The following is a 57671-nucleotide window of genomic DNA, read 5'->3' on the forward strand; positions in this document are numbered from 1 at the left end:
CTATTCCGTATCCTCAAGCGCCAAGGACTCGATATCGAATCGAGCCAGATCGAGCAAGCAGACGAGCTCTTGAAACTGGCAGCTATCGCCACATTGGTAGCAGCAAAAACGCTGCAACTGGTGAACGCGCGCGACGGCAACACGAGTCAATCTGCAAGCGACGCCTTCGACGAAGACGAGATTACAGTCCTAGGGAGATTGCAAGGAAAGCTCGAAGGGCGGACTGAAAGAATGAAGAATCCTTACGTTGCCCGCAGCTTGGCTTGGGCAACGTGGATCATTGCCCGTCTCGGAGGTTGGACGGGCTACGCGAAAGAGGCCAGGGCAGGCCCCATCACGATGCGGCATGGACTTGAACGCTTCGGCAGCATGATGCAAGGCTGGAAGCTTGCACAGATGTGGGCTTAGCCTAGCGCGCAGGCGGGAACTGTGCCACTGGCACAGTTCCCCCTAAGTTATGAGCGCTACGTTAGCGCACGCAAAATTAGGTTCCCGCCTGCGCGGGAACGACGGTCTTGGGGCTGACGAGGCAATCTGGCGCCGGAATACAGCAAGCGGTAAAAGCCTACCGCTGCGTAAACGAAAACTTCACCGGAATCGCCGGACTGCTCTTGATGCTGGCCGCATCGAGCTTGCCCAGGCTACTCAGCCACGGTCCCGCATAGCGGATCTCGTAGCTGTGCTGCCCCGGCTTGAAAGCATAGGCTTCGGTGATGTCGATCGTGTTCAGGTGCGTGGTCTGCGGCTTGACCTCGAGGTAGTCGGCCGGGCCCGGCGCGGCGCGCTTGACCATGCGGCCGGTGTAGGCCACTTCTTCCCCGGGCATGCGCAGGTTGAAGCGCGGGGCGGAGAGGTCGTCGCCCAGGGCGATCTCGCGCGGGATCCATACCGACTGGTCGCCGCGGTTCTCGATCAGCACCCGCACCTTGACCGACTTGGCGCCGGTCTCGACTTCGAGCCGGTGATGCACGTTCACCTTGGCCTCCACGGCCTTGACCGCGCCGGCCAGGCCGCCCAGGGCCAGCAACGTCGCCAGCACAGCTGCCGGCATGCTTCGTTTGACATGCATCTTGTCTCCTTCCGGACGGGGTCACTTGACAACACGCCGCCGCGAACGCGGCGATCGCCTCTCGATTATGACACGACTCGTCGTTACAGTTCAGGGAAGTATGTTACCGCCTGTTTCAGGCAGGGCCGCCAGGATGGTCACCGCCACCCGCCGGTTGCGGGTCTGCCCGACGACGTCGGTATTCGGCGCCACCGGCCGCGTGTCGGCAAAGCCGATCGCCGACAGGCGCGCGGGCGGCAGGCCGTTGTCGATGAAAAGCCGCACCACGCTCGATGCGCGCGCGGTCGACAGTTCCCAGTTCGACGGATACACCGGGCTGGCGATCGGCACGTCGTCGGTGTGGCCCTCGACCTCGATGCGGTGGGTATCGTCCTTCAAGAGGCCCGCCACGGCGCCCAGCACTTCACGCGCTTCCGGATCGAGCAAGGCCTGGCCCTGCTCGAACAGCACGCTGGCATTGATCTCGACGCTGATGCCGCGCGCATTCTGCGTTACCCGCACCTGGCCCGATTTCACCAGCGGCAGCAGGGTCGCCGACAGCTCGCGCGCCATCACGCCCATGCGCTCCTGCTCGCGGCGCGCGGCCTCGTTGCGCTTGCGGTTGATGATGTGCGACAGCGGCAGCACCGGCTCGACGTTGGTATTGACCTGGGTCGACGCGCCGCGTCCGCCAAAGGCGTCGCCCAGGGCGTCCGACAGCACCTGGTACTTGCCCTCGTTGACGATGGAGATAGCGTACATCACCACGAAGAAGGCGAACAGCAAGGTGATCAGGTCGGCGTAGGAGATCAGCCAGCGCTCGTGGTGTTCCTGCGGGACGTCGTCGTCGTAGCGCTTGCGGGCCATGGTCGGACTCGCGCTCAGTGCCGGGCCAGCAGGCTGGCGACGCGCTCGTCGACCACGCGGCCATGGTCGCCGCTAGCGAGATCCGCGAAGACTTCGGCCAGGATCTCGTACTGCGAGACCCGGTCGTTGACGATGGCCTTGAGCTTGTTGCCGACCGGGTAGAAGAACAGGTTGGCCAGGCCGACGCCGTACACGGTCGAGACGAAGGCGACCGCAATGCCGGAGCCCAGGCGCGACGGGTCGGACAGGTTTTCCATCACGTGGATCAGGCCCAGCACGGCGCCCAGGATGCCGATCGTCGGCGCATAGCCGGCCGCCGATTCCCAGATGCGCGCCGCCTGCCGCTGGGCGAATTCATAGCCGTTGATCTCGTGTTCGAGCAGGCTGCGCAGCTTGTCGGGCGCGATGCCGTCCACCACCAGCCGCAGGCCCTTGGCCACGAACGGATCGGCCTTGGCCATGTACTGCTCGAGCGACAGCAGGCCGTCGCGGCGCGCCGTCTGGCTCCACAGGGTGATGTCGCGCGACAGCTTCTGGCGCCCGTTCTTGGGCGGCATGAACACCCAGCGCAGCATGCCGATGCCACGCAGGAAGGTGCGCGTTTCGCTCTGCAGCAGCACGGCGCCGAAGGTGCCGACGACGACAATGGCGAAGGCGGCCGGCTGCATCAGCGATGCGAACCTGCCGCCGTCGAGCGTGTAGCCGAGGAAGATGCCGGCGATCGCCAGCACCAGGCCGATTACGCTGGCCCAGTCCATATATGCTCCCGCAAGGTGGTGCGCAGGCGCGCAACGGCCTGGGTGTGCAGCTGCGACACCCGCGATTCAGAAACGCCCATGACGGCGCCGATTTCCTTCAGGTTCAGCTCTTCTTCATAATACAAGCCCATCAACAGCTTTTCGCGCGGCGGCAGGTTGTCGATGGCCTCGATCACCGCGTGGCGGAAGTCGGTTTCCATCAGGCCGCGCAAGGGGTCGCTGTCGTCCACCGCGTAACGGTCGAGGAAGTTGCCGTCGCCGTCGTCGTCATGGAAATCTTCGTAATACAGCAGTTGGTGGCCGCCCGAGTCGGCCAGCATGTCCTGGTAATCCTCGAGTGAGAGCTTGAGCGACTTGGCCACCTCGGATTCGCTCGGCGGCCGGCCCAGGCGCTGCTGCAGCTCGTGCATCGCGCTCTCGACCTTGCGCATGTTCTGGCGCGTGCTGCGCGGCATCCAGTCGCTGCTGCGCAGCTCGTCGAGCATGGCGCCGCGGATGCGCAGCACCGCATAGGTCTCGAACTGCGCGCCGTGGTTGTCTTCGTAGCGGTTGATGGCATCCAGCAGGCCGATCATGCCGGCTTGCACCAGGTCATCCACTTCCACCGAAGGCGGCAGCTTGGCCTTCATGTGGTGGGCAAGGCGCTTTACCAACGGCATATGCTCCGTCAGCAAAGAATTCTTGTCCGCTTTCCCTTTGACCGTGTACATGCTGGTGTAAGTCTTCTCTCTGCTTGTGCTCTATTGCCGATATCGATTACGAACCAAAGTGGGCCGCGCTCCCCTGCTTGCCGAACTGCGGCATGGCGTGCAGCGCGAACTTGCCTGCCAGCTGGCGAAACGCCACCGACGCGCCGGCCAGCGGGAAGGCATCGACCACGGCCCGGCCCAGGCGCGCGGCCCGGTGCAAGTACTCGTCGGCCGGCACCGCGCCCATGAAACTGAGCTTGACGGCGAGGTAACGTGTTGCTGCTGCTGACATATTATCGTATACCACCTTGGCCTCAGCCTCTGTCGCACCGGTAACAAGGATTCCGAACGGGCGCCGGCCCAGTTGCTGCGACAGGCGCTTGACCAGCGAATAGGCATTCGTGATCGACGCCGCGCTGGTGGACACCTGCACCACGATCTCGGATTCAAGCATCGAGGCCACCGGGAAATCGCCGTCCGGGCCGAGTTCGGCGTCGACGATCACGATTCCCGTTTGCAGCGCCAGCACGTCGAAGGTATTGCCCAGGCGGCGCGCCTCGGCGGCCGTTGCGGGCGCGCCCATCGGCACCACCGAGAAGCCTTGCGGCGCCGGGCGGATCACCTGGTTCAATGCGCTTTCCTGGCGCGCCACCTGCAGCAGCGAGGCGCTGCGGTTCATGCCGAGCCGGCGCGCGACGCCGTAGTCCACTTCGCAGGCGTCGACGATCAGCACGTCGTTGCCGGCCTGGGCCAGCGAGGCGCCCAGGTTGACCAGCATGGCGCCCTTGTCGTCTTCAGGCGTGGCCGAGAGAAAGGTGACCACGCGCGGACGCGGGCCCTGCAGCATGCGACGCAGGCCTTCGGCCTGGTCGAAATCGAAACTAGCCAAGGTTCACCTCGCGTACGGCTGCGGATTGGCTGGCCTGGCCGGCGGCAGCCATCATCAGCGGCAGGTCGGCGTCTGCGGCCGCGTTGCCGCGGTTGCGGAAGGCGCGGTCGACCAGCATGGCGCGGTCGGCCACATGCAGGTCTTCCGGCACGCGCTGGCCGTTCGAGATGTAGTGCAGGTTCAGCTTCTGGCGGATCACGACGTCGAGCACGCCGCCGATCGATGCGGCCTCGTCCATCTTGGTCATGATGGCGCCGTGCAGGCCGCTGCCCTGATAGGCGCGCACCACTTCGTTCAGCGTTTCGTTGGTCGAGGTCGAGTTCAGGCACAGCAGACGCTTCACGTCGGCGCCCGAACCGGACAGCATGGCGACCTGCTCGGCCACCATGTGGTCGCGCTGCGACATGCCGATGGTGTCGATCAGCACGGTGTGCTTGTTGCGCAGTTCTTTCAGGGCGATGCGCAGGTCGGCTTCGTCCTTCACCGAGTGCACCATCACGCCCAGGATCTTGCCGTAGATGCGCAGTTGTTCGTGGCCGCCGATACGGTAAGCATCGGTGGTGATCAGGGCCAGCTTGTCCGGGCCGTGGCGCATCACGCAGCGCGCGGCCAGCTTGGCGGTGGTGGTGGTCTTGCCGACGCCGGTCGGGCCGACCAGGGCATAGACGCCGCCCTGCTCCAGCAGCGCGTCTTCGTTGCCGATGGTGGTCAGGTTACGAGTCAGCACGGACTTGACCCAGCGCATGGCTTCGGCGGCATCCTTGGTTGCCGGCATTTTTTCAATCAGGAAGCGTGCCAGGGTAGCCGAGAAACCGGCGGCCAGCATCTCGCGCAGCACGGTCGCCTTTTGCGGCTCGCGCTGGGCGGTGGCGTTCCACGACAGTTCGGCCAGCTGGGTTTCCATCAGGCCGCGCATGGCGCGGATCTCGCTCATCATGCCGTTCATCTCGGCGGCGGCCGATTCCTTGGCCTGGGCGATGGCGGCGCTCATCATCGAGGTCATGGCGCTCATGTCGATCGCCGGCTCCGCGCTTGGCGCGCGGCGCTCGGCGTAGGTCGGGGCTGGCTCGGCGTAGGCTGGCGCCATCGGCGCGGCCGGGGCGGCGTCCTGCAGGCGGCGCGACAGGAAGGCCGGGGCGGCGGCGGGTGCGGGCGCCAGGTCTTCCAGATGCTGCAGCTGCAGGTTGGGCTTCGGCTGGGCCATTTCCGAGTCAACGACCGGCGCGGACAGCGAGGCCACGTCATCGTTGTCCAGCGCGAGGATCTCGACCTGGCCGTCGACTGGACGGTTGGAGAGGATGACGGCATCCGGCCCCAGGGCTTCGCGCACCTTGCGCAATGCATCTCGGGAAGTTGCTGCCGTAAATTTCTTAACCTTCATCTGGTTCTCCGCGCTTCAATCTGGTTCTGCATGACGGGCACGATGCCTGTCGATAGGAAGCATTATTGACGATGCCCTCAGGAAACCATCAGGGGAAAAGGATGGGGAAAATGGTCTATTTCGACGGAATCAGTAAAACCGATACCTTTTGACGGAGTGACAAGCCGGTTTCTCGTCCAAAGTCATCTCATGGCTGGGCGATCTTTACTCGCGCGGGGAGGTCTAAACGGGAAGGCAAGCCACCTGTCGATGGCGCCGGGAGGACACCATGGTCAAATCGATTCGACTGTTGTATCGCAACGTCCAGGGCCGCGTGCGATGCAATTACAACTGGGACTGGCAAAAGATGTGCGAGCGCTCCGCCGTCATGGTCACCGCGGTCGAGTGGAGCGCCGGGGCGGGGTATCCGCAGGATTCCTCACCCGGCCGCCCCCACCTTGGCCCGGCGAATGTGTATGTGACCAATATCGGGCCGCACGATTCCGAGGGCGGGCCGGGCGGCGTCGAGTTCTATCTGCACGCCGACTCCGAAACGCCGCTCGATGTGCTGGTGACCATTACCGACCTTGGGCTGGTCGAGCGCACGGTCCTGGCCAAATAACGATCGGGCGCTTTCCGCAGAAGCGCCCGGGCGTTGCCTCCTGATGCTTACATCGGCACGCCGACCAGGCTGGTCACCCGAATCGTTTTGCTCTCTGGCACTTCTGCATGCGACAGCACTTTCAGCTGCGGCACGGCGCGGCGCAGGAAGCGCGACAGCAGCACGCGCAGCGGGGCCGGCACCAGCAGCACCGGCGTGTGGCCCATCTGCTCCTGCTGGTTGGCCGAGTTGGCCGCCTGCTGGGCGATGGTGTCGGCCAGGCCCGGCTCGATGCCGGTGCCGTCGCCGCCATTGCCCATGGCTTGCAGCAGCAGGCGCTCGAGGCGGTTGTCCAGGGTCATCACCGACAATTCGTTCTCGCCCGGGAACAGCTGCTGGACGATGGCGCGGCCCAGGGCCACACGCACCACGGCGGTCAGTTCCGACGGATCCTGCGTCATGTTCGCGTGTTCCGACAGTGCCTCGATGACCGAGCGCATGTCGCGGATGTGCACGCCTTCGACCAGCAGGTTCTGCAGCACTTTCTGCAGGACCGACAGCGAGACGACTTTCGGCACCAGGTCTTCGACCAGTTTCGGCGTTTCCTTGCCAAGGTGGTCCAGCAGCGCCTGCACTTCCATGCGGCCCAGCAGTTCCGAGGCGTGCATCGTGATCAGGTGGTTCAGGTGGGTCGCCACCACGGTGCCGGCGTCGACCACGGTGTAGCCCATGCTCTGCGCTTCGTCGCGCAGGCCGGCTTCGATCCAGGTGGCTGGCAGGCCAAAGGCCGGATCGGTGGTCACCAGGCCTGGCAAGGTACCGCTGGCCATGCCCGGGTTGATGGCCAGGAACTGGCCATTGATCGCTTCGCCGCTGCCCACTTCCACGCCCTTCAGGGTGATGCGGTAAGCCGATGGCTTGAGTTCCAGGTTGTCGCGGATGTGTACCGGCGGCGCCAGGAAGCCCACTTCTTGTGCGAACTTCTTGCGGATGCCCTTGATACGCTTGAGCAGCTCGCCGCCCTGGTTCTTGTCGACCAGCGGGATCAGGCGGTAGCCGACTTCCAGGCCCAGGGTGTCGACCGGCATGACGTCTTGCCAGGTCGCTTCTTCGCTCTCGGCCGGCGCGCGGCTTGCGGCGGTGGCGTCGGCGGCGGCCGCGGCTGCGGCTTCCTCCTGGGCCGGTGCGTTCTTGCGGCGCTTCGAGATCATGTAGCCGGTGCCGGCCAGCGCACCACCCAGCAGCAGGAAGATCAGGTTCGGCATGCCCGGGATCAGGCCCAGGCCACCGATGATGGCGGCGGTGATGTACATCGATTCAGGACGCGCCAGCAGCTGGTTGGTCAGCTGCGAGCTGACGTCTTCGTCGTTGGCGACACGCGACACGACCATACCGGCTGCGATCGAGATGATCAGCGAAGGAATCTGCGACACCAGGCCGTCACCGATGGCCAGCAGGGTGTAGATCTTGGTTGCTTCGCCCATGGCCAGGTCGTGCATCACCACGCCGACGATCAGGCCGCCGACAATGTTGATCACGGTAATCATGATACCGGCGACAGCGTCGCCTTTCACGTATTTCGAGGCGCCATCCATGGCGCCGTAGAATTCGGCTTCTTGCGAGACTTCCTGGCGGCGCTTGCGGGCTTCGGCTTCGCCGATCAGGCCGGCGTTCAGGTCGGCGTCGATCGCCATCTGTTTACCTGGCATCGCGTCCAGGGCGAAACGTGCGCCCACCTCGGCGATACGGCCCGCGCCCTTGGTCACGACCGAAAAGTTGATGATGGTGAGGATGATGAAGACGACGATACCGACGGTGTAGTTACCGCCGATCAGGAAGTGGCCGAAGGCCTCGACCACCTTGCCGGCCGCGGCGGAGCCGGTGTGGCCCTCGGTCAGGACAATACGGGTGGACGCCACGTTCAGCGCCAGGCGCAGCATGGTCGAGACCAGCAGGATGGCCGGGAAGGCCAGGAAGTCGAGCGGCTTGACCGTATACAGCGCGGTCAGCAGGATGATGATCGACAGCGCGATATTGAAGCTGAAGAACACGTCGAGCACGAATGCCGGCAACGGCAGGATCATCATTGCCAGCAGCATGATGATCAGGACCGGCGCTGCCGCCTTGCTGCCTTGTGCACCAAGGCCGCTCATCCAGGCTGGCAGTTTCATGCTGTTGGTCATTCAGTTCACTCCGTGATCAGTTCAATTCGGCCCCCCTGGCTTGGGCTGCGCTTGCTGCTGCGACGCCGGGTTCAGCGGGTCCATCTCGTCAGGCACTTTCAGCTTCGTCGGGCGATCCGGGTAATCCCCGTCACCCTTCTTGTAGGCGCGCAGCTGGTAGACATAGGCCAGCACTTCCGCCACCGCCGAGTACAGCTTTTCCGGGATCTCGTCGTCGATATCGGTATGCTTGTACAGGGCGCGGGCCAGGGCCGGGGCTTCCATCAGCGTGACCTTGTGTTCCTGGCCCAGCTCGCGGATCTTGGCGGCCACGTCGTCGATGCCCTTGGCCACGACCCGCGGCGCGCCTTTGCCATCCGTATACTTCAGCGCCACTGCATAGTGGGTCGGGTTAGTGACGATCACATCTGCAGTAGGTACATTTTGCATCATCCGGCCCCGGGCCATTTCGCGCTGCAACTGGCGAATCTTCCCCTTAATCTGAGGATTGCCGTCCGACTCCTTCGATTCCTGGATCATTTCCTGGCGCGTCATTTTCAGTTTGTCTTTCCAGTGCCATAACTGGTAAGGACCGTCGATCAGGGCGATGAAGCCCAGCGCGCCGACGATGAACAGGAAGGATTTGCCGATCATGGCGCCCACGTGGGCGCTGCTTTCGTTGAGGGGTTCGACCGCCAGGCCCAGCATCGCCTCCTTCTGGCCGCTGACGACGATATAGGCCACCACGCCAATGACGATGGTCTTGGCGACCGCCTTGAGCAGTTCGACCAGGGCGTTTTTCGAGAACATATTGCCAATACCCTTGATCGGGTTCAGCTTCCCGAAATTGGGCATGAAGGCTTTGGAAGAGAACAGCCAGCCGCCGATCAGCAGCGGCGAGACCAGGGCGATGACCATGATCGCGCCCGCGATCGGCAGGCAGGCCAGCAGCACGCCCACCAGGTCGCCCAGGATGCGCTCGATCAGGATGGCGGGATTGAAGACCTGCTCGCGGTCGAGCGACAGGCCGGACTTGAGCGCCAGGCTCAGTTTACCGACAAGCATGCCCCCGAAGGCCCACAGGCAAGCCCCGGCGGTCATCAGGACGGTAAAGGTGGCCAGCTCCCGCGATCTGGGAACGTCGCCGTCCTCGCGCGCCTTCTCGATCTTCCGGGGCGATGCGTCTTCTGTCTTCTCTGCGTCGCTATCTTCCGACATCCCTACTCCGCCAAAACTATGTCACATGCGCCTTTGTACCGCGCAAATGAAATTATCGCCGGAATTGTCGTGCGGCTAGAAAGAAAACAGGATGGGAAACCAGCCGCTGTTCGCGGCTGGTAGGCATTACATGCGACGGCGGACGAAGGCCGGAGCCGGCTGCTCGCGGCCGAGGTCGGACAGGGGCGCCGCCTGGTTGGCCGCGCTCGGCTTGGCGACGCGGGCCGCCACGATGACCGGAGAAATCACCGGCGCCGACATCGGGACGATCGGAGTGACGATCGGCTTGATCACCTTGACGGTAGCCGTGGTGGCCGGCGCCAGCGGGGCGGCGGCCATATGGGCCGGCAGGCGGCGACGGGCGCGCCAGGCGGCGACCACCAGGCCGTACACGGCCAGGTACAAGGCGAAACTGGCCACCACACCCTGCATCAGCACGTCGGGAGAGCCGGCATGGTTGACGGCCAGCGCGGCCGGCACCAGGGCGATGCTCCACGACACCGGCGACACGCAGGCATTGCGCAGCGGCGCCGGCAGCATGCGCAGGTAGCGCGCGGTGATTGCCGTCTTGACCAGGCTGTGCAGGTGCCAGCTGTCCGGATGGCCCGGATGGCGGCGGCACCACAGGCGGCGGCAGATGGTGAACAGGGTTTCGAACACCGGATAGGCGCAGGCCAGCAGCGGGGCCCAGGCCGAGACCGACGGATTGCGGTAGACCAGCATCACCGACAGCCAGGCCAGCAGGAAGCCGAGCAGGTAGGCGCCGCCGTCGCCGAGGAACAACTTGCCAAACGGGAAATTGACGACGAAGAAGCCGGCCGTCACCGCGCAGATCACGAAGCACAGCTGGGCCAGGTGGACGTCGCCGGCGCCCAGGGCGATCAGGCCCAGGGTGGCCAGGCCGATCACGACCGTGCCGCTGGCCAGTCCGTTGAAACCATCGATGATGTTGACCGCATTGGCCACGCCGCCCACCGCGAAGGCGGTAAACAGCACCGAGAACGGCAGCCAACCCAGCAGGCTGTCGAGCGGCGCCAGGCCGGTGTATTGCAGGGTGACGCCGGTCAGGAACCAGCAGACCGCACCGCTGGCCATGGTCGCCAGCAGGCGTGCACGCACCGACACGGTGCGGGTCAGGTCTTCGGCCAGGCCGAACACGAAGGCCGGCAAGGCGGCCACCAGCACCGGCAGCAGCAGTTCCTGCTGCGCCTGCGGGAGGACGCCCAGCGCCATCCACAGGCCGATCATGATGGCGGCGCCACCGATGCGCGGGGTCGGGGTGATATGGAATTTCTGCACACCGCGCGTCGCGTCAAGCGAATAGCGCCCATGCCAGCGTGTGGTGAACACGAGCAGGAGGGAGCAGATCAGCGATGTGAGAAAGCCGATTTCGAGGCCGGCCATGGGAAGGTTATTAATACTCATAGAACCACTTTGTTAACTCGTCAATTCTATCGCATTTCTCGTTGATCTTCCGGCAAACGTGCCTGGGCAAGGATTCTATCCCAATGTCACAAATGCTCTGTTCTGTAGTGCAAGCCATTGATTGTGCAAGAACAATTCGACGATTCTAGGTAGGTTGCGATCCGCCAATCAATCGCCCTGAAACTTCTCCTAATATTTCTCCACAAATTGTTACACTTTTCTCCAGTGATATTTGGATAGATTTATTTCTTGTTCACAAATAAGGTGAACCATGGCAAAACATAATCGCCAGCCGCATATCTTCATTTTCAGCATTGTGTTATGCCTGAGCGCGCTGTATCCGGGGACTGCCTGGCCGCAGGGCGCCCCCTCCCCCGAATTGCTGGAAGCCCGGGCCCGCCTGCTGGAAGCGGAAACCCGGCAGGCGCTGGCCGAGGCCGAGCGCGCCGAACTGCTGGCGCGCCTGCCGCCGGTCCAGGCCAAGGCCTTGAGCGGCAACGTCGAAGTGGGCAAGCTGAGCGCCGCCGGCCTGGCGCGCGCTTTCGACCTGGCGCTGGAACTCGCGCTTGAAGTCTGCGCCGGCCTGCCCCAGGACCGCCAGGTCACCTTGTACGACCCGGTTGTCAGCCAGGGCGTGGTGGCGGCGCGCACCGTCGATGGCGCCCTCGCACGCACCGCGCAGGAATTGGCCGAGCGCAATCTCGAGCTGCAACACTACATTAACGCGCAGACCCCGCAATCGGCTGACCGCCGCCCGGCAATACCGCTGATCTGGCTCACGACGCCCACGGTATTGCTGCGCGCCGGCGCCGACCTGGCCAGCCTGTTCAAGAGCGACGCGACGCTGGCCGGCAGCGCCTATGGCGACGGCGCGCGCGCCCTGTTCGCCAGTGCGCTGGCACGTTCCTGCCCCGCCCGCCTCGCCGGACTGAGCGGCGGCTATATGGGCGAACTCGACATCACGCGGCATGACCGCCTGCTCGACCAGGTCAGGCTGGTGGGCGCAGAACGGTCGGTGCTGGCCCAGCACGCGGCGCGGCTGGAGGTGCTGGCCGACGCCGCCAAGGGCGAGCTCAAGAAAGAGCTACAGGCCGTCGAGACCGCCGCCAGGGCCCAGCTGAAGGCGGTCGACGCCTTCACCGAGGGGCTGCGCGCGGGCGAGGCCAGCGACAAAAGCCCCCTGTTCACCGCCGCGCGCTACCTCGGCCAGGCCGAACGCAGCGCCGGCGCCCTCGTGCTGGACGTCGACCTGCGGCTGGAAGGCCTGACCCAGGTGCGCGGCACCCTGTTCGGCGGCGAACGCCTGTCCCTGTCCGGCGTGGCCTTCCTGTGGTACCGACTGCACGAGCCGGACGGCCGACTGCTGCGCGCCGACGCGCTGCGGCGGGTCAGCAGGCCAGTGGAGGTGCAGTTGCGTGGGGAGCGCGTTTCCGACGAATTCTGGAACTCGCAACGTTGAACAATAGTTACCCATAACCAACGTCGTCCCCGAGAAGGCGCACTAGCGTCCGGAATAATTTCGGGCGCTTGAAAGTGTCCGCTTCATAGGAGAAACCACGTCGTTCCCGCGCAGGCGGGAACCCAAGTGTGCACGGCCAGTGGCCTAAAATCGACCTCCGATGAACGTTCGGGTCACGCAAGAGCATGAACATGCTGTGATTTCACTTGGATCCCCGCCTCCGCGGGGATGACGATGCTTAATTTGAGTATAAATATTCCGGACGCTAGTGCGCGAAGGCGGGGACCCAATTGCTGCCCGCGCTACCGCGCCGCATGCAAGCTTAGGCCCCCGCCTCCGCGGGGGCGACGTGTGGCCGCGGGGGCGACATGCAGCCGCGGGGGCGACGTGCGGCCGCGGGGGCGACGTGCGGCCGCGGGGGCGACGTGTGGCCGCGCGCGACGTGCAGGTGTTTCAGGCCGAATCCGGATGCTTGAGCACCTGTTCGATCGCCCCAAACAAGGATTTGCCATTCTCATCGAGCATCTCGATGCGCACCGTGTCGCCAAACCGCAGGTACTGGGTGACCGCTTCGCCCCCATCGATCGTTTCCTGCCAGCGCTGGGTGGCGATGCTGGCGTAACCCGGCGTGTGGCGACGCGTCGCGCGGTTCGCCACGACGCCTGTGCCGACGACCGTGCCCGCCGCAACCTTGCGGCTGCCGGCCAGCGCCGCCAGCAATTGCGGGAAATTGAAGGCCAGGTCTTCGCCCGCCTCGAGGGTGCCGACCGGGTTGCTGTTCCACATCACCCGCAGCGGCAGCGCGGCCTTGCCGCCGCGCCAGGCCTCGCCCAGTTCGTCCGGCGTCACGGCCACCGGCGCGAACGCCGTTGCCGGCTTCGCATGCAGCAGGCCCAGGCCGGCGGCCCGCTCATCCGCCACCAGGTTCTGCAAGGTCACGTCATTGGCCAGCAACAGCAGGCGGATCTGGCCGTTCGCTTCGTCCGGCGTTGCACCCTGCGGCACATCGCCGCTCACGGCCGCCAGTTCGGCGCCGAAATCGATGCCCCACTCCTCGCGGGCCAGCACCAGGTCTTGCCGCGGACCAAGGAAGCCGTCGCTCGCCGCCCAGGCCAGCTGCGGCGCGTCGCGCCAGGCCGCCGGCAGTTCAGCGCCAGAGGCACGGCGTTCCAGTTCGTGGTGATGCAGGTAAGCGGCGCCGCACACGCGCCCGCTCGCGCGCGGCAACGGGGCCATGCAGCGGCCCGGGTCGAAGTCGAAGGGGCGGCGCGCCTTGCCCTCGTTCAGTTGGCGATAGAGGGCGTCGAGCTGGGGCGCAATGAAGGCCCAGTCGTCGAGGGCGGCACGCAGGCTGGGCGCGATGCCGTCAGCGACGTGGGCGGTCTTGAGGTCACGCGACACCACGGCCAGCTGGCCGTCGCGGGTGCCGTCGTGGAGGGTGGCGAGTTTCATGGGCGGACTCCGGGAATCGAGCCCGCCATTCTACAGATCAATATTTAACGATGACACCGGCGCCGACGCTGCGCTGGAAATAGTTATAGTCGATCATGCTCTGTCCGTAGCCGGCGAAGGCATTGATATAACCCTTGACCGGGCCGGCCAGCGGGAAGGCCCAGCCGACCTGGACCGCGCCCTTGTCGGTGCTGAAGTTGCGCCGCACCAGGGCCGACAGCTCATGCCCGCCGTTCAGGCGATAGTTGCCAGCCACTTCGAAGCGGCCCATGTAGTCGGTGATGTCCGGGTTGTTATCGTCTTCGGCCGATTCATTGACCCGCTTCCAGGCCTTGACAGTCATGCTCAGCGGACCGCGCTCCAGGCCGACCTGGGCGTAGAAGCGGTTCCAGCTGCGCGACAGGGTCGAAGACTGCCCATTCGACTGGTGCACGAAGCCCAGGTTCAGGAAACGCACATTGACGCCGGCCAGCGCGTAGTCGAGCGGCGTGACGACCATGACCTCGGGCTGGTAATTGGTCTCGCGGAAGGGGCTGGACGCCTCGTGGTTGGCGGCCTGCCAGAAGCTGTTCTGGGTGTAGCCGAACCAGACGTCGACCGGCAATTCGAACAGCGTCTCGACCAGCTTCATCTTGAAGCTGAGCTGGAACTCGAGCTCGGCCTTCGACAAACCTTCGGCATCCGGGTCTGCCTCCCAAAAATCGCGGTAAGGCTCTTCGTTCGGACGGTGGGTCCGGGTCGCGATCAGATAGCTCGGGTGGTGCGGACGGAACTTGAACACGCCGCGCTTGTCGCGCGAGTCGAGCTCCCAGTGGCTGCTCAGCGTGTACTGGGCCGCGGCCTGCACTACCGGGTCGACCGAGGCGGTGCGGTCCAGCGCGCTGGTGCGCGGCGCATCGAAAGCGCCCTCGGCTATCGGCGCCGTGGTCGGCACCGGCGGCACGGCGGCCGGGGTGGTGGGCGTGGTCACGGCCGCGGTGGCCGGACCGGTGCCGGCGGCGGACACCGCCTGGCTGGCGACGACGCCGTCGAAGCAGGCCAGGCGGCCGCTGCCGTCGGCGATGGCGGCGCATTCGGCCAGGGTTTGCGGCGCGGTCTGGGCCAATGCCGGCAAGGCCAGCAGGAGCGGGATCAGGGCGATGGTATGGGGAAGTCTCGGGCGATAAGCGTGCATATTTATTGTTCTATATCAAAACGTTCGCGCAGCAACTGATGTTCAGTTGCCATCGCGCGTAAGTGTCGCGGATATTTCTTATCGATGTCGCACGTATTGCACTCAGGCATGCGGCGACTTCTACGCCCTTGGGCTCCGCCTCGTTCAGGCAGGCACCAGCAGGTCGAGCTGAGCCTGGTCCAGGAAGCACCATTCGCCTTCTTCGAGGCCGAGCGATTCCAGGGTCAGGCCACCGATCTGCGAGCGGTGCAGCGCGCTGCAATGGTTGCCGGCGGCGGCCAGCATCCGTTTGACCTGGTGGTATTTGCCCTGTTCCAGGACGATCTCGAGGGTATGTTCGCCGCGCTGGACACAGGACACCGCCTTCAGGGGCGCCGGCTCGTCGTTCAGCTGCACGCCGGCCAGCATGTGGGCGACCAGCTCGGCAGTCACCGGCTCGGCGGTTGTGGCCTGGTAGACCTTGGGCACGTGACGCTTGGGCGAGGACTGGGCGTGGATGAATGGGCCGTCGTCCGACATCAGGAGCATGCCCGTGGTGTCGTGGTCGAGGCGGCCGACCGGCTGCACATCGCGCCAGGTGAACTGTTCCGGCAGCAAGGTCAGCACGCCCGGATGGTGGCTCGGCTTGCGCGAGCATTCGAAGTTGGCCGGCTTGTACAGCGCGATGTAGGCGTGCTCGCGATACGCCCATTCTTCGTCGAACACGGTCAGGACCAGGCCATCGGTGTCGAAGGTGGCCTTGTAGCTGTCGACGGTCTCGCCGTTGACGGCGACGTCGCCATCCTCGATCAGTGCGCGGCAATATTTGCGGGTGCCGAATCCCTGCGATTGCAGGATACGGTCTAGGGACAATTTACTCATGGGCCGAGACTTTACCAGATGCGCAGGCCCCTTGGGGAGCGTTGCCAGGCATACCTGTTAGCGTTATCGGGTAAATTTGGTAGCGTTACCTCCAACCCGTAGTGCATGCGTTCGTTCATTTGAGCAGCGTCAAGCCTTTCGAAATTCGCATTGATAGACTTCAACACGTTAGGAATCCGCCTAACGGCACCTAAGGCGTCCCTGTCATGGGGAGGCCATAGCCAGAGGATAGGAATGAACGTGAACGACGATCTCGACACCGCAAATGGAAAGCTTTCCGCCCAAGAGTCCCATTGTGCGCGCCAACGGCTCGCCAAGGACCAGGCGGCGCTTTTCCCCACCCGACTCGCCATGGCGCGCTGGCGCGGCGGCGGTCTCCCCCACCTGCACGGCGGCCATCCACCGTTGCGCGCCGCCTGGTATGCCCGCACCGTGCGCGAGTACCAGGCTTGGCTCGACCGTGGCGGCTTTGCCCAGCACGAAGAGCTGATACCCTTGCGAAAGCCGGCGATGTGGCATCTGCCACAGGCAAGCTTGCCACAAGCTGGATTGCAGGTCTCACAACAAAACAACCGATACCCTACGCAGCAGAATTCGCAGTCACCCTGCCGTTCGGATCGCGACGGCGATGCCCGGCAGTGCGGCACTTGTACCTGAACCGGCACGCCTCCCGGCAGGACGCCGGAGGCATCCGATGAGACCGGAAAACAGGCCGACGGAAAACTGGAAGAGCGCAGGCGCCGTACCGCTGAAGTACAAAAGGAAACGACGGCCAAGGCCGTCGTTTCCGTTCCTGCGGCAGGCAGGCCATGCGGCAAGCCTCCCAGGGATGTACTACCATGAGGAATTGAATTCTCTCGAAAACCGCACCGCGTGCGGTGGATAGCGTGTTGCCGTCCGGGCCGACCGAAGCATTTGCCTCTTGACCCTTGATGCTCGCGCTACCGTTCCACTATAGACGCTAGCCGTCTGTATTCAAGTACAAAATGTTCAGCGCAATTTCGGCACGGCGCCATGATAGGCCGCCTTGACCGCGCTTTCGCCGACCGCGGCGCCAAATTTCTTGAGCACCCTTTCTGGCAAGCCTTCGTGCGCCGTGTAGTCGACGATGTCCTCGGCCTTGACGATGTCGCGCGCTACCGTGTCGACGGTGCCGAAGGCGTCGGCCAGGCCCATGTCCACCGCCTTGGCGCCGGTCCAGTACAGGCCGGAGAAGGTTTCCGGGGTTTCCTTCAGGCGCTTGCCGCGCCCGGCGCGCACCACCGCGATGAACTGCTCGTGAATCTCGTTGAGCATCTCCTGGGCGTGTTCGCGGTGCTTCGCGGACTGCGGGCTGAACGGATCCATGAAACCCTTGTTCTCGCCGGCCGTCATCAAACGCCGCTCGATGCCGAGCTTGTCCATGGTGCCGGTGAAGCCGAAGCTGTCCATCAGCACGCCGACCGAACCGACGATCGAGGCCTTGTTGACGTAGATGCGGTCGGCCGCCGACGCGATGTAGTAGCCGCCCGAGGCGCAGATCTCGTCCACCACCACGTACAGCGGTTTATCGGGGTAGCCGCGCTTGAGGCGCTGGATCTCGTCGACGATGATGCCGGCCTGCACCGGGCTGCCGCCGGGGCTGTCGATGCGCAGCACCACCGCCGCCGAGCCGGGGTCGGAAAACGCCTTGTTCAGCGAGGGGATCACCGTATCGGCCGCACCGCTGCCTTCGGCTTCGATCTCGCCGTTGATTTCGATCAGGGCCGTGTGGCGGCCCAGGTTTTCGACGTCGCCGCTGCCGAAATTGAAGTCGTAGTATGCCCACAGCGCCAGCAGGGCGACGCCGAGGAAGCTCAGTTTGAAGAAAATGCTCCAGCGCCGGGCGCGGCGCCGCTCCTGAACGGTGGCGAACACCAGTTTCTCGAGCGTTTCGCGCTCCCAGTTGCCTATCGTCGGATTCGATGCGAGCCGGCTGTCGCCGGGGTGGTCATGGCTCGTTTGGTCACTCATAAAGTCGGATGGGTCGACGGCGAGCGCTATCCCTGCGCAGGTGCGCGGAACCGCTCGTCGGGCAGCCAGTATATCTTGCCCGCGCCTTCGTGTACGGCGATCGGATGCAGGCGCCCGCCACGGCACGGACCGCCAGCGCACTTGCCGCTGCCGGGCTCGTACACCGCACCGTGGGTGGCGCACATCAGGTACTGGCCGCCGGACTCGAAGAACTCCCCTTCCCGCCAGTCGAGCTCGATCGGAACATGGGCGCAGCGGTTCAGGTAGCCATACACCTGGCCGCCGTGGCGGATCACGAAACCGGTGGCCGGCTGTCCCCAGGCCAGCAGCGCAAAGCGCACGCCGCGGCCAGCGTCGAGCAAACCATCGGCATCGCACACGAACAGGCGTTCATCTTGCGCCATCTGCCCGCTCCCGGGTTCAGGCATGCTCGAGCAGCCAGGCATGCAGCTCGGGAATCGAGCGCGCCGAGAACAGCGGGTGGCAGGCTTGCAGCTGGGCTACCGGGTGTGCGCCGAACTCGACGGCGATACCGGACGCGCCGGCATTGTTGGCCATCAGGAGATCGTGGGTGGTGTCGCCGATCATCACGGTGCGGCGCAGGTCCTGGCCCAGCTCGCGGGTCAGTTCTTGCAGCATGGCGGGATGGGGCTTCGAGAATGTCTCATCCGCGCAACGGGTAGCGTCGAAGATCGACAGCAGGCCGGTGGCGTTCAGGGCACGGTTGAGGCCTACCCGGCTTTTGCCGGTGGCCACGGCCAGGAAGTATCCCTCATTATTAAGATCGGCCAACATCTCACGAACGCCCTTGAACAACACCAGTTCGTGGTCCTTGGTGAGGAAGTGATAGCGGTAGCGCTCGACCATGCGCGGATACATGGCCGGCTGGATGTCGGGCATCACCGCCTGCATCGCCTCGGCCAGGCCGAGTCCGATGACGTGGGCAGCCGACGTGTCGCTCGGGACCGGCAGGGCAAGGTCGCGCGCCGCCGCCTGGATGCACTTGACGATGGCCGCCGTGCTGTCCATCAGCGTGCCGTCCCAGTCGAACACGATCAGGTCAAATTGTTTTCTTGCCATTAGTTAGCGGCGGCCCAGGGCGCCTGTCTCCGTAGTTTTTTGATCGTGCGCAAACTTATATCACGCACTGTGTGCTCCCAAGCTTACCAAGAACCGCTCGCACTCTTCCGGCATCGGCGCGCGCAGGGTCATCCGCTCGCCGCTGTCCGGGTGCGTAAACGTGATCTGGTGCGCGTGCAGGAACATGCGCTTGAGCGCCCCGCGTCCCTGGCCCGCCTTGTGCAACTGTTTATTAAATGCAAAGTCGCCATACTTCTCGTCGCCCAGGATCGGGAAGCCGGAGGAGGCCAGGTGAACCCGGATCTGGTGCGTGCGGCCCGTCTTGAGCTCGGCTTCGAGCAAGGCGAAATCCTGCCATTTTTTCAATAGATTGAAAATGGTGTGCGCTTCCTGGCCGCCGGCCTGGACCACGACCCGCTTCTCGCCATCGGCCGTCGTGTATTTATGCAGCGGCAATTTGACGTGCTGGCGCTTGTTCTGCCAGTCGCCCTTCACGGCGGCAAAATAACGCTTGTCGGTCGTGCCGTCGCGCATCTGGTCGTGCAGATTGGTCAGCGCGCTGCGCTTCTTGCCGATCAGGAGCAGGCCCGAGGTTTCGCGGTCGAGCCGGTGCACCAGTTCCAGGAACTTGGCGTCCGGCCGCGCCGCACGCAATTGCTCGATCACGCCGTAGGACACGCCGGAGCCGCCATGCACGGCCACGCCGGCCGGCTTGTTAATGACGAGTAAATGCGTGTCTTCGAACACGATGGGGAATTCGGTTCCCGGCACGGTATCGTTATTGGCTTTTTCGGCGATGCGGATCGGCGGGATGCGCACGATATCGCCCTCGATCAGGCGGTACAGCTGGTCGATGCGGCCCTTGTTGACACGTACCTCACCCGAACGGAGGATGCGGTAAATATGACTCTTCGGTACACCTTTACAGACACGCAACAGGTAGTTATCAATACGCTGTCCGGCGTCTTCTTCGCCGATTGTCACGAACTGCGCCTGCAGAGCCTGTTGTGATGAAGGGGAAACAACATCGTTTTGGGTCGCCATTCGCTCTGTCTTCCCAGAAATTCTCTGTAAGTCCTTCATTTTGAATATATAATCGACAGGCGGCGGTCAAACCTCTGCTGGTGTAAGAATTAAAACGATATTTTACACAGGGGCGCGCTCCATCGGCCCTGCTCATTGCAAATTCGATGGAAAGAAATGTGTACGCACATCCTTGCGCCGATCAGGGTTGCACCTGCAGTTGTAATCGGGTTGCGCGCAAGGATGCAGGATTGGATTGTCAGGATTCTTAAGGATAAGTACCGGCAAGCAGATCTTGCTTGCCGGGTGATGGTGTCGATAACGCTTGTCGTTTTTCGCCGGGCTCGATGCAGAACCATCCTCATGACTTGAGCAAGGCTGTCTTTTCGCCTCCAGGTCCTGGACGGTTGCTGGCATCGATCCGGCAGGCTGTTAGCACGCCCCCTTCGCTCGCTGCTGTGCCAACCCCAACGTGGTGGCAATCGGCCGGCTGAGGTTGCGGCGTGCGTAGACAATGACGTTCGGCCCCACAGCGCCGGTTGCGGCAGCGGTTTTTCTCGCTGTATCGCACGCTACGGGCATTCCCCCTCCTGAGCTCCCTTCCCCGCATACATCCCTGTAGCTGCGCCGCCCGCGAGGGCGGCCATCACACGGCCCACGGGTCGCGGAGTTTATAAAAATGAAACGCATGTTGTTTAACGCTACGCAGCAAGAAGAGCTGCGCGTAGCGATCGTCGACGGTCAAAAACTGATCGACATTGATATCGAGACTGCCGGTCGCGAACAGCGCAAGTCCAATATCTACAAGGGTGTCATCACCCGCATCGAACCCTCCCTCGAAGCCTGCTTCGTCTCCTACGGCGAAGACCGCCACGGATTCCTCCCCTTCAAAGAAGTCGCCCGCACGTATTTCCGCGAGGGCGTCGACGTTCGCAACTGCACCATCAAGGAAGCGTTGCGCGAAGGCCAGGAAATCATGGTCCAGGTCGAGAAAGAAGAACGCGGTAACAAGGGCGCCGCCCTGACTTCGTTCATCTCGCTGGCCGGCCGCTATCTGGTCTTGATGCCGAACAACCCGCGCGGTGGCGGCGTGTCGCGCCGCGTCGAAGGCGAAGAGCGCCAGGAACTGCGCGAGACCATGGACAAGCTCGACCTGCCGCAAGGCATGTCGGTGATCGCCCGCACGGCCGGCATCGGCCGCAACGTCGAAGAGCTGCAGTGGGACTTGAACTACCTGATGCAGCTGTGGCGCGCGATCGAAGGCGCCGGCAAGTCGGCCGCCGGCGCTTTCCTGATCTATCAGGAATCGTCGCTGGTCATCCGCGCCATCCGCGATTACTTCCAGCCAGACATCGGTGAAGTCCTGATCGACACCGACGAGATCTACGAACAGGCCCAGCAGTTCATGAGCCACGTGATGCCCGACATGGCGCATCGCGTAAAACGCTACAGCGACGACGTGCCGCTGTTCTCGCGTTTCCAGATCGAACACCAGATCGAGACCGCCTACGCGCGCACCGTGCCGCTGCCATCGGGCGGCGCGATCGTGATCGACCACACCGAAGCCCTGGTCTCCATCGACGTCAACTCGGCGCGCGCCACCCGCGGCTCGGACATCGAAACCACCGCCTTCAACACCAACTGCGAAGCGGCCGACGAAGTCGCCCGCCAGCTGCGCCTGCGCGACCTGGGCGGCCTGATCGTGATCGACTTCATCGACATGGAAGTGGCCAAGAACCAGCGCGAAGTCGAGCAGCGTCTCAAGGACGCCCTGCACCACGACCGCGCCCGCGTCCAGATGGGCAAGATCTCGCGGTTTGGCTTAATGGAGCTTTCGCGCCAGCGCCTGCGTCCTTCGCTGTCGGAAGGCTCGCACGTGACCTGCCCGCGCTGCTCGGGCACCGGCCACATCCGTGATACCGAATCGTCGGCCCTGCAAGTCCTGCGTATCATCCAGGAAGAGGCCATGAAAGAGAATTCGGCCGCGATCCACGTGCAAGTGCCGGTCGACGTCGCCGCCTTCCTGCTCAACGAAAAGCGCGGCGAAGTGCTCAAGATCGAGAACCGCCACCGCATCACCGTGATCCTGATCCCGAACAAGCATCTGGACACCCCGCACTACAAGCTCGAGCGCATCAAGCACGACGATCCGCGCCTGGAAGACGCGCACGCCAGCTATGCAATGGCCGAGACCGCCGACACCGACATGGCCTACGCCAAGCGCCAGAAAGAAGAAGCCAAGCCGCGCCAGGAAGCCGTGGTCAAGACCATCACCCCGGCCCAGCCGGCTCCGGTGGTCGACCGCAGCGAAGCGGCCAAGCCGGCGAAAGCCGCCGCCGCTCCGGCCGCCGCTCCTGCTCCTGCGCCAGCCGAGAAGAGTTTCTTTGGCCGCCTGCGCGACTTCTTCTTCGGCAAACCTGAAGAACCGGCTCCGGCGCCAGCCGTGGCCGAGAAGCCGGCCGCGCCTGCGCCAGCCGAGCGCGGCGAGCGCAACAACCGCAGCAAGGGTGGCCGCAACGGCGGCCGCAATGGCGAACGCGGCGCCAAGCCGGGCCGTGAGCGCGAAGAGCGCGACGCGGTTGCCACCACCGTCGCCAAGGGCGCGCCGGGCGAGGAAGTTACCAAGGGCGCACCGGGCGAAGAGACCCGCGAAGGCCGCCAGCCACGTCAGCCACGCGAGCGCAAGCCACGCGAGCCGCGTGAGCCGCGCGAGCTGGTCGAAGGCGCACCGCGTGTCGAAAGCACCGAGCGTCCTGAGCGCAAGGAGCGCCAGCCACGCCAGCCGCGCGAGCGTACCGAGCGTACCGAACGCACCACCCAGGCCATCGAAGCCAAGCTCGATGAAGTGAGCGTGAGCCAGGTCGTCTCCACCGAGGTCGTCGCGGTGAGCACGACCGGTCCGGAAGGCAGCCAGGAAATCGTGCAGCAGGTCGTGAAGTCGGTGACGACGATCGGCCCGGATGGCGAAGAACTCGACGGCGAAGGCGACGGCGACGAGCCACGCCGCCGCCGCCGCCGTGGTGGCCGCAACCGTAATCGCCGCGACCGTGACCAGGTCGAGGGCAGCGAGGCGCTGGAAGGTTCGGACGAAGCGCCGGCATTCACCCCGGTAGCCGATGAAGAAGCGGCCAAGGTTGCCGCTGCCGCCAAGGCCGCGAAGGCCAAGCCGGCGCGCGCTACTGCCCAGGATGCATGGCCGTTCCCGACCGCGGCGTCGGTGGCGGCTGAGAAAGCGGAGGCCGAGAAGGCTGCCGCGCCAGCGCCAGCGCCAGCGCCTGCTGCTCCGGTCGCACCGGCGCCAGTCGCTGCCGAGCAGAATATGTTCCCGACTGCAGCTTCGGTTGCTGCTCAGCAGAATATGTTCCCGACGGCGGCGTCGGTGGCTGCGGCACGTGCCTCGACCGAAGAGGCAGCAGCGCCGGCACCTGCCCCGGCTCAGGTCGAACAGGCGCCAGTGGCGCAGGCGGCTCCTGCTCCTGCTCCCGTGGTTGAAACCGCGCCAGTGGCTGCACCGGTCGCCGCATCGGCGGTCGAGACGGCTCCGGCCGCCGCACCAGCCATCACCGTCGCTCCGACGCCAGTTGCCGCCCCGGCAGCCAGCGCACCGGCGCCAGGCGCAGCCCTGACCGCGGCGCCTGCGGCACCGGTGGAAGCACCGGCACCTGCAGCCGAAGCACCGGCCAAGCTGGACGAGGTGCTGGCCCAGGCCGGCCTGCAACTGGCAGCGACCGACCCTGAAAAACTGCGCGCCGCCCAGGAAGCCGCAGTGGCAGCCCCGGTTCGCCTGGGCCGTGCCCGCAAGGCAGTGGTCGCGCCGGTCGACGAGCCGCTGGTGCAGGTCGATACGACGCGCCAGTAATCCGCTAGTCAGCTACACCCGCCGTCGTCGCCGCCACTGGCGACACCGACTTCCCGCGCAGGCGGGAACCTAAGTTTGCAAGCGTTGCGATAACGCTCACAGTACTTGGGTTCCCGCCTTCGCGGGAACGACGTTTTGAGGGCGGCACTTTTTTGCCTTAGCCAACAATCATCATGCTTTACATGAACTGCTTTAAGTCACGGCGTTCATTCCCAACTGGTACGGGCAGCTTCATCAGCACCGTGCTATCGTACTGAAATGGCTGAAAAAATCATTCTGATCAATGACCTGCGCTCGTCCGCGCTGCAGGTCCCGGCCGTGCCTGAGGCCCCGACCGGCCTGTTGAGCGATGCGCTCGGCCGGCCCCTGCACGACCTGCGCATCTCGGTCACCGACCGCTGCAACTTCCGCTGCGTGTACTGCATGCCAAAGGAAGTGTTCGACAAGGATTACCAGTACTTGCCGCACGGCGACCTGCTGTCGTTCGAGGAAATCACGCGCGTGGCGCGGCTGTTCATCGCGCATGGCGTCGAGAAGCTGCGCCTGACCGGTGGCGAGCCGCTGTTGCGCAAGAACCTCGAGCGCCTGGTCGCGATGCTGCGCGCGCTGCCGACACCCAGCGGCCGTCCGCTCGACCTCACGCTCACCACCAATGGCTCGATCCTGGCGCGCAAGGCCCAGGCCCTGAAAGACGCCGGCCTGGACCGCGTCACGGTCTCGCTCGACGCGATGGACGACACGGTGTTCCGCAGCATGAACGACGTCGACTTCGCCGTCGCCGACGTACTGAACGGCATCGATGCCGCCCACGCAGCCGGCCTGGGGCCGGTCAAGGTCAATATGGTGGTCAAGGGCGGCACCAACGACGACCAGATCCTGCCCATGGCGCGCCACTTCAAGGGCTCGCCGACCATCCTGCGCTTCATCGAATTCATGGACGTCGGCGCCTCGAACGGCTGGAATATGCGCGACGTCGTACCGTCGCACGAAGTGGTGCGGCGCATCTCGGCCGAGCTGCCTCTGGCACCGGTCGCGGCCAACTACAGCGGCGAGACCGCCTCGCGCTGGCGCTACACGGATGGCAGCGGCGAGATCGGCGTTATCTCGAGCGTCACCCAGGCCTTCTGCGGCGACTGTTCGCGCCTGCGCCTCTCGACCGAGGGCAAGCTCTACACCTGCCTGTTCGCCACCCGCGGCCACGACCTGCGCGCGCTGCTGCGCGCCGATCGCAGCGACCTCGAACTGTCGGGCGCCATCGCCCAGCTGTGGCGCGGACGGGCCGACCGCTATTCCGAGACACGTACGGCCCAGACCGGCATCGGACAGCGCGACGGGGCGCGCAAGGTTGAAATGTCCTATATAGGTGGATAATGGAACAAGGGATGATCAGCGGACTGGTATTGGCGGGCGGTCGCGGCTCGCGCATGGGCAATGTCGACAAGGGCTTGCAGCCCTTCCGCTCGAGCACCATGGTCGAGCACGTCCTGGCGCGCCTGCGGCCACAGGTCGGGCCGGTGGCGATCAGCGCCAACCGCAATCTCGACACCTATCGCGGGTTCGACGCGATGGTGTTGCCGGATGAGATAGCCGACGGAGTGGAACCCTACCCGGGGCCGCTCGCCGGTCTCGAAGCCGGCCTGCGCCATTGCGCCACGCCTTATCTGCTGGCCGTCCCCTGCGACTCGCCCTTCCTGCCGGCCGATCTGGCATCCCGCCTGTTCGCCGCGCTGAAAGAAGCCGATGCCGACGTCGCCTACGCCGCAACGCAGGAAGCCGGCAAGCGCGCGCAGCCGCATCCCGTGTTCTGCCTGGTGCGCGTGGACCGGCTGCCGCAGCTATCGGCCTACCTGGCCGAAGGCGGCCGCCGCGTCGACGGCTGGCACCGCGACCTGAAGACGGTCGAAGTGGTCTTCGACGACGCCGACGCCTTCCGCAACATCAATACCCTGGACGAGCTGCGCGGGCTGGACGACGCTTCTCCGCCCTTCCCCGCCAGCCTGGCCCAGGTAGCGAGCTGCATCAACGGCTACGATCCGGACGCCCTGCGCGTGCAGGATGCCCAGCGCATCATCCGCGACTTCGTGCAGCCCGTACGCGCGGTCGAGATGGTCGCGCTGCGCACTGCGCTCGGCCGCGTGCTGGCGCGCGACCTGGTCTCACCGATCAACGTGCCGGCGCACGACAACTCGGCCATGGACGGCTACGCGCTGCGCGGCCGCGACCTGCCGGCCCAAGGAACGGTCACGCTGAGGGTGGTCGGCATCGCCTACGCCGGCAAGCCGCTCGACATCAAGCCAGGGCCTGGCGAATGCGTGCGCATCATGACCGGCGGCGTGATGCCGGCCGGTTGCGACAGCGTGCTGCCGCAGGAATTTGCCGAGCGCGCGACCGACGATGTCGTCACCGTGCGCGCCGGCGCCATCCGTCCAGGGGACAACCGCCGCCTTGCGGGCGAAGACCTGCAGGCCGGCAGCCCGGCCCTGAAGGCCGGCCGCGTCATTCGTCCGGCCGACCTGGGCCTGTGCGCCTCGCTCGGCTTCGCCGAGATTCCCGTGCAGCGCCGCCTGCGGGTTGCCTTCTTCTCGACCGGCGATGAATTGCGCTCGATCGGCGAAACGCTCGACGAGGGCTGCGTGTATGACAGCAACCGCTACACGATCTACGGCATGCTGGTCCGCCTGGGCTGCGACATCATCGACATGGGCGTGGTGCGCGACAGGCCCGAGGCCCTGGAAGAAGCGCTGCGCACCGCCTGCGAGAACGCCGACGCCATCATCACCTCGGGCGGCGTCTCGGTCGGCGCGGCCGACTACACGAAGCAAGTGATGGCCCAACTGGGCGACGTGACGTTCTGGAAGATCGGCATGCGTCCGGGCCGGCCGCTGGCCTTCGGCCGGGTATCGTCCAACGGCCGCAGCGCCTTCCTGTTCGGGCTGCCGGGCAATCCGGTGGCGGTGATGGTGTCGTTCTACTTCTTCGCGCGCGAGGCACTGCTGCGCATGATGGGGGCCGAGGCGCCGCTGCCACTGCTGCGCGCACGCTCGACCGAGGCGATCCGCAAGAAGCCGGGGCGCACCGAGTACCAGCGCGGCATCGTGGCACGCGGGGCTGATGGGGAGCCGGAGGTGCGCATCACCGGATCGCAGGGTTCGGGCATCCTGCGCTCGATGTCGGAGGCCAATTGCATGGTGGTGCTGCATGATGGGCGAGGCAATGTCGCGGCGGGGGAGATGGTGGATATTCTGCCGTTCGAAGGTCTGTTCTAAATCAGCAAGAAAATCTTACCGATCGGTATTTCCTGGACGGTTTTTGCTCAACATCATAGCAATCCTTACCGATCGGTGATTTTCGCCCAATTTTTCAGGCATAATTACTTCAAATCTTACCGATCGGGTTGAAAGGAAAAGGTATGGAGACGCCTCCCAATACCGCTGATGAAGTCTCCATTACGTCGGTACGCGAACTTGGGAAACTGATCCGGCAAACACGCAAGGCCCAGAAAATGACGCAAGAAGACGTGTCGGGCCTGGCGGGACTTGGTAACAGGTTCATCATCGACCTCGAACACGGCAAGGAAACGGTCCAGGCACAGAAGGTGATCGACGTCCTCAACTTGCTGGGCCTCGAACTCATCATCCGGAAGCGCTAACCGTGGCCAAGTCAGCACTGCCCTCAACGCTCTCCGTATTCGGCCCGGACGGACAGATAGGTACCCTGTACCCGGGCGACCCACTCAGCTTCGCTTACTGCCAGGCATGGCTGGAACATCCCCACGCCTCACCGCTCCACGCGGGCATCCCATTGCAGGCGGAATGTCGCCAGTCCCGCTATATCACTGCTTTTTTTGAAAACCTGCTTCCGGAAGGTGACCAACGCAAGCTCATCACCGTGCGCGAACACGTCTCGAGCGTGTATGGGCTGCTTGCACTAGTCGGGGGGGAAAGTGCAGGCTCGGTCGTCTTGCTACCCGAAGGCGAGCAAGCACAGGAGCCGGTCTACCAGACACTGACCTGGCAGCAGGTCAACGCCCTCGTACATAACGACGGCAAGCAGGTAAAAGAACTGGCGGCTATCGAACGCGAAGCGCGCGGGCTGCCCAAGCCGCGCATGTCGATATCGGGAGCACAGCACAAGCTGCTGCTCTACATCGCAGCCGACGGAACACCGCGCCGCCCCATGGGCAGCTCGCCCTCGACGCACATCCTCAAGCCGGATATCGTCAGGACCGATATCCGTGTGTTCGCATCGGCTGCGAACGAGACCATCATGATGACGCTGGCGCACAGGTGCGGCTTGCCCGTTGCCGCTGTGTCCTACGAACCCGTGACGCGGTCCTGCCTCGTCGCCCGATACGATCGGATGCCTCTCGAGAATGGCCAGTTGCGCCGAATCTGGCAAGCCGATTTTTGCCAGTTGCTCGGCGTCCCATCGACGATCAAGTACGAACATGATGGCGGCCCCGGTTTCAAGGATTGTTTCGACCTGCTGGGAGAATCGGTCCATCCAGCGCCTGATCGCCGCAACCTCCTGCGCTGGCTTTTCTTCAATCTCTACACCGGAAACAACGATTCGCACGCGAAAAACCTGTCGATGATCGCCAGTGGAAAAGGCATGCGGCTCGCGCCGTTCTATGACCTGATGGCGACGCGGGTGTACAGCGGCCTCGGTTCCGACTTCGCTTTCAAGATTGGCGGGGAGAGCAATCCCGGCAAACTGGGGACCGATCATGTGCTGGCGCTGGCCGACCAGCTTGGGATAAAACCGTCCTATCTTCGCAAGCTCGCGGACGACACGGCAACCGACATCCTGGCCGGCCTCCCCCTCGCAACCGCAGACGTGCTTCCCCTGCTGGCGCCTGGCGAACGCGTGATGGCGCAGCGCATCGCGGACAAGGTGGGATCGCTCACCAAAAAGCTACGCACCAACATGCTCGGCGCCTCCCATTGAGAACGCCAGACCAACCGAACGTCAGTCGTCCCGCTCAAGGCCATCCGGCCCCAGCATCAACTGCGCCGCCTCGCTCGGCAACGCCTCGACCGACTTGAGCTTGCGCGCCATCTGACGGCTGCGCACCTCGGCGTTTTCGATGTTCTTGGCGGCCTTCTCCAGGGTCAGCTTGGTGGTGGCCAGCACGTCGCCGAATTTGGTGAACTCGGTCTTGACCGCGCCCAGCACCTGCCACACCTCGGAAGAACGCTTCTCGAGCGCCAGCGTGCGAAAGCCCATCTGCAAGCTGTTCAACAGCGCGGCCAGGGTCGATGGCCCCGCGATCGTCACCCGCAAGGTGCGCTGCAGGTCGTCGGCCAGGCCGGGACGGCGCATCACCTCGGCGTACAGGCCCTCGGTGGGCAGGAACAGGATGGCGAAGTCGGTCGTCTGTGGCGGCGACACGTATTTGTCGCAAATGGTGCGCGCTTCGCCCCGCACCGCCCGTTCCAGCTCGGCGCCGGCGCGCGTCACGCCATCGGCATCGGCGACGTCGGCTGCCGCCAGCAGGCGTTCGTACTGCTCCTTGGGGAACTTGGCGTCGATCGGCAGCCATACCGGCTTGCCGCCATCGCCCGCGCCGGGCAGCTTGATCGCGAACTCGACCCGCGCGTTCGAACCGGCCACCGTCTCGACGTTCTTGGCGTACTGTTCGACAGTGAGCACCTGCTCCAGCAGCATTTCCAATTGCACCTCGCCCCAGGTGCCGCGGCTCTTGACGTTGGTGAGCACGCGCTTCAGGTCGCCCACGCCGATCGCCAGCTGCTGCATCTCGCCCAGGCCCTGGTGTACTTTTTCCAGCCGCTCCGACACCTGGCGGAACGATTCACTCAAGCGCGTCTCCAGCGTGGCATGCAGTTTTTCGTCGACTGTCTGGCGCATCTCTTCGAGGCGTTTGGCGTTATCGTTTTGCAGGTCGCGGATCTTTGTTTCCAGCGTGGTGCGCACCTCGAGCATGCGCTGGGCGTTCGATTCGGTGAGATTGCCCAGTGTCTGCTGCAGGGTGTCGGCGAAGCGCTTCAGTGCGCGCGCCTGCTCCTCGCGCCCGCTGCTCGAATGCAGCTGCATCTGCTGGCGCATGCTGTCCAGTTGCTGGACGGTGGCATTGTGATATTGCGCCAGATGAGAGGACAGTTCCTGGCGCGTCGACTGGGCGCTCGACTGCAGCTCCTGGCGCAGTTCGCGCTCAAGGCGTTCGACGTGGTTGCCGTCGCCATTGCCGCGCATGCGCAGTAGCAGCATCAGCACGGCGACCAGCAGGCCGGCCACGACGACGAGGCCGACCAGGATGAGGATTTCGGCAACGGTCATATGATCAATCGGCGCATTTCAGTCAGGTTTATTGCGCATCCAGTCCGCGGTCTGGAAGAAGGAATTCATCATGCGCACGCGCAGCGCGTCGTCGTAGCCCAGGTCTTCCATGGCCCAGGCCATGCAGCGCAGCCACTGGTCGCGTTCCGCGCTGCCGATCGCGAACGGCAGGTGGCGCGCGCGCAGGCGCGGGTGGCCGTAGCGTTCGATGTACAGGTCGGGGCCGCCCATCCAGCCGGACAGGAACATGAAGGTCTTCTCCCGCGAGCTGTCGTTGGGCACCGGATGCATGGCGTGGATGCCGGCGAAATCGGGCTCGAGCTGCATCAGGTCATAGAAGCGGTCGACCAGCGCCCGCAAGCGCTCGCCGCCGCCCATCATCTCGTACAGGGTCTGGGGTTCGGCCTGCACGTCGGTCTGTGTTTCGGTATTGTGTTCGGACATCCCGCCATGATAGCGCACGGCCACGGACCGTGTCCGCGGCCGTGCCGTCGTCGCACTTGCTCTTCGCGATTACGCTTCGCGTAAGGTCTGCAACGGCGGCTGCCGCAGCACCCCGCGCAGACCCAGCCAGCCGCCCACGATCGCGCACAGCGCGCCGACGAACAGGCCCGCGATCCATACGCCCGGCTCGAACACCCACGGGAACTTGAACTGGTAGGTGGCCAAAGCCCAGCCCAGCGCCGCCGCGCCGCTCGCCGCCAGCAGGCCGGCCAGGCCGCCCACCAGCACGAACTCGATGCGCTGAGACTGCGCCAGTTGCTGGCGCGTGGCGCCCAGCGCGCGCAGCAGGCCGGCCTCGCGCGTGCGCTCGGACTGCGATCCCATCAGCGCCGCATACAGCACCAGCACGCCGGAAGCGAGCGTGAACAGGAACAGGAACTCGACCGCCGTCACCACCTGGTCCAGCACGTCCTGCAGCTGACGGATGATGCCCGAGACGTCGATCACCGTCAGGTTGGGATGGTTGCGGGTCAGCGCATTGCCCAGGTTCGCGCCCTCGGGCGGCACGTGGAAGGCCGTCATATAAGTGGTCGGCGCGTCCATCATCGCCGCCGGATTGATGATGACGAAGAAGTTGGCGCGCATCGAGCCCCATTCGAGCTTGCGCACGCTGGTGATCTTCGCCTCGACCGGCAGGCCCGCCATGTCGAAGCGCATGCTGTCGCCGAGCTTCAGGCCCAGGCGCTCCATGATGCTCTGCTCGACCGAGGCCTCGGCCACGCCGGGTGCATCCTTGAACCACTCGCCCTGCACCACCTCGTTCGCCTGCGGCAGCACATCCGTGGTCGACAGGTTGAATTCGCGGTTGGCCAGGCGCCGCGCCTCGCCATCCGCAAAGGTGTCGCGCGTGATCGCGTCGCCGTTGATGGCCGTCAGGCGGCCGCGGATCATCGGGTACAGCACCGGTTCCTTGACGCCGGCCGCAATCAGCTGGCCTTCGACGCCCTGCTTTTGCTCGGGCAGGATGTTGATCACGAAGCGGTTCGGCGCATCGGCCGGCGTGGCCAGCTGCCAGGCCGACATCAGGTCGCCGCGCACCACGGTCAGCAAGAGCAGCGCCATCAGGCCCAGCGCCAGCGACACCACCTGCACCACGGTGGCGCCGGGCCGGCGCTGCAGCGAGTTGACGGCGAAGCGCCAGGCCTGGTGCTGGAACGCGCCGCGCATCCGGCGCAGCCCTTGCAGGCCAAGCCAGGCCACCAGGGCGAAGAAGGCGAAGCCGCCCAGGAAGCCGCCGGCGGTGATCAGGGCCAGGGTCGGGTCGCCCGCCTGCCACAGGAGCAGCAGGAAGAACACGCCGATGCCCAGGCCATAGGTCGCCAGCGCGGCCGGTTGCGGCGCGCCCTGCTCGCGCCGGATCACCCGGTTGTGCGGCACGTTGCGCAACTGGAGAATCGGCGGCAGCGCGAAGCCGACCAGCAGCAGCATGCCGGTGGCCACGCCCTGCAGCGCGGGCAGCATCGACACCGGCGGCAAGTCGGTGTTGATCAGCGAGGCGATCATCTCGAGCAGCACGAAGTGGGCGCCGAAGCCGACCAGCACCCCGATCGCGCTGCCAAGCAGGCCGATGAAGCCGAATTCGAGCAGGTACAGCACGGTGACCTGGTTCTGGGTCAGGCCCAGGCAGCGCAGCATGGCGCAGGCGTCCAGGTGGCGGCCCATGAAGCGGCGCGCCGCCATCGCCACCGCGACCGCCGCCAGCATCGCCGACAGCAAGCCCACCAGCGACAGGAACAGGCCGGCGCGATCGAGCGTCGCGCGCATCTCGGGGCGGCCGTTTTCCAGCGTCTCGATGCGCACGCCCTTGATATTGTTATCGCGGATCTGGGCGCGTATCCACTGTTCGTAGTCGCGCACCGCGGCCATGTCGTTCGCGTCTTTCGATGCGACCATCAGGCGGAAACTCACGCGCGCGAAGTCGTCGACCAGGCCGGTGGCCTGCAGGTCTTCCAGCGCCAGCATCACGCGCGGCGCGAAGTTGGCGAACGAGGCGCCCTTATCGGGTTCGGTGGCGATCAGCTGGGCGATGCGGAACTGGCTGTTGCCCAGGGTGAGCGTGGCGCCGACCTCGGTGCGCAGCTGCGGCAAGAGGCCAGGATCGACCCAGACCGTGCCGCGCGCCGGCACCTCGCGCGTGGGCGTGCCCTGCGCGCCGCCAGCGGCGACGGGATCGGTCGTGATGCTGACCTGGCCGCGCAGCGGATAGCCTTGCGATACCGCCTTGATCGACGACAGCTGGGCCAGCGAGTCGTCGCCCTCGCCAGCTTGCGCCATGCTCGGGAAGGTGACGGTGTCGGCCAGCAGCAGGCCCCGTTTCAGGGCTTCGTCGCGCCATTCCTGGCGCACCGGGTCGTCGGTATTGACCAGCAGGTCGGCGCCGAGCAGCTGGTGGGCGTCGCGGTCCATGCCGGCCCGCATGCGGTCGATGAAGAAGCCGACCGAACTCAACGCCGCGACCGCGACGATCAGCGCCACCAGCAGGAAGCGCAGCTCACCGGCGCGCCAGTCGCGCGCCGTCATGCGAAGAGCCTGGACGAACATGGATCCGCTCCGTTCTGAAAGGTCAGGCGTTGGCGAAGAAGTCGTCGACTTCGGCGAGGAAGGCGCGCTTGCGCTCCGGGTCGACGAAGGCGGCCTGGAAGCTGTTCTTCGCCAGCTGGCGCGCATGGCGTTCATCCAGCGGCAGCGCGTCGAAGGCGGCGAAGTAGTTCTCGTTGACGTAGCCGCCGAAATAGGCCGGATCGTCCGAGTTGACGGTCACCGCCAGGTTCGCGTCGAGCAGCGTGCGCAGATTGTGCGAGCCCATTACGTCGAACACGCGCAGCTTGATGTTCGACAGCGGGCACACGGTGAGGGCCATCTGCTCGCGCGCCAGGCGCTCGACCAGGGCCGGGCTTTCCAGGCTGCGCACGCCGTGGTCGATGCGTTCGACCTTGAGCACGTCGAGCGCGCTTTCGATATAGGCCGGCGGGCCCTCCTCGCCCGCATGCGCGACCAGGCGCAGGCCGAGCGCACGGGCGCGCTCGAACACGCGCGCGAATTTCTCGGGCGGGTGGCCGACCTCGGACGAATCGAGGCCGACGCCAATGAACTTGTCGCGGAACGGCAGCGATTCTTCGAGCGTGGCGAGCGCCTCGTCTTCGGACAGGTGGCGCAGGAAGCACATGATCAGGCTGGCACTGAGCGGCGCGTCCTGGCAGGCGCGCCAGATGCCGTTGATGGCGGTCTCGAACGGCACGCCGCGCGCGGTATGGGTTTGCGGATCGAAGAAGATCTCGGCGTGGCGGACATTGTCGGCATGGGCGCGCGCCAGATAGGCTGCAGTCATGTCGTAGAAGTCTTGTTCCTTCATCAGCACGCTGGCGCCGGCATAATAAATGTCGAGGAAGGATTGGAGATCGGTGAAAGCGTAGGCCTCACGCAACGCTTCGACCGAGCTGTAAGCGAGGTCGACGCCGTTTCTTTGCGCAAGCTCAAAAATCAGTTCCGGTTCGAGCGAGCCCTCGATGTGGATGTGCAGTTCTGCCTTGGGCATGTTTCGCAGCAGCTTGCGTAGGCGTTCGTCGAGCATGGTTTTCTCCAACAGGTACATCAGACAATATTCAATAGTGCGGGTCATTCAGACCCGACCGGCAAGTGTAACGCATGCGCGCTTTCTGCCTGCGCCAAGGCGAAAATGGCTGCGCTCGGCTCTATGACATGCACGATTCGCGTGCGCCGCGTGTTGAGCAGTTCGTGCACTATCGGCGCACAACGGAAGAAAATAGGGATGCCGCCGGCACGCCGATCTTTCGTTCAAACCGGCCTCGACGCCGTGTTCCGGTCCCACCTTCGCTGGGCCGCCGCGACGCCTGCAAAAACCGACTTTCGATAGGTGAATCAAGCACTTGGCATCGCTTCAACAGCTTGCACGACACTGCTTTGACTTCGGAAACTAATAGGCACATAATAAATTTCATAAACGCAAAAAAAGCGTTCTCCACCACGCGAGGATTCGGCGCACCGCCTTGGCGAACCGCCGAATCGACTACAAGCAATCGCACGTGAATTCCACAAACGGCGCCGGCCATCCCGGCGCGGCACGTGACGACCGAACAGGGAGTACGCAAAGTTACCGGGGCCCCGGGCAGCTTCGACAGTAGCTGCTGTGACAGTGATTCGTTGTTGGCACATTAAAGGAACTTCAATGAGCATCTTTGAAAACTACGCGGCCCGCTATGAGCGTACTCGGGAAGAAGAATACTCCCTGACGGAATATCTCCAACTGTGCAAGAAAGACCCGCTGACCTATGCCAGCGCGCCTGAGCGCATGCTGGCCGCCATCGGCGAACCCACCCTGGTCGATACCCGCCTCGATCCACGCCTGTCGCGCATCTTCGCCAACAAGGTGATCAAGATCTATCCGGCCTTCCGCGAGTTCTACGGCATGGAAGAAGTGATCGAGCAGGTGGTGTCTTATTTCCGCCATGCGGCGCAAGGGCTCGAAGAGCGCAAGCAGATCCTGTATTTACTCGGCCCGGTTGGCGGCGGCAAATCGTCGATCGCCGAAAAACTGAAAAGCCTGATGGAACTCGTGCCCTTTTATGCGATCAAGGGCTCGCCGGTAAATGAATCGCCGCTCGGCCTGTTCAGCGAAGAAGAAGACGGCACCATCCTCGAAGAAGATTACGGCATTCCGCGCCGCTACCTGCGCGCCATTCCAAGTCCGTGGGCCGTCAAGCGCCTGCACGAATTTGGCGGCGACATCGAAAAATTCCGCGTCGTCAGACGCTATCCATCGATCCTGAAACAGATCGCGATTTCCAAGACCGAACCGGGCGACGAAAACAACCAGGACATCTCTTCGCTGGTCGGCAAGGTCGATATCCGCAAGCTCGAGGATTTCCCGCAAGACGATCCGGACGCCTACAGCTATTCCGGCGGCCTGTGCCTGGCGAACCAGGGCCTGATGGAATTCGTCGAGATGTTCAAGGCGCCGATCAAGGTGCTGCACCCGCTGCTGACCGCTACGCAGGAGAGCAACTACAAGGGCACCGAAGGCTTCGGCGCGATTCCTTTCGACGGCATCGTGCTGGCGCACTCGAACGAATCCGAGTGGAAGACCTTCCGCAACAACCGCAACAACGAGGCGTTCCTCGACCGTATCTATATCGTGAAGGTGCCGTATTGCCTGCGCGTGTCCGATGAAATCCAGATCTACGACAAGCTGCTGCGTAATTCCTCGCTCGACAAGGCGCCGTGTGCGCCCGGCACCCTGCGCATGATGTCGCAGTTCGCCGTGCTGTCGCGCCTGAAGGATCCCGAGAATTCGAGCATCTTCTCCAAGATGCTGGTCTACGATGGCGACAACCTGAAGGACACCGATCCCAAGGCCAAGTCGCTGCACGAATACGTCGACTATGCCGGCGTGGACGAAGGCATGAACGGCCTGTCGACCCGCTTCGCCTTCAAGATCCTGTCCAAGGTCTTCAACTTCGACAATACCGAGGTCGCGGCCAATCCGGTGCACCTGCTGTACGTGCTCGAACAGCAGATCGAGCGCGAGCAGTTCCCGCCAGAGACCGAGCAGCGCTATCTCTCCTATATCAAGGAGCACCTGGCGCAGCGCTACGTCGATTTCATCGGCAAGGAGATCCAGACCGCCTACCTGGAAAGCTATTCCGAGTATGGCCAGAACATCTTCGACCGCTACGTGACCTTTGCCGACTTCTGGATCCAGGACCAGGAGTTCCGCGATCCGGATACCGGCGAAAGCTTCGACCGCGAATCGCTCAATTCCGAGCTGGAAAAGATCGAAAAGCCGGCCGGGATTTCGAATCCGAAGGATTTCCGCAACGAGATCGTCAACTTCAGCCTCAGGGCGCGCGCCACCAATGCCGGCAAGAATCCGGCCTGGACCAGCTACGAGAAGTTCCGCAGCGTGATCGAGAAGAAGATGTTCTCGAATACCGAGGAACTTTTGCCGGTAATTTCCTTCAATGCAAAAGCGAGTGCCGAGGATGCGAACAAGCATGCCGACTTCGTCGCCCGCATGGTAGAGAAAGGCTATACACCAAAGCAGGTGCGCCTGTTGTGCGAATGGTATCTGCGCGTGCGGAAATCCTCGTAAGAGGTCAGCTTCCGTGTTGCCGGTTCGCCGCAGGCCGCCGCCGGCAAGACGCGACGCTGCGCGTGCGCCGCACGCTCGTTCGCGCAGCGTATTAAGATAAGGGTGCCGTCGCATGCGACGGCGCCAAAGCGCCAGCGACAAGCGCCACATGTCGCCAGTTCCGCGCTTATTAAAAGCAGGAGGCCTGTTTTGACTTACCTCATCGACCGTCGCTTGCAGGGCAAGAACAAGTCAGCGGTCAACCGCGAACGTTTCCTGCGCCGCTACAAGGCGCAGATCAAGGATGCTGTCGGCCGCGCCATCAAGGGCCGCTCGATCACCGACATCGAGAACGGTGAAAAAGTCACCATTCCCGTCAAGGACGTGAACGAACCGCATTTCGGCCACGCCCATGGCGGCGTGTATGAAACCGTCAACCCCGGCAATACCGAATATCAAAAAGGCGACCAGTTCAACCGCCCCCGCGGCGGCGGTGGCGGCGCCGGGCGCGGCCGCGCCGGCAATAGCGACCAGACCGTCGAAGACGATTTCATCTTCGAGCTGTCGCGCGAAGAATTCATGAATTACTTCTTCGAGGATCTCGAGCTGCCGAACATGGTCAAGACGCAGCTGTCCCAGACCATCGAATACAAGAACCAGCGCGCCGGCTACAACGTGTCCGGCACGCCCTCGAACATCCACGTGCTGCGCTCGCTGCGCGGCGCCCTGGGCCGCCGCATCGCCGTCGGTGGCCCTGCCCGGCGCCAGCTGGCCGAGGCGGAAGAAGCGCTGCAGGCCTTGCTCGACGAAGGCGCGCCGTCCGACGACGAACAGGTGGTCGCACTGAAGGACCGCATTCACCACCTGCACATCCGCCTGAATGCCATTCCCTTCATCGATCCGTTCGACCTGCGTTACTCGAACCGGATCAAGGTCCCCAAACCCAGCACCCAGGCCGTGATGTTCTGCATCATGGACGTATCGGGCTCGATGGACGAGACGCGCAAGGATACGGCCAAGCGTTTCTTCATCCTGCTGTATCTTTTCCTCAAGCGGGTCTACGAGAAGATCGACGTCGTCTTCATCCGCCACCACACGGCGGCGGCCGAGGTCGACGAGAACGAGTTCTTCCATTCGCGCGAGTCGGGCGGCACCGTCGTCTCCTCGGCCCTGCACCTGCTGCAGAAGGTGATCACCGAGCGCTACGGCAGCGCCGACTGGAACGCCTATGTGGCGCAGGCCTCGGACGGCGACAACTGGGATAACGACTCGGTGCTGTGCAAGCAGATTCTTACCAGCGCGATCATGCCGCGCGTGCAGTATTACACCTATGTCGAGATCACCGATGGCCCGCCGCAGAACCTGTGGGAACAATACTGCGACGTCGCCGCCCAGCACCGCAATTTTGCGATGCAAAAGATCGTGACCCCGGCCGATATCTATCCGGTATTCCGGGAACTGTTCAAGAAGCAGGCCAAATAGCCTGCGGAACGCGTTAGAGCAATACCTGTAGCTAATAGCGAGGCGCCCCATGCCAAGAGATCCAAGCAATCCGCGCGCCCTGCCCGAACAGTCGGAGTGGACCTTCGACCTGATCGAGCAGGCACACGAAGAAATCAAGCGGGTGGCCAAGCGCTACGGCCTGGACACCTACCCGAACCAGCTCGAAGTCATTACCGCAGAGCAAATGATGGATGCCTACACCTCGGTAGGCATGCCGGTGTCTTATAACCACTGGTCGTTCGGCAAGCACTTCCTCAGCACCGAGAAGAGCTACCGCCGCGGCCAGATGGGCCTGGCCTACGAGATCGTCATCAACTCGAATCCCTGCATCGCCTATCTGATGGAAGAAAACAGCCTGACGATGCAGGCGCTGGTGATCGCCCACGCCGCCTACGGCCACAATTCTTTCTTTAAGGGAAATTACCTGTTCCGCAGCTGGACCGATGCCGACGCCATCGTCGACTATATGGTGTTTGCCAAGAACTATATCGCCGAATGCGAGCAGCGCTACGGCATCGATGCGGTCGAAGAGTTGCTCGATTCCTGCCATGCGCTGCAGAACTACGGCGTCGACCGCTATAAGCGGCCGGCCAAGCTGTCGGTGGCGCAAGAGGCGGCGCGCACCAAGGAACGCGAGGAATACGCCCAGTCGCAGGTCAATTCGATCTGGCGCACCCTGCCCCAGCGCGAAGAACAGGCGGCAGCGGACGCGCCGACCCACCGCTTCCCGCCCGAGCCCGAGGAAAACCTGCTGTATTTCATCGAGAAATACGCGCCGCTGCTGGAACCCTGGCAGCGTGAACTGGTGCGGATCACGCGCAAGATTTCTCAGTATTTTTATCCGCAACGCCAGACCCAGGTGATGAACGAGGGCTGGGCCACCTTCTGGCACTACACGATCCTGCAAGACCTCTATAAAGAGGGGATCGTCGGCGACGGCTTCATGCTCGAGTTCCTGCAAAGCCATACGAATGTGGTCTACCAGCCGCCGGCCAACAGTCCGTATTACAGCGGGATCAATCCCTATGCCCTCGGTTTCGCGATGATGACCGATATCCGGCGCATCTGCGAAAACCCGACTGATGAAGACAGAACCTGGTTCCCCGACATCGCCGGCAGCGACTGGCTCAAGACGCTCGACTTCGCGATGCGCAACTTCAAGGACGAGAGCTTCATCGCCCAGTACCTGTCGCCCAAGCTGATCCGCGACTTCCATTTCTTCGCCGTGCTGGACGACGACCGCAGCGACAAGCTGACCATCTCGGCCATTCACGACGAGGCAGGCTACCGCTACGTGCGCCACAAGCTCGCCGAGCAGTACAACCTGGGCAGCCGCGAGCCGAACATCCAGGTCTGGCAAGTCAATACACGCGACGACCGCGCCCTCACCTTGCGCCACACGCAATACAACCGCCGCCCGCTCAACGGACAGGCGCAAGAGGTGCTCAAGCACGTGGCCCGGCTGTGGGGCTTCGACGTGCGGCTGGAGACGGCCGATCCGGCCGGGCATGTAGTCAGCTTCCTGGAGTGCCGGCGCGAGAAGCGCGGGCGCTGAGCGGCGCCGCGCTTACCTCGACCCCACTGCGGCTCTTGGGCGGTGACGATGTCGCCGCAAGTGGCGACGTTCGTCGCCCGCCACTCCCCCCTTCCGATCAGCGTTGATGCCGCCAATGCGAGGCACAAGCACCTTGCCTTGCCTATGCATGTTCAATTACGCTCGTCTGGTATCGCCAATATACAGATTTCATGGTATGTTCCCGACATCACATGTTAGCGCTGTCACAACCAAGACATGGCAATTTGTCGGTGAATGACCTAGCACTGACTAAGTAATATAGTTTGCCTCACAGGGTGTGGGAGCGCGCAGCTTTCATTCCTGTCAAGTCGAAGTCACGGAATGACGTACTGTTGAGGCAGCTCAAACGCAATAACGGGTATCGCTTTTATCTATACTGTATGTACACCCGAGGCAGCTTCCAGGACAATGCAGGGAAGTCGGGGACTGATGAGAATAGGCAATTGTTTGCAGAAAGGCCATTGCGGAGTCATATGAAATTCGCCAACTTTCCGATTTAGCGTCAGAAATTTGGTGAATATGGCATCTGCACTGATCTTCCACGCGATGAGGAGAATCGATACATAAAACTACACATTTTCCGGCCTTCCGGACCCCTCAAAACGACCTCGCAAGGCTTGTATAGATGAGCTTGTTTGCCTGCATTTACAGGTAGTTAGCGCACCTTTCAGTGCTGTAAAAATGTATGTGCAAAAAAGAATTCGTAGGTATAATTCTTCGATGTCCCGGATGCGGCTCTAGGCTTTTGTCGTGTTTAGTGGGTTTGGTAGCAACAAAAAAGAGTTGGTATTGGAGAAATATGGCATGAATTTTTCGAATGAGAAGCAACCCGGGAAGAATCTCACAGGATTCATCGTTGTCCTCATCTTCCACATTCTCGTGGGATGGGCACTCGTGGCTGGCCTGGGTACCCGGATTGTCACCACGGTGACCGAAGCTGTGGAAACCAAGCTGATTGAAGAGACCGCGCCGCCACCGCCGCCGGAAACTCCGCCGCCGCCGCCGCCGCCAGAAATGAAAGCGCCGCCGCCGCCGTTCATCCCGCCGGTCGAAGTGCAGGTGCAGCAACCGCCGCCACCGCAAAACACGATCGCTACCGCGACCAACACGCCGCCGCCAACCACCCAGCTGGCTCCGCCGGCACCGCCAGCACCTCCGGCTCCGCCGGCACCGCCGGCACGTGGTCCTAGCCGCACCGAGGCAGTCGCTGACTTTAATACTTGCGCACGTCCGGAATATCCGCGTTCGTCGCAGCGCAATGAAGAAACCGGTACCACGACCCTGCAGTTCCTGATCGGTGTCGATGGTCGGGTGATCGAAGCCAAGCTGGCGAAGTCGAGTGGCTTCCGTGACTTGGACCGGGCCGCGCAATCGGCTCTGAGCAAATGCCGATTCAAGCCCGCCATGATTGATGGCAAGCCGGAACAGGCGTGGACAGCGGTGCAGTACGTCTGGACGCTGGAATAAAACCGAGGCAAAACACCGTCTCAAATTTTGATTGTCGTTGTCATTAGTTCAGCGAACTGTCTATTTAATATCTTTGGAGGAAGCATGTTTAAGAATACCCGTTTGTCCGCTTTCCTGGCGGCTGTCCTGTTGTCGGTTACTGCAGCATCGGCTCTGGTCTCGGCCCCGGCCTTCGCTCAAGAAACCCCGGCAGCCGACGCGGCTCCAGTGGCGACCGACGCAGCTGCACCAGCTGTCGATCCAGCTGCTGCTCCTGCTGACGCTGCTGCTCCTGCAGATGCTGGCGCGCCAGCCGCTGCTCCAGGTGGCGAGCAGACCGAAGAAGTCTACAACCCGTACGGCCTGCAAGCCATGTGGGAACACGGCGACTTCGTCAACAAGGGCACCCTGATCATCCTGTCGCTGATGTCGATCGGTTCGTGGTACATCATCATCACCAAGCTGATCGATCAGCAAAAAGTGATGCGTCAAGCTAAAGACATGCAAGCCAAGTTCTGGAAAGCACCGTCGATCGCTGCTGGTTCGGCTCAGCTGAAAGAAGGTTCGCCATTCCGCTTCATCGCTGAAACCGGCACCAAGGCTACCCAGCACCACGACGGCGCCCTGCTCGAGCAGATCGACCTGTCGACCTGGGTCACCATGCAGATCCAGCGTTCGGTCGACCGCGTCCAGTCGCGTCTGCAAGATGGCCTGTCGTTCCTGGCAACCGTCGGTTCGACCTCGCCGTTCATCGGTCTGTTCGGTACCGTCTGGGGCATCTACAACGCACTGACCGCCATCGGCATGTCGGGTAACGCCTCGATCGACAAGGTCGCAGGTCCAGTCGGTGAAGCACTGATCATGACCGCCTTCGGTCTGTTCGTTGCAGTTCCTGCCGTCCTGGGTTACAACTGGCTGGTGCGTCGTAACAAGACCGTGCTGGAAGAAGTCCGCTCGTTCTCGGCTGACGTGCACTCGGTGCTGATCTCGGGCGCAATGTCGACCTCGAACGCAGCTGCACAAGCTAAAAAGATTGGATAAATTATGTCGATGAGTGTCGGTTCCGATTCCGGCGAAGATGCACTGAATTCAGAGATCAACACGACGCCACTCGTTGACATCATGTTGGTTCTTCTGATCATCTTCCTGATCACGAGCCCGGTGGTTCTGAATCTGCAGAAAGTTACGCTGCCTGAAGAAGAGAACCAGGTCACCCTGTCCAAACCGGAAGACGTCAATATCACCGTCAATAAAGACGGTGAGATGTACTACAACCAGACTCACCTCGCGAACACGGACGAGCTGTTCAAGTTCCTCGCGGAGCAGTCGGTGAAAGTGCCGCAACCGGCGGTGAAAGTTCGTGGCGACCAGGAAGCCCGCTACGAAGCAATCGGCCGGGTCATTTACACGGCACAACGTGCTGGTGTGCAGAAGGTTGGTTTCGTTATTCAGCCGCAATAAGCTGATAGCGATGCACGCGGCGCCTGGCTTTCGGGCCGGGCGCCGTAACCTTCTCCCCAACATTTGATAAGGACACACCATGAGTATGAACGTAGGTGGAGGCTCCGCAGCGGATGCGGATCCGGAACCGATGATGGAAATGAACATGACGCCGCTGATCGACGTCTTGCTCGTTCTTATCATCATGCTGATTATTACGATTCCGAAGCAAGATCACTCGGTCAATCTGAACATGCCAGTTGGTAACCCGCCCCTGAGCGATATCAAGCCTGTCGTGATCACGATCGACGTCGACTTCGACGGTACCATCCTCTGGGATGGCGAAGTTGTGCCGGACCGCGCTGCGCTGGAAGCCAAGATGAACGCTGTTGCCGCCATCCCTGACCAGCCCGAAGTGCACCTGCGTCCGAATAAGCTGGTAGAGTACAAGGTTGTTGCCGGTGTCATGGCATCTGCCCAGCGTATTGGCGTCACCAAAATCGGCATGGTCGGTAACGAGCAGTTCCAGTAATCGTTCCATGTTTGACCAACACGGCAGGGCTATCCCTGCCGTGTCCATTTTGAAATAAGGATTTTTCAGATGATCAAGTTCCGTCTCGCTCACCTCAGCCTTGCAATGGCCGCTCTGGGCTTTACCGCGCTCACCCCGGTAATCGGCCTGTCTTCCGCCGTCGCGCAGGAAGCGATGCGCCCGGAGATTGGCAAACCGCTGCAGCAAGCCCAGGCCCAGATGAAACAGGGCAAGCACAAAGAAGCACTGGCTACCCTGCGCGGACTGGACAAGGTGGGCAACAAGACCGCCAATGAAAGCTACCTGATCGAGCGCGTGCGCGCCGGGGCAGCCTCGTCGGCCGGCGATTACGATACTGCCGCCAAATCCTTTGAAGCCCTGCTCGCGTCTGGAAAGCTGAACGCCAATGAGCGTTCGCAATTCGCCGAAGGCCTGGTGGGTATCTATATGCGTGCAGGCGACCTGAACAAGGCGAACAGCACCATCCAGACCCTGCTCAAGCAGAAGGAAGATCCGAAACTGCGCGCTTACCTGCTGCAGAACTATTACAAACAAGGCAATACCGCTGCACTCGAGCAAGAACTGCGCACCATCGAGAAAAGCGGCCGCCTGAGCGAAGACCAGCTCGGCATGCTGGCCAATATCCAGCTCAAGAAAAACGATACCGCCGGCTACGTGCGCACCATCGAGAGGCTGGCCGCCAGCTATCCGAAGGCGCAGTACTGGACCGACCTGCTGAACCGCGTGCAGCGTCAGCCAGGCTACTCGCAGCGCCTGAACGTCGACGTGTACCGCCTGAAGCTGGCCAACAACCTGCTCAAGAAGCCGAGCGAGTACATGGAAATGGCCCAGCTGGTGCTGCAGGCGAAAGCCCCGGCCGAAGCGCTCAAGATCATCGATAAGGGCTACAAGGCTGGCGCCCTGGGCACCGGCACCGACGCCGCGCGTCACCAGCGCCTGAAGGATCTGGCCGAGAAGAACCTGGCCGAGCAGAACAAGAACTTCGCTGCGCTGGAAGCCGAGCACACCGCGGTCAAGGACCAGGACTCGCTGGTTGGCCTGGGTTACGCACTGGTGCAGGCTGGCCAGGCTGACAAGGGTCTCAAGATGATGGACGCGGCGATCAAGGCCGGCGGCCTGAAGAACCCTGAAGACGCCAAGCTGCGCCTGGGCGAAGCCTACGCTGTAGCCGGCAAGAAGCAGCAAGCCATCGCCACGCTCAAGACCGTGGGCGGCAAGGACGGCACCGCCGAACTGGCCCGCTACTGGATCCTGGCGATCAACAATCCGCTGTCCTGATCGGCCTTTCCCCGCGCAGGCGGGGAATCAAGCCTGACCTGCAACAGCAGCGTCACCCGTCGTCCCCGCGCAGGCGGGGACCCAATTTTGCCGGCGTTATCACAACGCGGAGAAACTTGGGTCCCCGCCTGCGCGGGGACGACGTTTTTGCGCTAACAAGACCTGCCGGCATCTCCCATATGCAACAATCGCTTTACCGTATAATCAGGGTTTTCGCGCCGCACCAATGTCGCGCGGCTTGTAACCGGACCCAGATTTGATGAAGGTATTTCGCGGACTTCCCAACGACAGGGCGCGTGCGCCCTGCGCGCTCACGATCGGCAATTTCGACGGCGTCCATCGCGGCCACCAGGCCCTGCTGGCCCACGTGCGCAGCGCCGCCGCGGGGCTCGGCCTGGAAGCGGCCGTGATGACGTTCGAACCCCATCCGCGCGAATACTTCGCCCGCAAATCCGGCGACCTGTCGCGCGCCCCGGCCCGCATCGCCAACCTGCGCGACAAGCTCGAAGATCTCGACCAGGCCGGCATCGACCGCGTCATCGTCGAGCATTTCAACGAACAGTTCGCCGCCATGTCGCCGCGCGACTTCATCGAGCGCGTGCTGGTCGACGGCCTGCACGTCAAGTGGCTGATGGTCGGCGACGATTTCCGCTTCGGCGCCCGGCGCCAGGGCGATATCGCGATGCTGGTCGAGGCCGGCCGCGAGTTCGGCTTCGACGTCCACACCCTCGACGCCGTCATGCACGGCGACCAGCGCATCTCGTCCTCGGCCGTGCGCGCCGCCCTGCTGGAAGGTGATTTCGTCCGTACCAAGGAGCTGCTCGGCCATCCGTATGCGATGTCGGGCCACGTGATCCATGGCCAGAAGCTGGGCCGCACGCTGGGCTTTCCGACCATGAACCTGCGGGTGGCGCATCGCCCTGCCCTCTCCGGCATCTTCGTCGTGCAGGTGCACGGCCTGGCGGACGCGCCGCTGCCGGCCGTGGCCAGCCTGGGCGTGCGTCCGACCGTCGAGGATGCAGGCCGTATGCTGCTTGAAGTCCATGTGTTCGACTATGCCCAGCAATGTTACGGCAAGCTGGTACGCGTGGAATTCCTCGCCAAGCTGCGCGACGAAGAGAAATACGACGACCTGGCCACGCTCACTGCCGCGATCGACAACGACGCGGCCCAGGCGCGCGCCTTCTTTGCCCACCGCAACAGCGCGCTGACGGCGACCGACCGAATTTGAGCGCGCTCCCGGTCGTCCTCGCGACGCTTGGGAAGCGCCTCACCAGACTCTGCCGCGGCGCTTTGCGCCGTGCACACCGAACACTTACCAGAAGAAGCTTATGTCCGATACCAAACAGAACAACGGCCAGTCCCAGGCAACTAAGGGCCAGAAAAAACCTGAAAGCAAATACCCGGTCAATATGACCGATACCCCATTCCCGATGCGGGGCGACCTCGCCAAGCGCGAGCCGGGCTGGGTCAAGCAATGGCAGGATAAAAAAATCTACGAGCGCGTGCGCAAGGCCGCCGCCGGCCGTCCGACCTTCATCCTGCACGACGGTCCGCCGTACGCCAACGGCGACATCCACCTGGGCCACGCCGTCAACAAGATCCTGAAGGACATGGTGATCAAGTCGCGCACCATCGCCGGCTTTGACGCGCCTTACGTGCCGGGCTGGGATTGCCACGGCATGCCGATCGAGATCCAGATCGAAAAACTGTACGGCAAGAACCTGCCGACCGCCGAAGTGCTGCAAAAGGCGCGCGCCTATGCGCTCGAGCAGATCGACCGCCAGCGCGCCGGCTTCATCCGCCTGGGCGTGCTGGGCGAGTGGGACAACCCATACATGACCATGGCCCACGGCAATGAGGCCGACGAGCTGCGCGCGCTCGGCACCCTGCTCGAAAAAGGCTATGTCTACCGTGGCCTGAAGCCCGTGAACTGGTGCTTCGACTGCGGTTCGGCGCTGGCCGAGGCCGAAGTCGAATACCAGGACAAGCGCGACCCGGCGATCGACGTCGGCTTCCCGTTCTACGAACACGACAAGATCGCCGCCGCCTTCGGCCTGGACAAGCTCCCGACGGACAAAGGTTTTATCGTGATCTGGACCACGACCCCGTGGACCATCCCGTCGAACCAGGCCCTGAACGTGGGCCCGGAAGTCGGCTATTCGCTGGTGCAGGTCGAGCGTGACGGCCAGCCGCAGCTGCTGATCCTGGGTTCGGAGCTGGTGGAGTCGGTGCTGGCCCGCTACAAGCTGGAAGGCACGGTCATCGCCACCACCGTCGGCGCCAAGCTCGAAGGCATCCGCTTCAAGCACCCGCTGCACGCCTCGGCCCCGTTCTACGATCGCCTGTCGCCGGTCTACCTGGCCGACTACGTGACCGTCGACAGCGGCACCGGCGTGGTCCACTCGGCCCCGTCCTACGGCCTGGAAGACTTCCAGTCGTGCAAGGCGCACGGCATGAAGGACGACGAGATGCTCAAGCCCGTGATGGGCGACGGCCGCTTCGCCTCGACCCTGCCGCTGTTCGGCGGCATGACGATCTGGGAAGCGAGTAAACCGATCTGCGGCGCGCTGACCGAAGCCGGCGCCCTGTTCGAACTGAAGATGTTCGACCACAGCTACATGCACTGCTGGCGCCATAAGACCCCGATCGTCTACCGCGCCACCAACCAGTGGTTCGCCGGCATGGACGTCGTGCCGAAGGACGGCGGCGCCACCCTGCGCCAGACCGCGCTGGCCGGCATCGAAAAGACGCAGTTCTTCCCGGACTGGGGCCAGGCGCGCCTGCACGGCATGATCGAGAACCGTCCGGACTGGACCCTGTCGCGCCAGCGCCAGTGGGGCGTGCCGATGGCCTTCTTCGTGCACAAGGAAACCGGCGCGCTGCACCCGCGCACTCCGGAACTGCTGGAGCAAGTGGCCAAGCTGATCGAAGCGGGCGGCATCGAGGCCTGGCACGAGCTCGACCCGGCCACCCTGCTGGGCGAGGACGCCGCGATCTTTGAAAAGAACAAGGACACGCTGGACGTCTGGTTCGACTCGGGCAGCACCCACCAGACCGTGCTGCGCGGCTCGCACAAGGCGCAGTCGAGCTTCCCGGCCGACCTGTACCTGGAAGGCTCGGACCAGCACCGCGGCTGGTTCCACTCGTCGCTCCTGACCTCGTCGATGCTCAATGGCGAGCCGCCCTACAAGGCGCTGCTGACCCACGGCTTCACCGTCGACGAGCACGGCAAGAAGATGTCCAAGTCGCTCGGCAACACCATGGCGCCGCAAAAGATCTCGGACACCCTCGGGGCCGACATCCTGCGCCTGTGGGTGGCCTCGACCGACTACACGGGCGAATTGTCGATCGGCGAAGAGATCCTCAAGCGCGTGACCGAGTCGTACCGCCGCATCCGCAACACGCTGCGCTTCCTGCTGGCGAACACCTCGGACTTCGACCCGGCGCAGCACGCGGTGCCGATGGCCGAGCTGCTCGAGATCGACCGCTATGCGATCGCCTCGATGGCCCAGCTGCAGAACGACGTCGCCGCCCACTTCGAGCGCTACGAGTTCCACCCTGTCGTGTCGCGCCTGCAGAACTACTGCTCGGAAGACCTGGGCGGCTTCTACCTCGACATCCTGAAGGACCGCCTGTACACCACGGGCGTGGAATCGCAGGCGCGCCGCTCGGCGCAGACCGCGCTGTGGCACATCGCCCACTCGCTGCTGCGCGTGATGGCGCCGATCCTGTCGTTCACCGCTGAAGAAGCGTGGGAGAAGTTCGCTGGCGCCGAAGCCTTTGCCGCCAGCGACGAGACCATCTTCACCCAGACGCTGTGGACCTTCCCTGCGCTCGAAGACGGCGACGCCCTGTTGGCCAAGTACGCGCTCCTGCGCCAGGTCCGCCTCGACGTCACCAAGCAGCTCGAAGAAGTCCGCACCTCGGGCGCCATCGGCTCTTCGCTGCAGGCCGAGCTGGCGATCAAGGCCTCGGGCGACAAGTACCGCGCGCTGGCCAGCCTGGATGAGGACCTGAAGTTCGTCTTCATCACCTCGCAGGCGACCGTCAGCGAAGTGGCGGCCGAAGCCGACGAAGCCGTGGAAGTGGTGCCATCGAGCGCAGAGAAGTGCGAGCGCTGCTGGCACTACCGCCGCGACGTCGGCCACGACCATGCGCATCCGACGCTGTGCGGCCGCTGCACCAGCAACCTGTTCGGCGCCGGCGAGAAGCGCCGCTACGCCTAAGCTCCCGCGGGTCGATCGACCCGCGGGTTTTTCCGCCATGCCTCCCGGGAGGCATGGCGCGTACCGATACCACACACCATGGCAACCAAAAAGAAACCAGCCGTACCAGGACTGAAACTCGTCACCAGCAGCAAGGCCAGCCTGTTCCCCTGGATCGGCCTGTCCCTGATCATCGTCCTGCTCGACCAGGTCACCAAGATCACCGTCGAACGCACTTTCGCCTATGCCGAAACGCTGCCGATCACGAGCTTCTTCAACCTGATCAAGGTGTACAACCCGGGCGCCGCGTTCAGCTTCCTGGGCGATGCCGGCGGCTGGCAGCGCTGGCTGTTCCTGGGGATCGCGATCGCCGCCGTGGTGTTCTGCATCTACATGATGTCCAAGAACGCCAGCCAGCGCCTGTTCTGCTTCGCCCTGGCCCTGATCATGGCCGGCGCGATCGGCAACGGCATCGACCGGGTGGTGCACGGCCACGTGATCGACTTCCTCGATTTCTACTGGACCGGCATCGGCCACTTCCCGGCCTTTAATATCGCCGACATCGGCATCTCGGTGGGTGCGGTGCTGTTCGTTCTCGACGAGCTGCGCCGGGTGAACAAGACTTAAAGGAGCTTGAACATGGAGCTGAAAGGCAAGCGCATCGTCCTCGGCCTGACCGGCGGCGTGGCCTGCTACAAGGCGGCCGAACTGTGTCGCGCCCTGGTCAAGCAGGGCGCCAGCGTGCAGGTGGTCATGACCGAGGCCGCCACGCACTTCATCGGCGCGGTCACCATGCAGGCCCTGTCGGGCCAGCCGGTCTATCTGGACCAGTGGGACGCGCGCATGGCCAACAATATGGCCCACATCGACCTGACCCGCAACGCCGACGCAATCCTGATCGCCCCCTGCTCGGCCGACTTCATGCGCAAGCTCGCGCACGGCGCGGCCGACGACCTGCTGTCGACGCTGTGCGTGGCGCGGCCGCGCCATGTGCCGCTGCACGTGGCGCCGGCGATGAACGTAGAGATGTGGGAAAACCCGGCCACCCAGCGCAACGTCGCCCAGCTGCGCGAGGACGGCGTCAAGCTGTTCGGCCCCGGCTGCGGCTCGCAGGCCTGCGGCGAGACGGGCCTGGGCCGCATGCTCGAAGCCGAGGAACTGGTCGAAGAACTGATCGCCTCGTTCCAGCACAAGGTGCTGGCCGGACGGCGCGTGCTGATCACGGCCGGCCCGACGTTCGAGCCGATCGATCCGGTGCGCGGCATCACCAATCTGTCGTCGGGCAAGATGGGGTATGCGCTGGCGCGCGCGGCGCGCGAAGCCGGCGCCGAAGTGACCCTGGTCTCGGGCCCGGTGTCGTTGCCCACGCCGCATGGCGTACGCCGCATCGACGTGCTCACCGCGCAGCAGATGCACGACGCCGTGATGGCGGGCGTGGAAGGCCAGCACGTGTTCATCGGCGTGGCGGCGGTGGCCGACTGGCGCGTGGCCAATGCCAGCGACCAGAAGATCAAGAAGACGCTTGATGGCGCGCCGCCGCAACTGGAGTTCGCGCAGAACGCCGACATCCTGGCGTCGGTGGCGGCCACCGTCACCCTCTCCGGCTGGCCCTACTGCGTGGGCTTCGCGGCCGAATCCGAGCAGCTGGAACAGTACGGCGCGGCCAAGCGCGAAAAGAAGGGCATCCCTCTGTTGGTGGGCAATATCGGCCACCAGACTTTCGGGCAGGATGACAATACCGTGATCCTGTTCGACGAGAGCGGCCACACGGTGCTCGAGCGGGCCGACAAGCTCACGCTGGCGCGCCAGCTGGTGTCCGAGATCGCCAAGCGACTCGAACAGCGTTCCCTGCTTACCTAAAACACATAACAAGTATCAGATGAAGAATATCGACCTCAAGATCCTCGACCCGCGCATGCAAGACCTGCTGCCGGCCTACGGCACCCCGGGCAGCGCGGGCCTCGACCTGCGCGCCTGCATCGATGCGCCGCTCACCATCGAGCCTGGCCAGACGGTGCTGGTGCCGACGGGTCTCGCCATCCACATCGGCGATCCGGGCTATGCCGCCATGATCCTGCCGCGCAGTGGGCTCGGCCATAAGAGCGGCATCGTTCTGGGCAATCTGGTAGGCTTGATCGACTCCGATTACCAGGGCCAGCTGATGGTCTCCACCTGGAACCGCGGCGCCACCACCTTCGTATTGCAGCCAATGGACCGCCTGGCGCAGCTGATCGTGGTGCCGGTGCTGCAGGTCGGCTTCAATGTGGTAACTGATTTCGCATCGAGCGACCGTGGCGCCGGAGGCTTCGGCAGCACCGGCAAACAATAATAGAGGAGGACCATGATCCCAAACCGTCTTCAACGCTTCAAGTCCGCGGCCCTGGTCGCGGGCACGGCGGCCTTGCTGGCCGCCTGCAGCACGCCAGGCCAGATGCAGTCGTCGACCACGCCAGGCGTGATCCCGAGCCAGGCGCCGGGCAAGCCCGAGGTCACGCCGCAGATGGCGGCGGCGGCCGACACGCTCACCCGCATGGCGACCCAGCACGACCGCTTGTACCGGATCGCGGCCCCCCTCCTGATCGACAACGCCGAATTGTGCACCAAGCACGCCCGCAACCTGCTGGGCTTCACGGCCAAGAACCGCTACACCTATCCGGGCCAGTACAACGAGGCTGCCTGGGTAGTGTTGGGCATGGGTGAGCGCCTGCAGGTCACCAACGTCTTGAATGGCAGCGGCGCGGCGCGCGCCGGCCTGCGCCAGGGCGACCGCCTGCTGGCGGCCGGAGGCACGCCACTGCCCGAGGGCCCGAACGCCCTGTCCCAGGCCGGCGCCGTGTTCGGCCCGATCATGTCGAAGCAGGCCAGCCTGCCGCTGACGATCGAGCGCAACGGCAACCCGCGCGACCTGACCATCCCGGTCACCCGCGCCTGCGCCTTCGCGATCGAACTGGGCAACGCCGACAACATCAACGCCTATGCCGACGGCTCGCGCGTGATGGTCACCCGCGGCATGCTGGGCTTCGCCCAGAACGACGACGAACTGGCCTATGTGGTGGCGCGCACGATGGCGCACAATATGCTGGGCCACGCGGCCACGCAGCGCAATGCGGCCACCATCGGCAGCATCATCGACAACCTCACCGCGATCACGCCCGACACCTCGATGCTGATCGGCAGCGGCGGCATCAAGGCCATGCCGGTGGCCGACGACGTGGCGGCCGACCGCCTGGCGATCTACCTGGTGGCGCGCGCCGGCTACCGTGTCGAAGGGGCGTCCGCCTTCTGGAAGCGCCTGGCAGCCACCTACCCGGCCCGCATCCTCAACGGCTACACCGCCAACCACCCGTCGACCACGCAGCGCATCGCGGCGATCGACAAGACGGTGGCCGAGGTGAAGACCAAGAAGAGCGGCAAGAAGCCGCTGGTGCCTTGAGGTTGGGGGGCTGCGGGGGATAACACTGCGGCACTTGCTTGGGTTCCCGCCTGCGCGGGAACGACGGTCTTGGAGCAGACAGCTACGGTCACTTATCGACCGCTAGCCGAAAAACCGTCGTTCCCGCGCATGCGGGAACCCAAGTCATTCGAACAGCCCCTCACTCCCCACACGCCCACTCCAACGCCCTCCCCGCTTTTTTTGTATGATTGTCCATCTCGTACCTACCCCGCATATGGCGGCGACCACACCATGGACAGCATCGACCTCGACGTACTGAAAACCTGCGCCTCCTGGCTGGCGGGCGGCCAGCGCTGCCAGCTGGTCACGGTGATCAAGACCTGGGGCTCGAGCCCGCGCCCGGTCGGCGCCACGCTCGCCATCTGCGAGGACGGCCAGGTGGTCGGCTCGGTCTCCGGCGGCTGCATCGAGGACGACCTGATCGCCCGCGTGCGCGACAACGGCATCGAGATCACCCTCCCCGAGATCATCAGCTACGGCATCAGCGCCGACGAGGCGCACCGCTTCGGCCTGCCCTGCGGCGGCACCATCGAACTGGCGATCGAGCCGCTGTCGACCGAGAGCCGCATTCCCGAACTGCTGGCGCGCCTGGATGGCGGCGAGCTGGTCGAGCGCCGCGTGCACCTGGCCAGCGGCGCGGTCACCCTCGAACAGGCGCAGGCCAGCGCCATCCAGCGCATCGAGGATGGCGTGCTGCACACCCTGCACGGCCCGCGCTGGCGCCTGTACATCATCGGCGCCGGCCCGCTGTCGCGCTTTTTGGCCACGATCGCGGCCGGCATGGATTACCGCGTCACCGTGTGCGATCCGCGCGAGGAATACCGCAGCGGCTTTTCCATTCCCGGCGTGAGCCTGGTGCACGCCATGCCCGACGACCTGGTGATCGAGGCCAGGCTCGATGCGCGCAGCGCCGTGGTGGCGCTGACCCACGATCCCAAGCTGGACGACCTGGCGCTGATGGAAGCGCTCAAGTCCGACGCCTTCTACGTCGGCGCCATCGGCTCGCGCGCCAACAACGCCAAGCGGCGCGAGCGCCTCAAGCTGTTCGACCTCACCGACGCCGAACTGGCGCGCCTGCACGGCCCGATCGGCATCTACATCGGCAGCAAGACGCCGGCCGAGATCGCGATCTCGATCATGGCCGAGATGACGGCCGTGAAGAACGCAGTGCCGCAGCAGATGCTGGTGCCGCACGCCGCCGCGCTGACCCTCGCCAGTGCCGCCTGACAGCGGCCTCAATTCAAAAGCAAGGAGCGGCTGGCAGGAAAATGCCGACCCTGCCACAATGGCCCGTTATCAGACGGGCCATCTTTCTTATCAATGAACACCGCGAACATGCTGCGCCTGGTGGCGCTGGCCGCCATCTGGGGCGGCTCCTTCCTCTTCATGCGCATCGCCGCGCCCGTGCTCGGACCGGCGCTGCTGATCGAATACCGGGTTGGCTTTGCCGCCCTGTTCCTGGCGCTGGTGGCCTGCTTCCTCCACCTGCGCGGCAAGGGCGCCCCGCTCGGCGTGCGCCGCCACTGGAAGCACTACCTGATCCTCGGCCTGTTCAATTCGGCCCTGCCCTTCCTGCTGTTCGCCTTCGCCGCGCGCACCCTGTCGGCCTCGGTGCTGTCGGTGCTGAACGCCACCGCGCCGATGTGGGGCGCGCTGGTCGGCGCCGCGTGGGCGCGCCAGAAGGTATCGGGGCGCAGCGCGCTCGGCCTGCTGCTCGGCACCGGCGGCGTGGCGCTGCTGGTCGGCTTCGACCATGTGGCTGAACGGCCCGGCGCCGGCATCGCCGTCGGCGCGGCCCTGGTCGCGGCGTTCAGCTACAGCATCGCCAGCCAGTACGCCAAATCAGCTCCGGCGGTCGCGCCGTTCGCCAATGCCCACGGCTCGATGTGGGCGGCCGCCATCCTGGTGCTGCCGCTGGTGTTCTTCTTCCCTGCGCCGGGCGAGCCGACGATGGGCATCATGGCCGCCGTGCTGGCGCTGGGCGTGGTCTGCAGCGGCATCGCCTACATCATCTATTTCAAGCTGATCGAGGAAGTCGGCACCACCTCGGCGCTCACCGTCACCTTCCTCAACCCGGTGTTCGGGATCCTGTGGGGCGCGCTATTCCTGCACGAAGCCATCGGCTGGCACACGATCGCCGGCTCGGCCATCGTGCTGCTCGGGACCGCGCTGGTGACCGGCTTCCGGCCCCGCTTCGGGCGCGCAGCCGCACCGGCGGGCGGCAAGTGAAGGAGACGACGCAGGACATCATCCTGCCGCCTGGCTACCGCGTTGCCGACGTCTTCGCCTTCCATGGCCGCGACTCCGAGGGCGTGGCCGAGCTGGTGTCGCCGGAAGGGCTGCGCAAGGGCGTGCTGCTGGACGGTGTGCCGACCCTGCTCGACATCCGTTTCGACGGCCGCCAGGCCCGTTGCCGCATCGCTTGCGATGGTCCGGCCACGCCGGCGCTGGAGGCCCTGGTCCAGGACGCACTGCTGAACGTGCTGGGCCTGCGCATCGACCCGGCCGCCTTCGCCGCCTTCGCCCACGACGATCCCGTGCTCGGCCCCATGCTGGCGCGCCAGCCCGGCCTGCGCATCGTGCAATCGGCCACCGTATTCGAAGCGCTCACCTGGGCCATCATCGGCCAGCAGATCAACCTGACCTTCGCGATCGCGCTGCGCCGCACGCTGATCCAGTTGGCCGGCCGCCCGCATTCGAGCGGGCTGTGGTGCTATCCGGAAGCGCAAGACGTCGCCCGCCTCGCACTGGAAGACCTGACTAGCCGCAAGTTCTCGGGCGCAAAGGCCGAGACCGTGCTGCGCGTGGCGCGCATGGTGGTGGACGGCAGCCTGTCGCTCGAACGGGAACGCGATGCCGCCCAAGTGAGCCAGGAACTGCTGGCGGTCAAGGGCATCGGCCCCTGGACCGTCAATTATGTGTTGCTGCGTGGCTATGGCTACACGGATTGTTCGCTGGAGGGCGACGTGGCCGTACGCAACGCCCTGCACAATCTGACCGGCAGCGCCCAGCGACCGACGCTGCTCGAAGCCCAGCGCCTGCTGGCGCGCTATGCGCCGCACCGCACCATGGCGGCCGCCTATCTATGGGCGAGCCTGGCTGCAAAGCCGGACGGCGATCTCGGTTGACACCGCTTTCGACAGGAAAAGCGGACGGTGGATCGCCGTGTGCGTGTGATATATTCAGCAACATGAGTACGATGTCTTCCCATCCAAACAGCGGCCCGAGCGGAGCTGAAACGCATGTTTCCGACGCGGCAATTGCGGTCGTGATTCCCTACTTCCAGCGTCAGGAAGGCCTTCTCCAGCAAGCCCTTGCCTCAGTTGCCAACCAGGAACTTTTGCCTGAAGAAGTGATCGTGGTCGACGACAGCTCGCCGATACCGGCGCGCGACGAGGTTGCGGCTGTGCTGAGGAATTTTCCGCAACTCAAGGTCCGTGTCGTTGAGCAGCCCAACGGCGGACCCGCGTCCGCCCGCAACAAGGGATTGGACAATGTGTCGCCGCATTGCCACTACGTGGCCTTCCTCGACTCGGACGACGCATGGCACCCGGCGCATCTTGTGCGCGCACATGCCGCCTTGGAGCGTGGCAACGACTTTTATTTTTCCGATTATTTCCGCATTGGCCAGACAAAAACGGTGTTTGAGCAAACCAGTGGTTTCAGCAAAGACGAACACCCGGCCCTCGCCGGCTGCGGCCCGGTAGCACGCTACCGCGGCAATATGACGGAGCAGATCCTGAGAGCGAACGTCATTGGAACCCCGACCGTGGTGTACCGCTTCAAGAAGTTCGCTGCGCTGCGCTTTCGCGAAGAATTCGTCAATGCCGGCGAAGACTTCCTGTTCTGGCTGCAGCTGAGTACCCTGACGGATGCCTATGCCTTCGGCACCACGGCGGAAGTCACCTGCGGCCGTGGCGTGAACATCCACGCCGGCTCGGGCTGGGGCACCGAGAAATCGCTGGACCGGCTGCATTACGAAACCAAGCTGGAACTGGCGCTGCCTCGTTTGTTCCAGCTCGACGAAGTACAGCTGAAACGCAACCGTGCGCGGCTGTCCGAACTGCGTCAGACCATGTTGAAGGACATCCTGCACCGGTTAGCAAACCGCAAGACCATCAACGCACCATTGCTGAGAAAGCATCTGGCGATGGACCCCATGCTTCCATTGTTCGTGCCATCGGCGGCGTGGCATATTGTCGCCGGCCGCCTTCGCTCCCAGGCAGCGGGGCGCAGGGAAGGCGGTAGCTAGACGATTGCCGGCCGAAAGAAGCCGGCATGGCGCTCAGCACCAGCGCGGCAAGCCGTCGAACTGCTGCGCGCCCTCGCCCGAGAACCGGATGAGCTCGGCCAGCGGCACGGTGGCCAGGTTGTCGCAACCGTAGTGCCCGCCCAGCGCGCTGGGAATCTTGAGGCAGTATCTGCGCCCCTCGGTCAGCGGCCCAAGCGCGGCTTCGGCCAGGCGCACCGCCTCGGGCATATACCAGTCGTTGAGGAAATCCTGGTTGTAGGCCAGCGCATCGAGCGCGGCGCGGCTGCGCGCCAGCGGTTCGCACACCAGTTCTTGCGGACGCAGGCACCAGAAATGGTCGTCCTCGTCGCGGATGATGAGGTTGCCGAAGGCATTGGCCCCGAGAACTTCGACGGCGCTCATGCCAACCCAGCCCCAGGCCTCGTTGATGTCGTCTACATCGATCATGGTCATCGCCCCTGAATGTCGCCATGGCGCATGCGCGCGGCGGTTCGCAAAGTTGGACAGGGCGGGCTCGTGTGCATTGCAACAGAGACGAGCGCGTTTGACCTGCGTCGAGGCCGTTAAGACGGAGAAAGGGAATTGCCTGACATTAAAAATGTCGGCCTGAAAAACGAAAAAGCCGCTGACTCTTGCGAATCAGCGGCTTTGAATCTGGTTGCGGGGACAGGATTTGAACCTGTGACCTTCGGGTTATGAGCCCGACGAGCTGCCAGACTGCTCCACCCCGCGTCTGTGAAATGAATTATACGCCCATTCACCTCATTAGGCAAATGCAATACTGCGCCCATGTGCGATTGCAACACGATCTAAGAACCTATCCCGGTAGGTGGGGGGGAAGTTCATGGCGATGCATGGCGAGCATGGGCAAGGCGAGGAGGCCGCATGGCTAGCCATGCAACGACGAGCAACGCAACACACGCTTGCCAGGCGCGGCAGGAACGACTCCCACCTACCGGGATAGGTTCTCACTCATGGCCTGCGCCAAACAGGCCCTGCTCACCACCCGTGGCACTGCCCTATCGCTGCTGCATTCGGTGTAAAGTAAGGGCAATACCATTTCGTCACACGACCATGAAATTCTGCTCCGAGTGCGCCCACCCCGTCGCGCTGGCCATCCCCGAAGGCGACAACCGGCCGCGCTACGTCTGCACC

At 63.9% G+C, this 57671-nt stretch carries 48 protein-coding genes, 1 tRNA gene and 1 pseudogene (1 of these 50 running past the window's edge); 28 read left to right on the plus strand and 22 right to left on the minus strand.

The window, feature by feature from the left end; all coding sequences use genetic code 11:
• Nucleotides 1-408: pseudogene (locus SOM61_RS25015) on the plus strand (IS4-like element ISSysp3 family transposase); the annotation flags it as partial.
• Between the two features lie 157 nt (nt 409-565).
• Here the strand turns inward: SOM61_RS25015 and SOM61_RS25020 are convergent.
• From SOM61_RS25020 to flhF, 6 genes are all read right to left on the minus strand, one after another.
• Nucleotides 566-1069: a hypothetical protein gene (locus tag SOM61_RS25020; protein WP_320476591.1), complete on the minus strand. Its 504-nt coding sequence runs from the start codon at nt 1067-1069 to the stop codon at nt 566-568.
• A 90-nt stretch (nt 1070-1159) separates the two neighbouring features.
• Nucleotides 1160-1915: a flagellar motor protein MotD gene (motD, locus tag SOM61_RS25025; protein ID WP_320476592.1), complete on the minus strand. Its 756-nt coding sequence runs from the start codon at nt 1913-1915 to the stop codon at nt 1160-1162.
• A 14-nt stretch (nt 1916-1929) separates the two neighbouring features.
• Nucleotides 1930-2673 (minus strand): flagellar motor protein, encoded by a 744-nt coding sequence (locus SOM61_RS25030; protein WP_320476593.1) that lies wholly within the window; start codon nt 2671-2673, stop codon nt 1930-1932.
• Entirely contained in the window at nt 2655-3383 is a 729-nt protein-coding gene (locus SOM61_RS25035; protein ID WP_109346661.1) for an RNA polymerase sigma factor FliA, read from the minus strand. The genes SOM61_RS25030 and SOM61_RS25035 overlap by 19 nt, the downstream gene beginning before the upstream one ends.
• A gap of 46 nt (nt 3384-3429) precedes the next feature.
• Nucleotides 3430-4251, minus strand: a complete 822-nt coding sequence (locus tag SOM61_RS25040) for a MinD/ParA family ATP-binding protein (protein WP_320476594.1) — start codon at nt 4249-4251, stop codon at nt 3430-3432.
• Nucleotides 4244-5632, minus strand: coding sequence for a flagellar biosynthesis GTPase FlhF (gene flhF / locus SOM61_RS25045; protein ID WP_320476595.1), 1389 nt, complete (start codon nt 5630-5632; stop codon nt 4244-4246). The genes SOM61_RS25040 and flhF overlap by 8 nt, the downstream gene beginning before the upstream one ends.
• A gap of 268 nt (nt 5633-5900) precedes the next feature.
• On the opposite strand from flhF, the gene SOM61_RS25050 reads away from it, so the two are divergent.
• A complete protein-coding gene (locus tag SOM61_RS25050) occupies nt 5901-6233 on the plus strand; it encodes a hypothetical protein (RefSeq protein ID WP_320476596.1) in 333 nt (110 codons plus the stop codon).
• A gap of 47 nt (nt 6234-6280) precedes the next feature.
• On the opposite strand, the gene flhA is transcribed toward SOM61_RS25050, so the two are convergent.
• From flhA to SOM61_RS25065, 3 genes are all read right to left on the minus strand, one after another.
• Nucleotides 6281-8395 carry a flagellar biosynthesis protein FlhA gene (flhA, locus tag SOM61_RS25055; RefSeq protein WP_320476597.1) on the minus strand — a complete coding sequence of 705 codons (2115 nt, stop codon included), beginning with the start codon at nt 8393-8395 and terminating at the stop codon, nt 6281-6283.
• A gap of 21 nt (nt 8396-8416) precedes the next feature.
• The gene (gene flhB / locus SOM61_RS25060; protein ID WP_320476598.1) at nt 8417-9592 is read right to left on the minus strand and encodes a flagellar biosynthesis protein FlhB; all 1176 of its coding nucleotides are present in this window, start codon (nt 9590-9592) and stop codon (nt 8417-8419) included.
• A gap of 126 nt (nt 9593-9718) precedes the next feature.
• The gene (locus tag SOM61_RS25065) at nt 9719-10996 is read right to left on the minus strand and encodes an MraY family glycosyltransferase (RefSeq protein WP_320476599.1); all 1278 of its coding nucleotides are present in this window, start codon (nt 10994-10996) and stop codon (nt 9719-9721) included.
• Nucleotides 10997-11288: 292 nt separating this feature from the next.
• Between SOM61_RS25065 and SOM61_RS25070 the strand changes: the two genes are divergently transcribed.
• On the plus strand, nt 11289-12476 hold the full coding sequence (locus SOM61_RS25070) for a hypothetical protein (RefSeq protein WP_320476600.1): 1188 nt from the start codon (nt 11289-11291) through the stop codon (nt 12474-12476).
• 453 nt (nt 12477-12929) lie between these two features.
• Here the strand turns inward: SOM61_RS25070 and SOM61_RS25075 are convergent, their stop codons facing one another.
• From SOM61_RS25075 to SOM61_RS25085, 3 genes are all read right to left on the minus strand, one after another.
• Nucleotides 12930-13928, minus strand: coding sequence for a fumarylacetoacetate hydrolase family protein (locus tag SOM61_RS25075; RefSeq protein ID WP_320476601.1), 999 nt, complete (start codon nt 13926-13928; stop codon nt 12930-12932).
• 37 nt (nt 13929-13965) lie between these two features.
• On the minus strand, nt 13966-15102 hold the full coding sequence (locus tag SOM61_RS25080; protein WP_320476602.1) for a phospholipase A: 1137 nt from the start codon (nt 15100-15102) through the stop codon (nt 13966-13968).
• A 144-nt stretch (nt 15103-15246) separates the two neighbouring features.
• Nucleotides 15247-15963, minus strand: a complete 717-nt coding sequence (locus SOM61_RS25085; RefSeq protein ID WP_320476603.1) for a pseudouridine synthase — start codon at nt 15961-15963, stop codon at nt 15247-15249.
• Between the two features lie 234 nt (nt 15964-16197).
• On the opposite strand from SOM61_RS25085, the gene SOM61_RS25090 reads away from it, so the two are divergent.
• Nucleotides 16198-16620, plus strand: coding sequence for a hypothetical protein (locus SOM61_RS25090; RefSeq protein ID WP_320476604.1), 423 nt, complete (start codon nt 16198-16200; stop codon nt 16618-16620).
• A 333-nt stretch (nt 16621-16953) separates the two neighbouring features.
• Here SOM61_RS25090 and SOM61_RS25095 read toward each other — a convergent pair whose 3' ends face one another.
• From SOM61_RS25095 to SOM61_RS25110, 4 genes are read right to left on the minus strand one after another with little or no spacing between them, the layout of a single operon-like run.
• On the minus strand, nt 16954-17955 hold the full coding sequence (locus tag SOM61_RS25095) for a S49 family peptidase (protein ID WP_320476605.1): 1002 nt from the start codon (nt 17953-17955) through the stop codon (nt 16954-16956).
• A gap of 26 nt (nt 17956-17981) precedes the next feature.
• Nucleotides 17982-18359, minus strand: a complete 378-nt coding sequence (locus SOM61_RS25100) for a Rieske (2Fe-2S) protein (RefSeq protein ID WP_320476606.1) — start codon at nt 18357-18359, stop codon at nt 17982-17984.
• Between the two features lie 16 nt (nt 18360-18375).
• Nucleotides 18376-19035 carry an HAD-IIIA family hydrolase gene (locus SOM61_RS25105; protein ID WP_320476607.1) on the minus strand — a complete coding sequence of 220 codons (660 nt, stop codon included), beginning with the start codon at nt 19033-19035 and terminating at the stop codon, nt 18376-18378.
• 60 nt (nt 19036-19095) lie between these two features.
• On the minus strand, nt 19096-20079 hold the full coding sequence (locus SOM61_RS25110) for an RluA family pseudouridine synthase (protein WP_320476640.1): 984 nt from the start codon (nt 20077-20079) through the stop codon (nt 19096-19098).
• A gap of 658 nt (nt 20080-20737) precedes the next feature.
• On the opposite strand from SOM61_RS25110, the gene SOM61_RS25115 reads away from it, so the two are divergent.
• From SOM61_RS25115 to SOM61_RS25135, 5 genes are all read left to right on the plus strand, one after another.
• A complete protein-coding gene (locus SOM61_RS25115) occupies nt 20738-23917 on the plus strand; it encodes an Rne/Rng family ribonuclease (protein ID WP_320476608.1) in 3180 nt (1059 codons plus the stop codon).
• A gap of 258 nt (nt 23918-24175) precedes the next feature.
• Nucleotides 24176-25288: a GTP 3',8-cyclase MoaA gene (gene moaA, locus SOM61_RS25120; RefSeq protein ID WP_320476609.1), complete on the plus strand. Its 1113-nt coding sequence runs from the start codon at nt 24176-24178 to the stop codon at nt 25286-25288.
• 11 nt (nt 25289-25299) lie between these two features.
• Nucleotides 25300-27183 carry a molybdopterin molybdotransferase MoeA gene (moeA, locus tag SOM61_RS25125; protein ID WP_320476610.1) on the plus strand — a complete coding sequence of 628 codons (1884 nt, stop codon included), beginning with the start codon at nt 25300-25302 and terminating at the stop codon, nt 27181-27183.
• A 143-nt stretch (nt 27184-27326) separates the two neighbouring features.
• Complete coding sequence (locus tag SOM61_RS25130) at nt 27327-27566, plus strand: type II toxin-antitoxin system Y4mF family antitoxin (RefSeq protein WP_320476611.1); 240 nt, start codon at nt 27327-27329, stop codon at nt 27564-27566.
• Nucleotides 27567-27568: 2 nt separating this feature from the next.
• Entirely contained in the window at nt 27569-28864 is a 1296-nt protein-coding gene (locus SOM61_RS25135) for a type II toxin-antitoxin system HipA family toxin (RefSeq protein ID WP_320476612.1), read from the plus strand.
• 21 nt (nt 28865-28885) lie between these two features.
• Here SOM61_RS25135 and SOM61_RS25140 read toward each other — a convergent pair whose 3' ends face one another.
• The 4 genes from SOM61_RS25140 to SOM61_RS25155 all read right to left on the minus strand — a co-directional run bounded on the left by SOM61_RS25140 (nt 28886) and on the right by SOM61_RS25155 (nt 34289).
• Nucleotides 28886-30214, minus strand: a complete 1329-nt coding sequence (locus SOM61_RS25140) for a DNA recombination protein RmuC (RefSeq protein ID WP_320476613.1) — start codon at nt 30212-30214, stop codon at nt 28886-28888.
• A gap of 18 nt (nt 30215-30232) precedes the next feature.
• Nucleotides 30233-30658, minus strand: coding sequence for a group II truncated hemoglobin (locus tag SOM61_RS25145; protein WP_320476641.1), 426 nt, complete (start codon nt 30656-30658; stop codon nt 30233-30235).
• Nucleotides 30659-30727: 69 nt separating this feature from the next.
• The gene (locus SOM61_RS25150) at nt 30728-33259 is read right to left on the minus strand and encodes an ABC transporter permease (RefSeq protein ID WP_320476614.1); all 2532 of its coding nucleotides are present in this window, start codon (nt 33257-33259) and stop codon (nt 30728-30730) included.
• Nucleotides 33260-33281: 22 nt separating this feature from the next.
• On the minus strand, nt 33282-34289 hold the full coding sequence (locus SOM61_RS25155; protein ID WP_320476615.1) for an adenosine deaminase: 1008 nt from the start codon (nt 34287-34289) through the stop codon (nt 33282-33284).
• Nucleotides 34290-34904: 615 nt separating this feature from the next.
• On the opposite strand from SOM61_RS25155, the gene SOM61_RS25160 reads away from it, so the two are divergent.
• The 18 genes from SOM61_RS25160 to SOM61_RS25245 all read left to right on the plus strand — a co-directional run bounded on the left by SOM61_RS25160 (nt 34905) and on the right by SOM61_RS25245 (nt 56516).
• Nucleotides 34905-36827: a PrkA family serine protein kinase gene (locus tag SOM61_RS25160; RefSeq protein ID WP_147936393.1), complete on the plus strand. Its 1923-nt coding sequence runs from the start codon at nt 34905-34907 to the stop codon at nt 36825-36827.
• 189 nt (nt 36828-37016) lie between these two features.
• Entirely contained in the window at nt 37017-38288 is a 1272-nt protein-coding gene (locus SOM61_RS25165) for a YeaH/YhbH family protein (RefSeq protein ID WP_123068874.1), read from the plus strand.
• Nucleotides 38289-38337: 49 nt separating this feature from the next.
• The gene (locus SOM61_RS25170) at nt 38338-39864 is read left to right on the plus strand and encodes a SpoVR family protein (protein ID WP_320476616.1); all 1527 of its coding nucleotides are present in this window, start codon (nt 38338-38340) and stop codon (nt 39862-39864) included.
• An 825-nt stretch (nt 39865-40689) separates the two neighbouring features.
• Nucleotides 40690-41352: an energy transducer TonB gene (locus SOM61_RS25175; RefSeq protein WP_123068891.1), complete on the plus strand. Its 663-nt coding sequence runs from the start codon at nt 40690-40692 to the stop codon at nt 41350-41352.
• Between the two features lie 84 nt (nt 41353-41436).
• Nucleotides 41437-42372, plus strand: a complete 936-nt coding sequence (locus SOM61_RS25180) for a MotA/TolQ/ExbB proton channel family protein (protein WP_170976733.1) — start codon at nt 41437-41439, stop codon at nt 42370-42372.
• Between the two features lie 3 nt (nt 42373-42375).
• Nucleotides 42376-42792, plus strand: a complete 417-nt coding sequence (locus tag SOM61_RS25185) for an ExbD/TolR family protein (RefSeq protein ID WP_123068877.1) — start codon at nt 42376-42378, stop codon at nt 42790-42792.
• Nucleotides 42793-42871: 79 nt separating this feature from the next.
• On the plus strand, nt 42872-43303 hold the full coding sequence (locus SOM61_RS25190) for an ExbD/TolR family protein (protein ID WP_183407367.1): 432 nt from the start codon (nt 42872-42874) through the stop codon (nt 43301-43303).
• Between the two features lie 69 nt (nt 43304-43372).
• Complete coding sequence (locus SOM61_RS25195) at nt 43373-44602, plus strand: tetratricopeptide repeat protein (RefSeq protein WP_320476617.1); 1230 nt, start codon at nt 43373-43375, stop codon at nt 44600-44602.
• 259 nt (nt 44603-44861) lie between these two features.
• On the plus strand, nt 44862-45833 hold the full coding sequence (locus SOM61_RS25200) for a bifunctional riboflavin kinase/FAD synthetase (protein ID WP_005665787.1): 972 nt from the start codon (nt 44862-44864) through the stop codon (nt 45831-45833).
• A 100-nt stretch (nt 45834-45933) separates the two neighbouring features.
• Entirely contained in the window at nt 45934-48831 is a 2898-nt protein-coding gene (gene ileS / locus SOM61_RS25205) for an isoleucine--tRNA ligase (RefSeq protein WP_320476618.1), read from the plus strand.
• Between the two features lie 78 nt (nt 48832-48909).
• Complete coding sequence (gene lspA, locus SOM61_RS25210; RefSeq protein ID WP_123068881.1) at nt 48910-49437, plus strand: signal peptidase II; 528 nt, start codon at nt 48910-48912, stop codon at nt 49435-49437.
• 12 nt (nt 49438-49449) lie between these two features.
• On the plus strand, nt 49450-50670 hold the full coding sequence (coaBC, locus tag SOM61_RS25215; protein WP_123068882.1) for a bifunctional phosphopantothenoylcysteine decarboxylase/phosphopantothenate--cysteine ligase CoaBC: 1221 nt from the start codon (nt 49450-49452) through the stop codon (nt 50668-50670).
• A gap of 19 nt (nt 50671-50689) precedes the next feature.
• Nucleotides 50690-51139 (plus strand): dUTP diphosphatase, encoded by a 450-nt coding sequence (gene dut / locus SOM61_RS25220; protein WP_320476619.1) that lies wholly within the window; start codon nt 50690-50692, stop codon nt 51137-51139.
• A gap of 12 nt (nt 51140-51151) precedes the next feature.
• Nucleotides 51152-52243, plus strand: a complete 1092-nt coding sequence (locus SOM61_RS25225; protein WP_320476620.1) for a M48 family metallopeptidase — start codon at nt 51152-51154, stop codon at nt 52241-52243.
• Nucleotides 52244-52495: 252 nt separating this feature from the next.
• Nucleotides 52496-53491 (plus strand): XdhC family protein, encoded by a 996-nt coding sequence (locus SOM61_RS25230; RefSeq protein ID WP_320476621.1) that lies wholly within the window; start codon nt 52496-52498, stop codon nt 53489-53491.
• A 93-nt stretch (nt 53492-53584) separates the two neighbouring features.
• Nucleotides 53585-54493: a DMT family transporter gene (locus SOM61_RS25235; protein ID WP_320476622.1), complete on the plus strand. Its 909-nt coding sequence runs from the start codon at nt 53585-53587 to the stop codon at nt 54491-54493.
• A complete protein-coding gene (locus tag SOM61_RS25240; protein ID WP_320476623.1) occupies nt 54490-55392 on the plus strand; it encodes a DNA-3-methyladenine glycosylase family protein in 903 nt (300 codons plus the stop codon). Before SOM61_RS25235 ends, SOM61_RS25240 begins: the two co-directional genes overlap by 4 nt.
• Nucleotides 55393-55463: 71 nt before the next feature.
• Entirely contained in the window at nt 55464-56516 is a 1053-nt protein-coding gene (locus SOM61_RS25245) for a glycosyltransferase family 2 protein (protein WP_320476624.1), read from the plus strand.
• A gap of 33 nt (nt 56517-56549) precedes the next feature.
• Here SOM61_RS25245 and SOM61_RS25250 read toward each other — a convergent pair whose 3' ends face one another.
• Both SOM61_RS25250 and SOM61_RS25255 read right to left on the minus strand, forming a co-directional pair.
• Nucleotides 56550-56963: a T6SS immunity protein Tdi1 domain-containing protein gene (locus SOM61_RS25250; protein ID WP_320476625.1), complete on the minus strand. Its 414-nt coding sequence runs from the start codon at nt 56961-56963 to the stop codon at nt 56550-56552.
• Nucleotides 56964-57171: 208 nt separating this feature from the next.
• A tRNA-Met gene (locus tag SOM61_RS25255) sits at nt 57172-57248 on the minus strand.
• 342 nt (nt 57249-57590) lie between these two features.
• On the opposite strand from SOM61_RS25255, the gene SOM61_RS25260 reads away from it, so the two are divergent.
• Nucleotides 57591-57671: the 5' portion of an NUDIX hydrolase gene (locus SOM61_RS25260; RefSeq protein WP_320476626.1), read on the plus strand. The gene runs 516 nt beyond the window's last position; the window shows 81 of its 597 coding nt (coding positions 1-81); it begins with the start codon at nt 57591-57593; its stop codon lies off the right edge, out of view.

Source organism: Massilia sp. CFBP9012 (genome assembly GCF_034045115.1).
GTDB lineage: Bacteria > Pseudomonadota > Gammaproteobacteria > Burkholderiales > Burkholderiaceae_D > Telluria.

Coding starts and splice junctions, on each gene's coding strand:
- SOM61_RS25020 (WP_320476591.1), bottom strand. CDS start 1,069: ATGCATGTCAAACGAAGCATGCCGGCAGCTGTGCTGGCGACGTTGCTG.
- motD (WP_320476592.1), bottom strand. CDS start 1,915: ATGGCCCGCAAGCGCTACGACGACGACGTCCCGCAGGAACACCACGAG.
- SOM61_RS25030 (WP_320476593.1), bottom strand. CDS start 2,673: ATGGACTGGGCCAGCGTAATCGGCCTGGTGCTGGCGATCGCCGGCATC.
- SOM61_RS25035 (WP_109346661.1), bottom strand. CDS start 3,383: ATGTACACGGTCAAAGGGAAAGCGGACAAGAATTCTTTGCTGACGGAG.
- flhF (WP_320476595.1), bottom strand. CDS start 5,632: ATGAAGGTTAAGAAATTTACGGCAGCAACTTCCCGAGATGCATTGCGC.
- SOM61_RS25050 (WP_320476596.1), top strand. CDS start 5,901: ATGGTCAAATCGATTCGACTGTTGTATCGCAACGTCCAGGGCCGCGTG.
- flhA (WP_320476597.1), bottom strand. CDS start 8,395: ATGACCAACAGCATGAAACTGCCAGCCTGGATGAGCGGCCTTGGTGCA.
- flhB (WP_320476598.1), bottom strand. CDS start 9,592: ATGTCGGAAGATAGCGACGCAGAGAAGACAGAAGACGCATCGCCCCGG.
- SOM61_RS25065 (WP_320476599.1), bottom strand. CDS start 10,996: ATGGCCGGCCTCGAAATCGGCTTTCTCACATCGCTGATCTGCTCCCTC.
- SOM61_RS25070 (WP_320476600.1), top strand. CDS start 11,289: ATGGCAAAACATAATCGCCAGCCGCATATCTTCATTTTCAGCATTGTG.
- SOM61_RS25075 (WP_320476601.1), bottom strand. CDS start 13,928: ATGAAACTCGCCACCCTCCACGACGGCACCCGCGACGGCCAGCTGGCC.
- SOM61_RS25080 (WP_320476602.1), bottom strand. CDS start 15,102: ATGCACGCTTATCGCCCGAGACTTCCCCATACCATCGCCCTGATCCCG.
- SOM61_RS25085 (WP_320476603.1), bottom strand. CDS start 15,963: ATGAGTAAATTGTCCCTAGACCGTATCCTGCAATCGCAGGGATTCGGC.
- SOM61_RS25090 (WP_320476604.1), top strand. CDS start 16,198: ATGAACGTGAACGACGATCTCGACACCGCAAATGGAAAGCTTTCCGCC.
- SOM61_RS25095 (WP_320476605.1), bottom strand. CDS start 17,955: ATGAGTGACCAAACGAGCCATGACCACCCCGGCGACAGCCGGCTCGCA.
- SOM61_RS25100 (WP_320476606.1), bottom strand. CDS start 18,359: ATGGCGCAAGATGAACGCCTGTTCGTGTGCGATGCCGATGGTTTGCTC.
- SOM61_RS25105 (WP_320476607.1), bottom strand. CDS start 19,035: ATGGCAAGAAAACAATTTGACCTGATCGTGTTCGACTGGGACGGCACG.
- SOM61_RS25110 (WP_320476640.1), bottom strand. CDS start 20,079: ATGGCGACCCAAAACGATGTTGTTTCCCCTTCATCACAACAGGCTCTG.
- SOM61_RS25115 (WP_320476608.1), top strand. CDS start 20,738: ATGAAACGCATGTTGTTTAACGCTACGCAGCAAGAAGAGCTGCGCGTA.
- moaA (WP_320476609.1), top strand. CDS start 24,176: ATGGCTGAAAAAATCATTCTGATCAATGACCTGCGCTCGTCCGCGCTG.
- moeA (WP_320476610.1), top strand. CDS start 25,300: ATGATCAGCGGACTGGTATTGGCGGGCGGTCGCGGCTCGCGCATGGGC.
- SOM61_RS25130 (WP_320476611.1), top strand. CDS start 27,327: ATGGAGACGCCTCCCAATACCGCTGATGAAGTCTCCATTACGTCGGTA.
- SOM61_RS25140 (WP_320476613.1), bottom strand. CDS start 30,214: ATGACCGTTGCCGAAATCCTCATCCTGGTCGGCCTCGTCGTCGTGGCC.
- SOM61_RS25145 (WP_320476641.1), bottom strand. CDS start 30,658: ATGTCCGAACACAATACCGAAACACAGACCGACGTGCAGGCCGAACCC.
- SOM61_RS25150 (WP_320476614.1), bottom strand. CDS start 33,259: ATGTTCGTCCAGGCTCTTCGCATGACGGCGCGCGACTGGCGCGCCGGT.
- SOM61_RS25155 (WP_320476615.1), bottom strand. CDS start 34,289: ATGCTCGACGAACGCCTACGCAAGCTGCTGCGAAACATGCCCAAGGCA.
- SOM61_RS25160 (WP_147936393.1), top strand. CDS start 34,905: ATGAGCATCTTTGAAAACTACGCGGCCCGCTATGAGCGTACTCGGGAA.
- SOM61_RS25170 (WP_320476616.1), top strand. CDS start 38,338: ATGCCAAGAGATCCAAGCAATCCGCGCGCCCTGCCCGAACAGTCGGAG.
- SOM61_RS25175 (WP_123068891.1), top strand. CDS start 40,690: ATGAATTTTTCGAATGAGAAGCAACCCGGGAAGAATCTCACAGGATTC.
- SOM61_RS25180 (WP_170976733.1), top strand. CDS start 41,437: ATGTTTAAGAATACCCGTTTGTCCGCTTTCCTGGCGGCTGTCCTGTTG.
- SOM61_RS25185 (WP_123068877.1), top strand. CDS start 42,376: ATGTCGATGAGTGTCGGTTCCGATTCCGGCGAAGATGCACTGAATTCA.
- SOM61_RS25190 (WP_183407367.1), top strand. CDS start 42,872: ATGAGTATGAACGTAGGTGGAGGCTCCGCAGCGGATGCGGATCCGGAA.
- SOM61_RS25195 (WP_320476617.1), top strand. CDS start 43,373: ATGATCAAGTTCCGTCTCGCTCACCTCAGCCTTGCAATGGCCGCTCTG.
- SOM61_RS25200 (WP_005665787.1), top strand. CDS start 44,862: ATGAAGGTATTTCGCGGACTTCCCAACGACAGGGCGCGTGCGCCCTGC.
- ileS (WP_320476618.1), top strand. CDS start 45,934: ATGTCCGATACCAAACAGAACAACGGCCAGTCCCAGGCAACTAAGGGC.
- lspA (WP_123068881.1), top strand. CDS start 48,910: ATGGCAACCAAAAAGAAACCAGCCGTACCAGGACTGAAACTCGTCACC.
- coaBC (WP_123068882.1), top strand. CDS start 49,450: ATGGAGCTGAAAGGCAAGCGCATCGTCCTCGGCCTGACCGGCGGCGTG.
- dut (WP_320476619.1), top strand. CDS start 50,690: ATGAAGAATATCGACCTCAAGATCCTCGACCCGCGCATGCAAGACCTG.
- SOM61_RS25225 (WP_320476620.1), top strand. CDS start 51,152: ATGATCCCAAACCGTCTTCAACGCTTCAAGTCCGCGGCCCTGGTCGCG.
- SOM61_RS25230 (WP_320476621.1), top strand. CDS start 52,496: ATGGACAGCATCGACCTCGACGTACTGAAAACCTGCGCCTCCTGGCTG.
- SOM61_RS25235 (WP_320476622.1), top strand. CDS start 53,585: ATGAACACCGCGAACATGCTGCGCCTGGTGGCGCTGGCCGCCATCTGG.
- SOM61_RS25245 (WP_320476624.1), top strand. CDS start 55,464: ATGTCTTCCCATCCAAACAGCGGCCCGAGCGGAGCTGAAACGCATGTT.
- SOM61_RS25250 (WP_320476625.1), bottom strand. CDS start 56,963: ATGATCGATGTAGACGACATCAACGAGGCCTGGGGCTGGGTTGGCATG.